We start from the raw sequence: 56062 nt of genomic DNA, 5'->3' as shown, positions 1-56062 counted from the left end.
TGAAGGACGCGCTGCTGGTCAATCCCTACGACGCGCACGGCACCGCCGAGGTGATCCAGCGCGCGCTGCAGATGCCGCTGGACGAGCGCCGCGACCGGCACCAGAAGCTGTTGCACGGTATCCGGGAGCACGACGTGCACTGGTGGCGGCGGACCTTCCTGGGGGCGCTGGAGCGTTCGCGCTGATTCCTGGCGCGGACGGCGACGCCCCCGCGCCTTTGCTACAAAATCGATAGAGGAAAACCGACCTGCGACGACGGCTGTATTCCGGCTGTATTCCTCTACTCCAGCAACGCCAGCGCCGCGTAATCCCCCACCTTGTCCTGCAGCCCGGCCGGCGCCAGTTCCACGCCCTGCGTCAAGGCCGGCAGATGCGATGCCAGTTCGGCCTGCAGACGGGGCAGCAAATGGTCGCGGTGGTGCCAGAACACGCTGCCGCCCAGGCTGATCTTCTGCAGGTCCATCAGCGCCACGGCGTTGAACAGCGCGCGGCCCAGGATGCGACACAGTTCGTCGACGATGGCCGCGGCCTCGGGCATGCCCCGGCGGGCGGCGTCGAGCAGGGTCGCGGCGTCGTGGAAGCCCTCGGGGGTGAAGCGGCGCGACATCGCGGTGCCGGAGACCAGCGATTCGATGTCGCCCACGTTGCCGCAGCCGCAGGTCGGGCCTTCGTAGCCGCCACTGGAAAAGGTGTGGCCGCCGTGGCCGGCGTTGCCGTTCTTGCCGCGCAACACCCGGCCGTCGACGCAGAAGCCCATGCCGATGCCGGTGCTCCAGGTGACGTAGGCGCAGTCGGCCACGCCCCGCAGCGCGCCCCAGCGGCGTTCGGCCTCCAGCGCGGCGACGCAGTCGTTCTCGACCCGCACCGGCACCCGCGGGCCGAAGCGCGCGCGCAGCGGCGCCTCCAGCGGAAAGGCGATCCAGTCGTTGGGCGTGCCCTGGTCGGCGCCGGCCAGGCCGCCGCAGATGTTGGGAGTGGAGACTTCGACGCAGCCGTCGCGCATCAGGAACGGGCCGGCCGACGACACGCCGACGCCGTCGATCGCCGCCATCTCGATGCCCGCCTCGGCGCATGCATCGCCCAGCAGCCGCAGGATCTGCGTGACCACGGCATCGGACGTGCCCTCCTTGGCGGTGGGCTCCGCGCGGCGGTGCAGCAGGGTCTGCGAGCCGGGCCGCGCCAGACTCACGGCGAGTTTGGTTCCTCCGATATCGACACACGCGCGCATGGGCAGATCGTCCTCGTCTGGTGGGCGGCGCGCTCGGGGTGGCGCCGGTTCGGCCCAGTGTAGAGTGTGTTCCGCACTAGGAGCGCGGGCGGGCCCGGGCTGTAAGCAGATTCGGCTAGACGAACTTGGCGACCCCGCCCGCGATGACACCGATCAGCAGCGTGCTGGCCACCGGCACGTCCCACTCTCGCCCGAAAAGCCGGAATCGCAGATCGCCCGGCAGCCGCCCCAGCCCGAAGCGCTTGAGCCAGGGCGCGGCCCAGCTCAGCAGGATGAGGACGAGGAAGACGGCGACGTAGAGGCGGATCATGGCAGGCGAGATTGTCGCTGTCCTGCCCCGGGGGGGGAATCACCACCAGCGACCGCGGCCCTGCCTGGACACGCCGTGCCTGCGCAACGCGGCCGCCGGGCCTCTGCCCGGTTTTCGCGGGGACGTCGAAGTGCATGACACGCTCTAGAACCTCCCCAACCTGCGTCGCTTATTTTCGGTGACCGTCGACTCGGCCCTTTCCTCGGCACCGCTGTCCGCACGGAATTGCCCGGTGCCGGCAACGACGTCGGCGATGCGGCCACGGTCCGGCTGGATATCGCTCAGGTCCAGACCGCCCGGCTCTTGAAACGTGCCATCGACCACCCGGTGCGCCAACACCTCGATTCCATGGAGCACATGGTCACCGCAGGAATGGCCATCCCGTTGTTGTGCGATCGGCATGCCGCTGACAGGCCCATCGATGCCCATGGCCGTGGCCGCCTTGCGGGCCAATGCGTATTGGTACGTTCCGGTGGCATGCTGGGCATGCCCGGGTTGCACCAGGGAATCGTAGTGGAAGGCTTGGTTGGTACGCCGGTCGATGACGAGCAGCGACCAATGTCTGTTCGTATCGTTGATCGGCAGAAAAACAATGGGAGGGGTGCCGCTGCCGGCGAGACGGCGCAGTACATCTCGCCTCTGTCTGCGATCCTCGGAGACCAGCAGGGCGACCTGCGCCGGGTCGGCGAAGTTGAGTAACTCGGCATTGGGCCGCCCGTCCAGTTGCAGGGCGAGGGCATTGGTGTAGGCGAACAAATGCTCGTCTCCCAGGTAGGAATGGGCCGTCAACCCTCCAAGGCCGGTACTTTCAGCGATCTGAGGCGAGGGCAGATCGTCGACCACGATTCTCTCGGGAGTCGCCACCGGCGTGGCCGTGCGCCATGGTTGCTCGACTTCGCCGGGGGTATCGATGTCATATTCGCGGTACACGCCCTCGTTCAGCGACGACAGTCCGCCGAAAATGGAATCATGGCTACGGGCCGGGTATTGCGGCGTGGCGGGCTCGGTTTCATGCGCCACCGGCGTGGCCGTGCGCCACGGTTGCTCGACTTCGCCGGGGGTATTCAGGTCATATTCGCGGTACACGCCCTCGTTCAGCGACGACAGTCCGCCGAAAATGGAATCATGGCTCCGGGCCGGGTATTGCGGCGTGGCGGGCTCGGTTTCATGCGCCACCGGCGTGGCCGTGCGCCACGGTTGCTCGACTTCGCCGGGGGTATCGATGTCATATTCGCGGTACACGCCCTCGTTCAGCGACGACAGTCCGCCGAAAATGGAATCATGGCTCCGGGCCGGATATTGCGGCGTGGCGGGCTGCGTCGCGTAACCCATGCTTTTCGCGTGCGCATCGACACCCGAAACCAACGATTCGTACGGCAAGCTGCCTGCCTGCTGAACGGACCGATGGGGCCTGTCGGCGGGTACGGGTGTTTCTTGGAAGCGAAGCTTGAAATTCGCGCGAATGGCCGCCTGAAGGGATTCGTTGAACCCTTCAATAACTTCCTTTCCAAGCCGGCGGAGATTCCCGTTATCTTGGTCAACCATTTTGAAAAAAGAAGCTTTAGGTATACTGCCAATTTCACATATTTCTTGAATATCGAGCGATCTGTCGCTGAAATTCTTTGAAATCTCCATGAACTCTTTGGGATTATTCTGAAAATAACTTTTTATCGTTCTCCAGGATGAAATTTTTTTCGCACGGGACTCAACGGCCCGATCAAATTCCCTTCGTTGTTCTGTTGTAAATTGAGACAACAAGCATTTCGCTCCGTTGGCGTCGCTACGCCTACTATTTAACAAATAGGTAGTGATATTAGGAAAATCCTTTCTCAAAGAAGTCATACTTTCTCCTTTTGCATATCTGGGAAGTATTTTTAAAACGCCGTCAATCATATCTTTTTTTTCACTTGATGTGTCTACCACTATGTCTTCTGGTTGTTTTGGTTTTAATTCCACTTCTCTTCCGATAATCACTTCAAGCGCCTGACGCATGAGTTTTCGGTATTTATCATCGGGATTTCTTGCGATCCGTTCTGCTACATGATATGCAATATAGTCGATTTCTTTCTCTTTGAGACTGCGGATTAAATTTACGACCTGCTTCTTTTCGCAGATACGCCCATCGCCCGTTAAAAAAGTACCGACCTCGGGGAAAATTTTTCGCAAAGAAGCAAGGCTTTCTCCGCGGCCGTATCGAGGGATAATTTCGATCAGTTTCTTATATTCGTAGGCGTATCGCTTTTTTAATATCGATACAGGTGCGTGTGGGTGCATCGTATCTGCTGCGCCATCCGTTCGGCCGGGCGACTCGCGCCTGGGGGGCAGGCCCTCCATCGAGAGTTGTAGGGGGAAAAATCTGGCGGAACGTTCACTGCGCTCTGTCGATGGATGAGGATCGCCTGGGTTGTTCGTCGGTTCTGCGAGGCGGCGATATTTGTCTATGTCGAATTTAGAAAAATCGTCCATGATTTCGATCGCTTTGAGTGGTTAGGAAGTCCGAGGATGCCTGCCGGTAATGCATCCTGATTTTTGGAGGCGAATATTTCGCGGCCAAAGCGAAGTACTTCTCCCGAACGGTGGCCGGCGTCGGCGATTCGCTGGGCCGGGCTGGAGTGCCGCGGCCAAGTCTCTGGGTCCGCCGCCGATGCGAGGTCGTGCGGCCTCGCTGCTCTGCGAGCCTACCGCGCCTGCCCCCAACGCTGCACCGTCGCCCGCTCCAGCGTGCGGAAGCCCAGGCCCTCGACCAGCAGGCCGATCAGGATCACCATCGCCAGGCCGGCGAAGACCTTGTCGGTGTAGAGCTCGTTGCGGTTCTGGAAGATGTACCAGCCCAGGCCGCCCTTGCCCGACGAGGCGCCGAACACCAGCTCGGCCGCGATCAGCGTGCGCCAGGCGAAGGCCCAGCCGATCTTCAGGCCCGACAAGATCGACGGCAGGGCGGCCGGCACCAGGATCTGCAGCACGTAGCGGATGCCGGTCAGGCCGTAGTTGCGGCCGGCCATGCGCAAGGTCTCGGGCACGCCCTGGAAGCCGGCGTAGGTCGCGAGCGCCAGCGGCCACAGCACCGAATGGATGAGCACGAACACCAGGCTTCCCTGGCCCAGGCCGAACCAGAGCAGCGCCAGCGGCAGCAGCGCGATCGCGGGCAGCGGGTTGAACATGGCGGTCAGCGTGGAGAGCAGGTCGCGGCCGAACCTGGTCGAGACGGCCAGCGTGGTCAGCAGGAAGGCGCCGGCGATGCCCGCCAGGTAGCCCTTGAGCAGCACCACCAGCGAGATGCGCGTCTTCTCCAGCAGCTCGCCGGTGCCCAGGCCCTCGACCAACGCACGGGCCGTCTGCAAAAAGGTGGGCAGCAGCAGGTCGTTGTCCTGCCAGCGCGCGGCGATTTCCCACACCACCGCCAGCGCGGCCAGGATGACCAGCTTGCGCAGCCAGGCCTGCTGCCAGACGCGCGCGGCCAGCGGCAGCAGCTGCGGCTGCGGCTGCGGCTGTGCGATGCAGGTCAGCGGCTCCAGCGCGCGGTCGATCTCGGGGCGCACCGGCGGCACGCGGCCGCTGCGCACCGCAGGACCGGCGGGGTCCACGTCCAGCGGCTCGGGGGACACGAAGGCGTTCATATGGCGATCTGGAAAGGCGGCTGCCCGGCCGGGCGGATTTAGGGGGCGGCATCGCCAGGGCGACCGTGGCGCGACAGCGCCTCGGCGTCGGCATCGACCGAGCCCGGGCGCGCGGCGGGGCCGTCGGCACCGGCGGCCGGCTCGTCGAACAGCAACCGTTGGATGCGCTGCGCGGTCGCCTGGAACTCCACGCCGCCCAGGCTGTGCAGCCCGAACTGGTGGCTGTTGAGCTCGGCCCGCAGCCGGCCCGGGTGCGGCGACAGGATCGCGATGCGGTTGCCCACCACCAGCGCCTCTTCGATCGAATGGGTGACGAAGATCAGGGTGAAGCGGAACTCGTCCCACAGGCCCAGCAGCTCTTCCTGCATGCGGCGGCGGGTGAGCGCATCCAGCGCGGCGAACGGCTCGTCCATCAGCAGCACCCGCGGCTGCATCGCCAGCGCGCGGGCGATCGCCACCCGCTGCTTCATGCCGCCCGAGAGCTGGTGCGGATGCACGTCGGCGAACTTCGACAGGCCCACCTTGTCGAGGTAGAGCGCGGCCCGCTCGGCCGCCTCGCGGCGGTTCACCCGGCGCGAGGCGAGCAGCGGGAACATGACGTTCTCGCGCACCGTCTTCCAGGGCGGCAGCTGGTCGAACTCCTGGAACACCACCACCCGGTCGGGGCCGGGCCGGGCGACCGGCGTGCCGCCCAGCACGATGCGGCCCTCGGCCGGCGGGATGAAGCCGGCGATCGACTTGAGCAGCGTCGACTTGCCGCAGCCCGACGCCCCCAGCAGCACGAAGCGGTCGGCCTCGTGCACCTCGAAGCCGACGCGGTGCGTGGCCCGCACCACCCGCTGGCGGGTGCGATAGTCGATGCTGACATCTTCGACGCGCAGCAGGGCTTTCTGCGCCATCTCAGTTGCCGCCCGCGGTGGCCGCATCGTCGAAGAAATAGTCCTTCAGGTCGGTAGGCGCGTTCCTGATCGCGCCCACCCGGTGCATGAACTGGCCGAGCGCCAGCGTGTTCTCCGGTTGGATCTTGAACTGCACCTCGGGGTTGCGGATGATCTGCAGCAGCAGCGCCCGGTCGGTCTTGGCGCCGGTCACCTTCAGGTAGGTGTCGGCCGCCTTGTCCGGGTGGGCGGCGATGAATTTCGCAGCCTCGTCGAGGGCGTCGAGGAAGGCCTTGTAGGTCTTCGGGTTCTCGGCGCGGAATTTCTCGGTCGCGTAGAGCACCGTGGCCGAGGCGGGGCCGCCCAGCACGTCGTAGGACTTGAGCACGATCTTGGCATTCGGGTTGCCGGCCAGTTCCTGCTCCTGGAACGGCGGGTTGCCGAAGTGGCCGGTGATCTCGGTGCCGCCCTTGATGATCGCGGCGGCCGCATCCGGGTGCGGCACCGCGACGCTGATCTTGTCGAGCTTCGCGAACGCCTTGTCGCCCCACAGCTTGGCCGAGGCGAACTGCAGCACCCGCGACTGCACCGACACGCCGACGGCCGGCACCGCGATGCGGTCCTTGTCGGTGAAGTCGGCGATCGTCTTCACCGCGGGATTGTTGCTGACCAGGTAGTACGGAAAGTTGCCGAGCGAGGCCACGCCCTTGACGTTCTGCCGGCCCTTGGTGCGGTCCCACAGCGTGAACAGCGGCCCCACGCCCGCGCCCGCCAGGTCGATGCTGCCCGACAGCAGCGCATCGTTGACGGCCGAGCCGCCCGAGAGCTTCAAAAATTCGACCTTGATGTCCACCCCCGCCGCCTTGCCGTGCTTCTCGATCAGCTTCTGGTCCTGCGCCACGTTGAGCAGCAAATACACGATCCCGAACTGCTCCGCGATCCGCAACTGCCCCTCGGCCCGCACCGCGGTCGATACGCCCAGCCCCGCGGCCAGCAGGCCCGCGGCAGTGAGAACGGAGGCCGCCTTGCGGGCGAATCGGCGACGGTGCAGTGTGGTCATGGTGCTCTCTGATGGATGAGTAGAAAAGCCGAAGCGCCGACGCAATGAAAGCGCGTCGGAAAAACAAAAGGCGATGCGCAGCGAGCCGCCCCGATGCGAAGCGAGTCCCCGCGCAGGGGCTTGAAGTGGGGCAGTCGCCGTAGCGAGCGGGCCTAGATCGCGCCGAGGACCGGAGCCGTACTCCCGTACGGTGAGGACCGCAGACGCGAGATCGGCCTGCGCAGCAGGCGAATGCCCCGCTTCAAAAGGGGCGGTCGCCTTCGACGGTGGTGCGGTAGAGCTTGCGCCGCAGATGGTCCGGCGTTCCTGCGGCCAGGTGCATCACCGACCGGTTGTCCCAGAACACCATGTCGTGCGGCCGCCAGACGTGCCGGTACAAGAAGTACGGCTGCACGCTGTGCGCGAACAGCTCGTCGAGCAACGCCCGGCTCTCGTCCTCGGGCAGCCCCAGGATGCGCGTCGTGAAATGCTCGCTGACGAACAGCGCCTTGCGCCCCGTCTCCGGATGGGTGCGCACCACCGGATGGACGGCGGGCGCCACCTCGTCGATCTGCGCCTGCGTCAGCTTCGGCCGCCAGGGGCTCCTGGCCCGCAGCTCCTCGTACTTGGCCAGATAGCTGTGCTCGGCCTGCAGGGGCGCGATGCGCGCCTTGAGGTCCTCGGGCAGCGCGTCGTAGGCGGCGTGCTGGTCGGCAAACAGCGTGTCGCCGCCTTCGCTCGGCAACTCCTGCGCATGCAGCAGCGAACCCAGGCTGGGCTTGTCCTTGTACGACAGGTCGGAGTGCCAATAGTGGCCCGCATCGCCCAGGCCGAGCGGCTGGCCGGCGTCGTTGAGGATGTTGGAGACGATCAGGATCTCGGGATGGCCCGCCAGCTGAAAGTTCTTCAGCACATGGATCTGCAGCGGGCCGAAGCGCCTGCTGAAGTCCACCTGCTCGGCCGGCGAGATGCGCTGGTCGCGGAACACCAGCACATGGTGGTCGAGGTGGGCCTGGTGGATGCGGTGGAAATCGGCCTCTGGCAGCGGACGCGACAGGTCCAGCCCCAGCACCTCGGCGCCCAGGGCGCCGGGCAAAGGCCGGATATCGAGAGACGCCGGAGCCACGACGGGCGAGGGAGTGAGCACAGCGGACATGCGTTCAATGTATGAAGCACCGCGGCTTTTGCAAAACGCTGTTTCCGCGCTTGCTAATGCAGAAACCGACCGACCGACCGACGGGCGGGCGGGCGGGCGGGCGGGCGGGCGGGCGGGCGCCATGCTGCGGCGTGCCGACCTGCGAGCGACCGGAACGCTACAGCCGGTGCGTCCGGTCGCCCCGCGCGAATCCCATGGGCTCCCAGGCGGTGCCGGCGCCCAGGGCCAGCACCTTGAAGAACTCGCCCATCTCGTGCTCGTTGACCAGCTTGGTCGCGGCCGCGCGCTCGGCCGGCGGGGCGGCGTCGAGCAGCGGGCCCAGGCCGCAGTTGTAGAGGAAGCGGGCCTGCGTGGTGTAGCCCAGCACCTCCAGCCCGGCCTCCTGCGCGGCGACGGCGATGCCGGTGAAGTCGACGTGGGCGGTGATGTCCTTGTCGCCCACGTCGGCCAGCGGATCGCCGTCGGCCCGGTGGGCGCGGTGGCACATCACGGTGCCCATGTGGCGCTGGGGGTGGTAGTACTCGGCCTCGGGAAAGCCGTAGTCGAGCAGGAAGGCGGCGCCACGCTCCAGCCGGTCGGCCAGGGTGCGGACGAAGGCCTGGCCCTGGGGTTGAATCTCGGTCAGATAGTCCTGCGGGCCTGCGATCTCGACCGGCGGGCGCAGCTCGGTCGCCCGGTCCTGCCAAGCAAAGCCGCCCTCGGGCGCCAGCACCACGCCGCGCTCGTGCCAGGTGCCGCCGGCCTGCCCGCCGTGGCGGGCCAGCAGCTGGACCGGCATCGCGTCGAGCACCTCGTTGCCGACCACTACGCCCGCGAATTTCTCGGGCAGCGCATGCAGCCACTGCACCGTGTCGCCCCAGCCGGCCAGCCGGGCCTGCTGGCGGGCGCGCAGGCTGCCCGACAGGTCGACGATCACATAGCGGCGCAGCGCCACGCACCGCGCTCGGAGCGCGTCGAGCAACTGGGCGGCCAGCGCGCCGGAGCCGGCGCCGAACTCCCAGACCTCGTCGGTGCCGGTGGCGGCCAGCGCCTCGGCCACCTGGGCGGCCAGGGCGCGGCCGAAGAGCGGTGACAGCTCGGGCGCGGTGACGAAATCGCTGCCCGAGCGGGGCATGGTGCCGAACTTGGGGCCGGCCCGGTCGTAGTAGCCCAGGCCCGGCGCGTAGAGCGCCAGCGCCATGAAGCGGTCAAAGCCGATCCAGCCGCCGGCCCGGGCGATCGCGTCGGCGATGGTGGCGTGCAGCGCATCGCGGTGGTCGGCGGCGTCGGCCGCGGGGCCGGTCGATAAACTCTCGGGTCTCGTCGTCATCCCCGGATTGTCCCCCCGTGCTGCCCGCCCCCACAGACCCTTCGCCCGCCGCACGCACCGTGCTCGTCACCGGCGCGAGCCGGCGCCTGGGCCGCGAAATCGCGCTGGCCCTGGCAGCCAGCGGCTGGCAGGTGGCGGTGCACTATCGGCACTCCGAGGTGGACGCTATCGAAACTATAGCTGAATGCCGGCGCCATCCGCCGGCCGCAGCCCTTTTTCATGCGGATTTGCAGGACGAGGCGGCGGTGCGCGGCCTGGTGCCGCGGGTGGTCGCGCACTTCGGCGGTCTGGACGCGGTGGTCAACAACGCATCGCTCTTCGAGCACGACGATGCGCGGAGCTTCGGCTTCGACGCGCTGGAGCGGCACCTGCGCTGCAACACCGCCGCGCCGATCCTGCTGGCCCAAGCGCTGCACGCGCATTTGCAGACGCGCGGATCGGCGCCGGGGGACGGCGTGGTGGTCAACCTGCTCGACCAGAAGCTGTGGAACCCCAACCCCGATTTTTTGAGCTACACCCTGTCGAAGGCCGCGCTGGAAGCCGCCAACACCCTGCTCGCCCAGGCGCTGGCCCCGGTGCTGCGGGTGGTGGGCGTGGCGCCGGGCCTGACGCTCGCCAGCCACATGCTCAGCGACGACAAGTTCGCCGCCCTGCACCGGCTGTCGCCGCTCGGGCGCTCGTCCTCGGCCGAGGACGTGGTGGCGACGGTGAAATTCGCGCTGGAGAACCGCTCGATCACCGGTACCACCCTGCTGGTCGACGGCGGCCAGCACCTGATGAAGTTCGAGCGCGATTTCAGCTTGATGTAGCTCTCCCCCAGGCTGCGCACTGCGTGTCTTCGCCAACCCCCTTCCGGGGGCGGTGCTGGCGGACCGGCGGAGCCGGATCCGCGGCACCCTCGGAAAAAATACCGCCCCGTTTCTGCCTCCGTTTTTTTTAAGGCTTGTCACCCATGTCCACCACCAAAGGCACCCAGATCCTCACCCTCACCGGCCTGCGCTTCGACGCCAAGCTGGGCATCCTGGAGCAGGAGAAGACCGTGCCGCAGCCGATCCGGGTCGATGCCGAACTCAACCTGGGCACGCAGGACCTGCTGCCGCACGACGACGAAATCCTGCAAGTGCTGGACTACCGCAAGGTACGCAAGATCGTCATCGACGAGTGCACCGCGGTACACGTCAACCTGCTGGAGAGCCTGATCGGCAAGGTGTCGCTGCGGCTGATGCAGCTGCCGGGCGTGCTCGGCGTGCGGGTGAAGATCGCAAAGCTGGAGATCTTCGACGACTGCGAGGTGGCGATCCGGGTGGAGACGGGGCAGTGGTAAGCCGATCTGTCACATTCACACAAAAACATATCCGCACTAAAATGTCGGCATGAGAACCACCCTCGACCTTCCCGATCCCCTGTTCCGTATGCTCAAGGCCCGCGCGGCACTCGACGGCACCTCGCTCAAGGACTTGGTGATCCGGCTGGTGCAGCGTGGGCTGTCCGAGCCGACGCCTGCAGAGCCGACGGAGCGCGCACCGTTTCCGGTGTTGATTCCCGCCACCGGCCAGCCTTTTCCCGTTCCAGCCGAATTGCTGAGCAACGCCGGCCTCATGGAACTGGCCACGGCCGAAGAGGACGCCCGTTCCCTGGCACTGATGCGCGGCCAACGGTGAGCGTACTGACCCTGGGCGACCTGCCCGACGTCAACGTATGGGTGGCCCTGGGTGCGCCCGACCATCCACACCATGCCGCCGCTGCCGCCTACTGGCGTGCGGCCTCCGGACGGCGCCTGCGCTTCTGCCGAACGACGCACCTGGGCATGCTGCGCATCCTGAGCCAGCCCGCGGCGATGCGCGACCGGGCGCTCGACATCCGCAGCGTGTGGCTCGCCGGGCAGCAGGTGCTGGCACAGCCCGGCGTCGCAATGGAAGCCGAGCCCACCGGTCTCGACGCGCTGCTGGCGTGCTGGACCGATACCCTGCGCTGGCCTGCCAGGATGTGGACGGACGCCTACCTCGCTGCATTCGCATCCGCCGCCCATCTGCGCCTGGTCAGCTTCGATGCCGACTTCGCGCGCTTCCCCGACCTGCACTGGCTGCATCTCGCACCCACCCCCTCGGAGGCCGCATGAGCGCCGTCTGGACCCACGAAGACACCCCTTCCGCCGCCACCCTCGCGGCCCCCGCCTCGCACGATTTCAAGATCGAGCGCGAAACCCACAAGCTCGAGAAGCGCCTCTGCCGCGAGATGGGCCGTGCCATCGTCGACTACAACATGGTCGAGGAAGGCGACAAGGTCATGGTCTGCATGTCGGGCGGCAAGGACAGCTACGCGATGCTCGACCTCCTCCTGAAGCTCAAGGCCCGCGCGCCGATCCGGTTCGACATCGTCGCGGTCAACCTCGACCAGAAGCAGCCGGGTTTTCCGGAGCATGTGCTGCCCGAATACCTGGCCAAGACCGGCGTGCCCTTCCACATCGAGAACCAGGACACCTACAGCATCGTCAAGCGCGTCATCCCCGGGGGCAAGACCACCTGCGGCCTGTGCAGCCGGCTGCGTCGCGGCATCCTGTACCGGGTGGCCGACGAACTGGGCGCCACCAAGATCGCGCTGGGCCACCACCGCGACGACATGCTGCAGACCTTCTTCCTCAACATGTTCTTCGGCGGCAAGTTGAAGAGCATGCCGCCCAAGCTGGTGAGCGACGACGGCAAGCACATCGTGATCCGGCCCCTGGCCTACGTGGCCGAGAAGGACCTTGTGCGCTGGGCCGCGCACCGGCAGTTCCCGCTGATCCCCTGCACCCTGTGCGGCAGCCAGGAGAACCTGCAGCGCAAGCAGGTCGCCGAGATGCTGCGCGAATGGGAGAAGAAGTTTCCCGGACGCATCGAGAGCATGTTCGGCGCGCTGCAGAACGTCGCGCCCTCGCACCTGCTCGACGGAACCTTGCACGACTTCAAAGGTCTGAAAGCGACCGGCATCGCCAGCGAGGACGGCGACAATGCCTTCGATCCCGAAACCTTCGCGCCCGCCCGGCCCGCCAGCCTGAGCATCGTGCAGATCTGACACCCATCGGGAGGCTTTCCATGCCGCGCATCTCCGTCGTACTCGCCCTCCTCGCCGCCGCCGCGCTGGCGGGCTGCTCCACCGCCCGCCTGGTCGATACCGACGTTCAGGCGTTCTCCACCGTCGCCACCATTCCGGCCGGTGCCACCTACCGGTTCGAGCGCCTGCCCTCGCAGCAACTGGCCGGCGCCGCCCAGCAGACGCCGCTGGAACAGATCGCCGCCGGCGCGCTGGAGCGGGTGGGCCTGAGGCAGGACGAGGCCAACCCGAAGTACAGCGTCCAGGTCGGCCTGAGCGCCCGGCGCGAGATCAGCTACGACCCGTGGCGCAGCGGCCCGGGATGGGGCTACGGCGGCGGCTTCTACGGCCGGCGCTACGGCTACGGCGGGTTCGGCGGCTACGGCTACGGCGGCGGATGGGGCTTCCCCGACCGCATCCTGTACCGGCAGCAGATCAACCTGCTGGTGCGCGACCTCTCCAGCGGCACCGTGGTCTACGAAACCCATGCCGACCACGACAGCCTGCAGCCCGCCGACGCGCAGGTGCTGGCGGTGATGTTCGACTCGGCGCTGCACGGCTTCCCCCACGCGCCGTTGGGCGTGCGCCGGGTCAACGTCGAGATTCCGCGCTGACCGGCTGACCGGCCGGCCGGCGCAAAGCGCCGCATCGGCCGAGTCGCACGCCGGTCACCTTCGGGCCGATCGCCGGCGCAGAAAACCCGGGCCGGCTGCTATCCTGAGGCGCACCGCCTGCCGGATGCGACGCCACCCCCGGCGGCGCAGCAGCCCGCCTCTATGCACGCCACCCGCATCATTGCCATCCGCCACGGCGAGACTGCCTGGAACGTCGACACCCGCATCCAGGGCCAGATCGACATTCCCCTGAACGACACCGGCGAATGGCAGGCCGCGCGCCTGGCCGAGGCCCTGGCCGACGAGCCGATCGCCGCCGTCTACGCCAGCGACCTGCTGCGCGCCCACCGCACCGCCGAGCACGTCGCCCAATCGCAAGGCCTGCCGGTGCAGGCCCGCACCGGCCTGCGGGAGCGCGCCTTCGGCAGCTTCGAGGGCCTGACCTTCGACGAGATCCACGCCACCCTGCCCGACGACGCCCGCCGCTGGCGCACCCGCGAGCCGGCCTTCGTGCCCGGCGGCACCGGCGAATCGCTGATCGTGTTCCGCGAGCGGGTGGTCGAGACGGTGCATGCGATCGCCGCCCGCCACCCCGGCGAGCAGGTGGTCGTGGTCGGCCACGGCGGCGTGCTCGACGTGCTCTACCGCGCCGCCACCCGCCAGGAGCTGCAGGCGCCCCGCACGTGGAAGGTGGGCAACGCGGCGATCAACCGGCTGCTGTGGACGCCGGACGGGCTCAGCCTGGTGGGCTGGGCCGACGACGCGCATCTGGCGCGGGGGGAGTTGGACGACGGGACGGTGTAGGAACGGTGGAAGTTTCTAAGCCTTTTAAGGCTGCTGCTGATTGGATCGCCTGCCGTGTACGGCCGATAGGAACCTGTTGCTACGCCAAACAGACCAAGGTCGTTGTGCCTCAATAAATTCGTGCCTCTGCCTTAAAAATTGCCGATAGCCGGCTTGGATTTGCCAACCTCGTCAAGAAGTCGTTCAACTCCTGAAACCAACTTACGCAAGCTGGGTGATGGAGCGTCTTGCAAATTAAGATGCGGAACGATGCGCTGCGCCCACTGCATTTTTGTCAACCCCGTCACGGTATCAGGAGGAATGCCGATGGACCCGGCCAGCCGTTCGCTAGCACCAATAATCGAGTCTGGCAAAATGCCGGTTAACTTCGCCACTTTAAGTTTTCCTGGATATGCTTTCTTCATCGCTGGAATATCAGCGATGAACCAACTTTCGGTTTCTTCAATCGCCAGCCTAAAAAGAACTCGAGGGACGGGGGCGGGTAACGCCTTAAGCATCTGCTGCAAATCCGATAAAAGCGAGTGGCACGGCGTGTCGTCCACGTCCACGACAACCAGCACCGCAGCATTTTGAGGCAACGATTTACCCCATCCGCGCAGCTTGGCAGGCAGCACGTCAAGCAGGCCCTGATGCCTGATTTCAGGAGGTTTAAGAGGATTGGTTGGCAGACGTCCTTTACCCCGGTGTGCATGGATCCGAAAGTTAATATTTTCGGCAAGTCCAAATCTTCTAGTCAGTACCTCTCGAACGGCCGGCACGTCCGATGCGCCTTCGACGCAAACTTCGATCCAACTCATGGATTGCCAATCCCAAAATGGTTGCTGTACCAAAGACTTCCCATTGGAATACCTTCATCGAACAAAGCCTGTATATCCGGGAGGTCTGCAGCCCTGGTTAGGGTTGAAAAACCATCGTCCTTTTTGTCAAGAATCCAAACCTCCTGCGGCGTTAGTGCATCCACAAAGTTTGGTGAATGCGTTGTAACCAGCACCTGTGGGCCCTTAGCTTGACTAGAAAACGCCTTTAATTCACCAGCCAACAACATGAGCAGTTGGTGATGCAGCCCATTTTCTGGCTCCTCGATACCTACAAGAGGTGCCGGATCTGGATCCTCCATCAGCAATAGATATGCCAGCAGTTTCAAAGATCCGTCAGACATGTCTTGCTGAAAAAACGGCTTGTCATAGCCCTTGGAATGAAACTCCAAGAGCAATCTTCGATCGGGGGCACGCGTCCATTTAATCGCTTCAATTCCTGGAAGCTTCTGCGCAATCAGGTCAAGCGCGGCTTTGAACCCGCTAGGCTTTTCTCGCTCGATGTACTGCAAATACTTGGCTAAATTGTCACCACGACGATTCAGGTGTGGATCGGCTCCGGCCATAGGCTGGCTACGTGCCAGCTCTGGCACAAAATACGAAAGGTACCATCCAGCAAGAAACTCGCGAAATGCGCCGATACGCGGATGATCGACCAAGGTCCCCAGTGTCGATATACCAAGTACCTGGCGGTCGCTCATCTTGACGGTAGAACGCTCCTTTCCTTCCTTGCCATCTAACTCCTGACCAGTACAGGCATAGCCTTCGCCATGCTCCAGTTCCAAGAACGTGTAAGGTGGCCCATTAGGACTACCGAAACGGCGCTGCCTCAGTCTTTCGTACACAACGACAGTTCGGCCGTGCTTATCGAGATCGATGTGCAGGCTATAGCTGATCGGACGCTCACTTGCTATGCGTCGATAACGAACTTCAAACTTGATCGGTTCGTCAGCCCCCAATGTTCGGATTCGCTCAAATCCACCTCTGTGCGGCTTGTCGCAAGCAGCTTCAACGCCCTCCCCTAAGCAGTCTCCCAAAAATCCAAGTGCGTCGAGTAATGTTGACTTGCCCACACCATTGGCGCCGATCAACGCGACCAATCGAGGCAATACATGTACCTTTCGCCGCTCAAAGGTCTGGCCTAACGTCACGTCTTTTAGCGACCGAAAATTTTGAATCCGAATCCCTTCAAGAATCGCCATATCGTTCCTTCGTTCTATGCATGTATTCGACGTGCCGAGACACTCACGCCTACCGGCACATTCATATGCACCGACCTCTTCAGAGGCTGTGACAATACCAGTCCTACCCGCAAGTCCCCCATGATCGCCCGCCACACCTTCACCCCCCTCAACAACGCCCGCCTCGCCAACCTCTGCGGCGCGATGGACGAGCATCTGCGCACTATCGAGCGCGCGCTGGACGTGAAGATCGCGCACCGGCACGAGCAGTTCAAGATCGACGGCCCCAAGGCCCGTGCGCAGCAGGCGATGGAGGTGCTGCAGGCGGTCTACGAGATGGCCGAGCGGCCGGTCGCGCCCGGCACGCTGCAGCTGATGCTGGCGGGCGATGCGGCGACGGCCGAGCTTCCGGGCGGCGACATCACCCTGACCACCCGCCGCACCGACCTGCGCGCCCGCACGCCCACCCAGGCGACGTACCTCGAGAAAATCGCCGGCCACGACATCACCTTCGGCATCGGCCCGGCCGGCACCGGCAAGACCTACCTGGCGGTGGCCTGCGCGGTGGATGCGCTGGAGCGCAGCGCGGTGCAGCGCATCGTGCTGACCCGGCCGGCGGTGGAAGCGGGCGAGCGGCTGGGCTTCCTGCCCGGCGACCTGAGCCAGAAGGTCGACCCGTACCTGCGGCCGCTCTACGACGCGCTCTACGACCTGATGGGCTACGACCGGGTGCAGAAAGCCTTCGAGCGCAATGCGCTCGAGATCGCGCCGCTGGCCTTCATGCGCGGCCGCACGCTGACCAACGCCTTCGTGATCCTGGACGAGGCGCAGAACACCACGCCCGAGCAGATGAAGATGTTCCTGACCCGCATCGGCTTCGGCGCCAAGGCGGTCGTCACCGGCGATGTGAGCCAGATCGACCTGCCCAAGGGCGCGATGAGCGGCCTGATCGACGCCGAGCGGGTATTGAAGCGCACCAAGGGCATCGCGGTGACCCGCTTCACCACCGCCGACGTGGTGCGCCACCCGCTGGTCGCGCGCATCGTCGACGCCTACGACGCCGCCAGCCGGCCGAGCGCGGCCGCCGCCCGGCGCCGCGACTGATCCGCCCACGCCTTTGCTATCAATTAAATAGCTATAGGTCGGCGAACGGCGCCGGCTGGAAGCCGATTTCATGTTGAATCCACTGTCGCTCTCCTTGCAGTTCGCCCGCTTCCATGACGCGTCCGTGCACCGGGCCGCCCTGCCTCGCCACCGCGTCGCGCGCTGGATCCGCCACGCGCTGGAGGCCGAGGGCGAGATCACCGTGCGGATCGTCGAGGCCGAGGAAGGCCGGTCGCTCAACCGCAGCTACCGCGGCAAGGACTACGCCACCAACGTGCTGACTTTCGACTACACCCGGGAGCCGGTGGTGACCGCCGACCTGGTGCTCTGCGCGCCGGTGGTGGCGCGCGAGGCCGCCGAGAACGGCAAGTCGCTCGAGGCGCACTACGCCCACCTGCTGGTGCACGGCACCCTGCATGCCCAGGGCTGGGACCACGAGACGGGCGACGAAGACGCCGAGGCGATGGAAGCGCGCGAGGTGGAGATCCTGGCCGCCCTCGGCTATCCCAGCCCGTACTGAGCGCGGCACGAAACCTGCAGTGCACGGGCTCCGGCCAGGAGGCACCCGCGCCCGGAGGCGAAAACCGTTTCTGATAGGGTCAAGCCCATCGGCCCCAGGCCTGTACCGAACGGACGCCACCCTTCGCGATGACCGCCCCCGCCATTCCGCCCGAAGCGCTCGACGAGAGCCACTACCGCCGCGCCCTGGGCGACTTCTGCGATGCCCGCGTCGTCAGCGCCCACGACGCGATCTATGCGGTCAACGGCACCAAGCTGATCGAGAAGGGCGCGCGGATCGACCGCAACCTGTACGACCGGCTCCTGCAGCACCGACTGAGCGAATCGATCGACCAGCACATGGCGGTCGAAGGCATGCTGGGCCTGCCCGAACTGGAGACGATGGCGCGCGGCCTCTGCACCAGCGCCCCGCTGCCCCGGCGGATGGCCGCCCGGCTGGGCACCCCCGACCCGATGGTGCTGCCGCTGCGCGCGGTGCCGTTGCCGGCGCCGGTCGCCCTCAAGCTAACCCTCATGCGCGACCAGCACCCGGCGCTGCTGCAGCAGGGCCTGCAGGCGCTGCTGGTGGCGCTGTACCTGGGCACCCGCCTGAAGCTGCCGGCCGCGCAGATGCAGTCGCTGGCCGCCGCCAGCCTGCTGCGCGACCTGGGCATGCTGCACATGGACCAGGTCTGGCTGCAGGCCCAGCGCACCATGGCCGACGCCGAGCGCCGCCACCTGCGGGCGCACCCGATCACCTCGATGATCCTGCTGCGCGCCCAGAAGGTGTATGCCGAAGATGCGGTGACCGCCGTCTTCGAGCACCACGAGCGGCTCGACGGCAGCGGCTATCCGCGCGGCGCCAAGGCCGCCGACATCTCGCCGCTGGGGCAGGTGCTGCTGTCGGCCGAACTCGTCGCCGCGATGGCGCACAAGTTCGGCGAGGCCTCGCCCCACCACCTGGCGCTGGTGCTGCAGCTCAACCAGCGCGCCTTTCCGAAGGTGCTGACGGCCGAACTGCTCGGCCTGCTGCAGGACGCGATTCCCGTCGCGAGCGCGGGCGACGCCGAACTGGCCGCCCACCAGTTGCGCCTGCTGGCCGAGGCGTTCGAGCAATGGGCCGACTGGAAGGCCGCCCTGCCGACCGGCCCGGGCGATTCCCCCGCCCACTGGATGGCCGCGCGCATGGCCGGCCTGCGGCAGATTTTGATCGAAGCCGGCACCCACCCCGACCAGCCGGCCTACCTGCTCGACCAGGGCGGCGGCGACGACCAGCAGGTGGCCGAAGCGGTGGTGATGGGCCGTGAAGCGCTGTGGCAGCTCACCAGCATCTGCCGCGAATGCCTGCAACGCTGGCCGCACCTGGCCGCCGCCGGGGGCGCCGCGGCCCCGGCCCGCAAGGGCGATGCGGCGGTGGCGGCCTGGTGCGCCTGGGTGCAGCAGCGGCTCTCAGGCGCCGCACCCGCAGCCGCAGTCGCAGCAGGCCTCCGCGCCGACGGCTCCGGCAGCGGAGAACCGGCACTTTAGAGCCCGGCGCTACGCCGGGCGTACCGTCAGCGGAATGGTCACCGGCCCGTCGTTGACGAGCTGCACCCGCATGTCGGCGCCGAAGCGGCCGGTCTGCACCACCGGATGCAGCGCGCGGGCCCGGGCCACGAAGTGGTCGTACAGCCGTTCCCCCTCGGCCGGCGGCGCGGCGCGCGAAAAACCGGGGCGGGTGCCGCCGGAGGTATCGGCCGCCAGGGTGAACTGGCTCACGACGAGCAGGCCGCCCGCCACCTCTTGTACGCTGCGGTTCATCTTGCCGTCGGCGTCCGGGAAAATGCGCAGCTTCAGGAGCTTGGCCAGGAGCCGCTCGGCTTCCGCGTCGGTGTCGCTCCGCTCGGCGCAGAGCAGCAGCAACAGCCCGTGGCCGATCCGGCCGACCGGCTCGCCACCGATGCGGACTTCGGCTTCGCTCACCCGCTGCAGCAAACAGATCACCGGCAGGGCCCGGCCGTAGGCGTCCGGGTCGGCGCAAAATCGAGGCAGAATGCAACAAAAAGCAACAAGATCATATGGATTGCAGACTGACGTAGCATTCGCGACCGCATGTGTGAGGAGCAGACCATGAAGATTACAAGCCTTTTATCCCTGGTGGCCGTCTTTGCGGCCACGGCCGCAGGTTCCGCCGCGGCCCAGCATGTCCGCGCAGGCACCGCCAAGGTCGTCGGCGGCGCCGTGATGGTGCAGAACGCCAGGGGCGAGCGCCCGCTGCAGTCGGGCGATGCGCTCAACGCCGCCGACCGCATCGTCACCGGGGCGGACGGCTCGGCCAGCGTGGTGCTGCGCGACGGCTCGGTCATGGTCATCGGGCCGCAGAGCCAGATGGAGCTGAAATCCTTCGCCTTCGACTCGACCACGCACGACGGCAACATGGGCGTGTCGCTGCTGCGCGGCACGATGCGCATGGTCACCGGCCTGATCGGCAAGAAGCGGCCCGAGGCCGTCCAGGTGGAAACACCCACCTCGACCGTCGGCATCCTGGGTACCGACTTCATCGTCGAAGTGGCCGAGGCTGAGGCGGCCAAGTGAATCTGCGCCCCCTGTACGCCCCGGCCCTGGTGGCCCTGACGGTTCTGGCCGCCGGCTGCGCCGCCCCGCCCCCACCGCCGCCCGCGGGTCCCACCACCCGGGTGGTGCTGCTGCCGCAGGAAGACGGCTCGCCGTCGGCAGTGGTGCTGCGCTCGGGCGATGCGCAACTGAAGATCGACACGCCGTATGCGCAGGCCAGCGCCAGCGCCGGCAAGGCGCCGCAGGTACAGCAGCTCGAGGCGGGCGCGGTGCGACAGGGCTATGCGCCGCTCTTCTCCAGCGCGCCGCCCAAGAGCCAGCGCTTCGTGGTCTATTTTTTGACCGGCACCACCAAGCTGGCGCCGGAATCGGCCCGCACCATCGGCAACGTGCTCGACACCGCCACCCAGTTCCCGGGCGGCGAGATCCTGATCGTCGGCCATACCGACACGCTGGGCGCGACCGAACTCAACGACACGCTGTCCCTGCGCCGGGCCAACGAGGTGCGCGACATGTTCGTCGCGCGCCGCTTCCCGGCCAGCCGGCTCGAGGCCGCCGGGCGCGGCGAGCGGGAGCCGGCAGTGCCGACCCGCGACAACACCGCCGAGCCGCGCAACCGGCGGGTCGAGATCATCGTCCGCTGAGAAGGCGTGAGCGAACCTGCTGCGCAGCCCGATCGCGCGCCTGCGGTCCTCACCGTACGAGAGCACGGCTCCGGTCCAAGACGCGCACTCGGGCTTGCTCGCTGCGGTGCTTTCACACCTTCTCAGGGAAAGCCAACCCTGCGCCGGCGCAGCACGCGTACTACCTGCTAGGTCGTAACCTTGACCGCGCGGCCGCTGAACCGGATCGGCCCGGTCGGCCGGTCGAGCGGCGAGCCGCCCGCGGGCTCCAGCGTCAGCTCGAACAGCTGGTCGGGCTGCAGCGGCGGCAGCCGGTCCAGCGGGATGCGCACCGCATGGCCGGGTTCCACCAGGCCCAGAGAACGCGGTCTGTTCCAGCCGTCGGCCTTGGTCCAGAACTGCAGCGTCTTCTCGGTCGGCACTGCGGTATCGGCGAGCGGGATTAGATCGAGCTGCCGACGGGCGCCGGCCTGCACCACCCAGCCGGCCGACTGCCCCTGCGGTGCGACCAGCACCACCATGTATTCGGGCATCGGCACCGGCGCCTGCAGCTGGCGCACCAGCAGGGCGGCCAGCACCGCCGCGGTGGCGAAGCCTGCACCGCTCAGGCCGCGCCATACCGGCAGCGACCGCCACCAGCCCGGCCCGGCAGCGGGACGTGCGGCGCCCTCGCGCCGCGGTGTCGGCTCCGGTGCGGCGCCGATGCGGTCCACGCTCTGAGCGATGCGGGCCCAGACGCCGGGCGACGTTTCCACCGGCGGCACCAGGGCGACCAGGGGCAGCAGGCGCGCCTCCCAGCCTTCCACGGCGGCGCGCAGGGCGGGCTCGCGCTCCATGCGCTGCTCAACCCTGCAGCGGCTTTCGGCCGACAGCGTGCCCAGCACATATTCGGCCGCCAGCGCACGCATCGCGTCGCGGACGTCCTGCGGTTCGGGAAGTGGGACGGTCGTACTCATGGTGGCGGCCTTTCGTGGCCGGGGATGAAACGGCGCCATCGCGCTGCGGGAGACGGACCGGCTCATGCCATGCACTCCCGCAAGGCGCCCATGCCGCGCTGGATCCAGGCCTTCACCGTGCCCAGCGGCGTGCTGAGCCGTGCGGCGATCTCGCCGTGGGAGCAACCCTCCAGATAGGCATACAGGATGCACTCGCGGCGCGCGGGTTCCAGGCGCAGCAGACACGCCTGCAGCCGGCCCAGGTCGGCATGCAGCTCGAAGGCGTCGCTGGCGCGATGGGCCTGCAGCGCCGCCTCGTCGTCGACTGCGGCGGCCGCCTCCTCGTCCAGCGCCACCTCGCGGACACCAGCCCGCACCCGGTTCAGGGCGGCATGGCGTACCACGCTGTAGATCCAACCGCGGCCTTCGCCCCGGGCGGGGTCGAAGCTGGCAGCACGGCTCCAGATCGACACGAAGGCGTCGTGCAGCACGTCCTCGGCCTGTTGGCGCTCACGCACGATGCGCAGAGCCACGCCCATCAGGAAGCGCGACTCGCGCTCGTAGATGCCCTGCAGGGCAAGACGGTCGCCACGGGCGCAGGCCAGCAGCGCGGCGTCGTGGTCGAAGATGTCGTTGGCGGGCACGGGTCGGCGGCGGCGAGAGGGATCGGCCCCGATGCACGCCACGGCGGCCACGGGGAGCGGACCTGCCCATGGTAGTGCAGTGCATCGTAGATGCCGCTTCCGATCACGACCGTTGCCGAACGATTGCGGACCGCCGCCGTTGCGGAGACCGCGCAAGCACCGCGGCCCGAGCTGCGGCGGCATATCTCGATCGTGCTTACGCGGCCTTCCAGAAGATATAGTCGGCCTGGTACTTCACCGTGCTTTTCTGGCCCCGGGTCATCGCGGTGCAGGGCTTGTCGGCCGGTGCCACGCCGCCCTTCAGGGCCACGCGCTGGATGTAGGTGACGCCGGTCAGGGCGCCGACGCCCATCGCCGGGTTGGCCTTCACCAGCTGGTACGGCAGGTTGCCGGCACCGGCGGGGGCCACGGCCAGTTGGGTGGCGGTGAGCTTGGAGCCGTCGTTGGCTTCCCAGGTGGCGGGCGGGCCGTAGTACTTGCCGACCTGCTTGCCGGCGCGGTCCTTCAGTACAGCGTCGGGGCCGACGAAGACCCATTCGGTCTGACCGGGCATGCCGACCTTGTCGCGGCATTCGTAGGTGATGTCGCCGCTGCCGACGGTTTCCCATGCGACCTTGTTGCCGGCAGGCACCTGCACCGTCGGCGGCAGGCTGGCCTGCGAATAGGGGACGGTAGGGCCCATCGGCGCCATCGAGCCGCAGGCGGCCAGCAGTGCGGCAGTGGCCACGGAGCCGAGCACGGCGGAGGAACGGGCGAAAACGCGACGGGTGGGGGACAGGCTTTGCATGGTCTTCTCCAGAGGTTGATGACAGCAGCTTGTGGTGCCGCTGCCGGTACTACCCCCGGCGGATGCGGACGGATGCATCCCGCGCAGAAAAAATTTCCGCGCCGCCCTCCGACCATCGCTACAGCAGCCGCACCTTCACGCTCTTGCCCTTGATCCGCCCGGCCGACAGGCGCTTCTCGGCTTCGCGGGCGATGCGGCGGTCTACCGCGACGTAGGTCGAGAAATCGTTCACGCTGATCTTGCCGACCTGGTCCTTCGCGAAGCCGGCTTCGCCGGTCAATGCGCCCAGCACGTCGCCGGCGCGGATCTTCTCCTTGCGGCCACCGGCGATCTGCAGCGTCGCCATCGGCGGCACCAGCGGGCCGTTGCCGGTGGGCACCAGCTCGCCCAGTTCGTGCCATTCGGATTCGCGGCCCTGCAGCTGCTCGATCCTGCCCACGCTGCCCATCTCGTTCAAGCTCGCCAGGTTGAGCACAAGGCCTTCGGCATCGCCCCGGCCGGTGCGGCCGATGCGGTGGATGTGCACCTCCGCGTCGGGCGTGGTGTCGACGTTGATAACCGCCGCCAGCTGCGCGATGTCGAGGCCGCGCGCCGCCACGTCGGTCGCAACCAGGACCGAGCAGCTTGCATTGGCGAACTGCACCAGCACCTGATCGCGGTCGCGCTGCTCCAGCTCGCCGTGCAGCGCCAGGGCCAGGATACCCTGGGCATGCAGCACATCGGCCAAGTCGCGGCACTGCTGCTTGGTGTTGCAGAAGGCCAGCGTGCTGGCCGGCCTGAAATGGTTGAGCAGCAGCGAGACCGCATGCAGCCGCTCGTCCTCCCGCACCTCGTACCACTGCTGGCGGATCTTGCCGGCGCTGTGCTGCGCTTCGACCGTCACCTGCTGCGGATCGCGCATGAACTTCTGCGCCAGCCGCGCGATGCCCTCCGGGTAGGTGGCCGAAAACAGCAGCGTCTGCCGCGCGGGCGGGCACTGGCGTGCCACCTTGGCGATGTCGTCGACGAAGCCCATGTCGAGCATCCGGTCGGCCTCGTCGAGCACCAGGGTGTTGAGTGCCGACAGGTCGAGGTGGCCGCGGTCGAGGTGGTCCAGGATGCGGCCCGGCGTGCCGACCACGATGTGGGCGCCGTGCTCCAGGCTGGCGGTCTGGGCGCGCAGCGGCACGCCGCCGCAGAGTGTCACCAGCTTGATGTTCTCCTCGGCCCGGGCCAGGCGGCGGATCTCGGTGCTGACCTGGTCGGCCAGTTCACGGGTGGGGCACAGCACCAGGGCCTGGACGGCGAAGCGGCGCGCATTGAGCTTGGCCAGCAGCGCCAGCGCGAAGGCGGCCGTCTTGCCGCTGCCGGTCGCGGCCTGGGCGATCAGGTCCTTGCCGAGCAGCGCGGGCGGCAGGCTGGCGCCCTGGATCGGCGTCATCGCCCGGTAGCCGAGCGCCTCCAGGTTGGCGAGCATGCGGGGCGGCAGCGCCAGGCGGGAGAAGGCATCGGCGGTCGATGCGGCGGACAAATCGCGGGTATCGTTCATCGTCCGATTATCCAGGCGGCTCCCGGGGGGGGCGCGACGCCGCGCCCTTGCCCCCGCCCTCCGCGGCGCCGCCCGCCTCCCCCGGGAAATCCATGCAGAAAGAACACGACTTCGACCTCTTCGTCATCGGCGCCGGCAGCGGCGGCGTGCGGGCCGCGCGCATGGCCGCGCAGCGCGGCCAGCGGGTGGCGGTCGCCGAGGCGGCGGCCATGGGGGGCACCTGCGTCAACGTGGGCTGCATCCCGAAGAAGCTCTACAGCTATGCCGCGGGCTATGCCGAGGCCTTCGAGGAAGCGCGCGGCTACGGCTGGACGCAGGCGGCGCCCAGCTTCGACTTCGACATGCTGAAAAAGGCGCGCGCCAAGGAGATCGGCCGCCTCAACGACATCTACACCCAGTTGCTGCACAGCGCGGGCGTGCGCATCGTCGAGGGTTGGGCGCAGATCTGCGGGCCGCACGAGGTGGTGGTGGGCAAGCAGCGCTTCAGCGCCCGCCACATCCTGGTCGCTACCGGCGGGCGGCCCCACGTGCCCGACATTCCCGGCAAGGACCTGGTGCTGACGTCCGAGGCGATGTTCGACATCGACCCGTTCCCGCGGCGGCTGGTGGTGGCCGGCGGCGGCTACATCGCCTGCGAGTTCGCCTCGATCTTCCGCGGCCTCGGCGCCGAGGTGACGCTGGTGCAGCGCGGCGGCCGGCTGCTGCGCGGCTTCGACCACGACGTGCAGACCTTCATCGCATCCGAGATGGGCAAGACCGGCATCGACATCAGGCTCAACTGCGAGATCGCGGCGATCGTCCGCCAGGACGACGGCAGCCTGCTGCTGACGCTGGCCGGCGGCGGGCAGCTGGAGGCCGACGCGGTGCTCTACGCCACCGGCCGGGTCGCCAACACCACCGGCCTGGGACTGGAAAACGTCGCGCTGCGCACCACCGACAAGGGCGCGATCGCGGTCGATGCGCACTACCGCACCAACGTGCCGTCGATCCATGCGATCGGCGACGTTTCGTCGCGCATGCAACTGACACCGGTGGCGCTGGGCGAGGCGATGGCGCTGGTCGACCATCTATTCGGCGACGGCAGGCGCCGCATGGACTACGAATACGTGCCCACTGCTGTATTCACCCATCCGAACATCGGCACCGTGGGCCTGACCGAGACAGCGGCGCGTGAGAAGTACGGCAAGGTGACGCTGTTCCGAGCCGACTTCCGCGCCCTGCGCCACACCCTGTCGGGCCGGGACGAGCGCACTTTGGTGAAGCTGGTGGTGGACGCCGCCAGCGATCTGGTCGTGGGCCTGCACGTGGTCGGGCCGGATGCGGGCGAGATCGTGCAGGGTTTCGCGGTAGCGCTGCGGGCGGGTGCAACCAAGAAGCTGTTCGACAGCACCGTGGGCATCCACCCGACCCTGGCCGAGGAGCTGGTCACGCTGCGCACTCCGGCACCCGACGGCGAATGACGTGCGGGTGGCCGATCGCCCCCCGGGAAAGCAACAGCGCCTGCGAGGACGATCCTCGCAGTCAGGGCGCCTGTCTTGCATGCGGCCGTACGAGCGGCCTGCCCACCGCGGGTGTCAGCTGAAGAGCATCGGGAAGAAATCAGGGTCGGTGCTGGAGATCAGGTCGCGCCACAGTGGGAAGCTGGCTTCGTCGATTTCCTTGTCGAAGGCGGTCGAGGCGGCATCCTTCTTCGGAATGGGCAGAATGTCGAGTGGCTGGATGCGGCGCAGTTTCAGGTTGCGCAGGGCATCGGAATGTTCCATCGCCTTCAGCACCGCTTGCGGCTCCATCATCAGGGCGAAAGGGTTCGCGGCGAGGGTGGCGGTCGTGCTCATGAAAATTTCCTTCCTGGAAGGGGGCCGGTCAAGGCGGTTTGGGATGCGCTGCATGTAACGTGTGTATGCAGAAGCGACGGATTGAATGTAGGCAGACCCCATGCGCCCAGCAGTCAGGGCCCGGCGCGCGGCCTTGTAGGACTTTTCCGCCTGTTACACGTTGCACAATAGTTCGATGTCGCACACGCCACCTTTCATGCCGCCCTTCGTCGCCAAGCAGCGCTTTTCGGACCCCGACGCCGCGCTCGCGCAGGTCCGGTCGCTCTATGAAGCGGGGCTCGCCCATTTGCGGGGCGCGATGCAGCGCTTCGTCGCCGGCGAGACACTGCCGGGCCACGTCCGGGCCTGCTATCCCTATGTCCGCGTCCACACCGAGACAGTGGCGCGCGCCGCGTCGTCGCTCGCCTACGGCTTCGTCGAAGGGCCCGGCACCTTCGAGACGACGCTGACCCGGCCCGACCTCTTCGCCCGCTATTTCCGCGAGCAGTTCCGGCTGCTCGGCAACAGCCACGGCGTCGAGCTGGAGGTGGGCACCAGCAGCCAGCCGATCCCGGTGCACTTCTCCTTCGTGCGGAACGACCACATCGAGGGCAACCTGAGCGACGAGCGCCGCATGCTGATGCGCGACGTGTTCGATCTGCCCGACCTGGCCGCGATGGACGACGGCATCGCCAACGGCACCCGCCGCGCGCTGCCCGGCGAGGCGCAGCCGCTGGCGCTTTTCACCGCGCCCCGGGTCGACTACTCGCTGCACCGGCTGCGCCACTACACCGGCACCGCGCCCGAGTGGTTCCAGAACTTCGTGCTGTTCACCAACTACCAGTTCTACATCGACGAGTTCGTCCGACTGGGCCATGCCGCCATGGCCGACCCCGAAGGCGAATACATCGCCTTCGTCGAGCCCGGCAACGTGGTCACCCGGCGCATCGGCCTGCCGCCGGGCGAGACGGGCGACGCGCTGGCGCGCATGCTGGAAGAGCCCTCGGGAATCGCGCCGCCGCGCCTGCCGCAGATGCCGGCCTACCATCTGGTGCGGGCCGACCACAGCGGTATCACCATGGTCAACATCGGCGTGGGCCCGTCCAACGCCAAGACGATCACCGACCACATCGCCGTCCTGCGGCCGCACGCCTGGATGATGCTGGGCCACTGCGCCGGCCTGCGCAACAGCCAGCGCCTGGGCGACTACGTGCTGGCCCACGGCTACGTGCGCGAGGACCATGTGCTCGACGAAGAGTTGCCGCTGTGGGTGCCGATCCCCGCGCTGGCCGAAATCCAGATGGCGCTGGAAACCGCGGTGGAGGACGTGACCGGCCTCGACGGCCCGGCGCTCAAGCGCATCATGCGCACCGGCACCGTGGCCAGCACCGACAACCGCAACTGGGAGCTGCTGCCCGAGAACGAGCCCCAGCGCCGCTTCAGCCAGAGCCGCGCGGTGGCGCTCGACATGGAAAGCGCCACCATCGCGGCCAACGGCTTCCGCTTCCGGGTGCCCTACGGCACGCTGCTCTGCGTGAGCGACAAACCGCTGCACGGCGAGATCAAGCTGCCCGGCATGGCCAACCACTTCTATCGCGAGCGCGTCGACCAGCACCTGCGTATCGGCATCCGGGCGATCGACATCCTGCGCGAAGGCGGCGTCGACCGGCTGCACAGCCGCAAGCTGCGCAGCTTCGCGGAGGTGGCGTTCCAGTGAAGCCGGTGCAGAGCCGCTCGACGGCGGGCCTGCTACGAAATCGATAGCTGTTAGCCAGCGTCCCGCGCCGGCTGCAGCCCTTTTTATCGTGGAATCAGGCCGTGCGGGGCCGCACCTTCTCGGCGGCCTGCAGCGCCCGGGCCCGGGCCTGCTCGACCGTGTCGGCGTGGGCCAGCGCGACGCCCATACGGCGCTTGACGAAGCTCTCGGGCTTGCCGAAGAGGCGGAGGTCCACGCCCGGCACGGCCAGGGCCTCGGCTACGCCGTCGAACACGATGCCGGTGGCGTCCACGCCGCCGTAGATCACCGCGCTGGCGCCCGGGCTCTTCAGGGTGGTGTCGACCGGCAGGCCCAGGATGGCGCGGGCGTGCAGCTCGAACTCGTTCTGCCACTGGGTGGCCAGGGTCACCATGCCGGTGTCGTGCGGCCGGGGGCTGACCTCGCTGAACCAGACCTCCTCGCCCTTGACGAACAGCTCCACCCCGAACAGGCCCAGGCCGCCGGGCGAGCCGTCGCGGGTCATGCCCAGGTTGCCGGTGACGGCCAGGGCGATGTCCTGCGCGCGGGCCAGGGCCTTCGGCGCCACAGGGTGCGGCTGCCAGCTCTCGACATAGTCGCCGCTGACCTGCAGGTGGCCGATCGGCTCGCAAAAGACGGTACGCACGTCGCCGGCGGAGTCCAGGGCGCGCACCGTCAGCAGCGTGATCTCGTAGTCGAAGTCGATGAAGCCCTCGACGATCACCCGGCCGTGGCTGACCCGGCCGCCGGCCATCGCGTAGTCCCAGGCGTTCTGCACGTCGCACTGGCCGGAAATCTTGCTCTGGCCCTTGCCCGAGCTGCTCATTACCGGCTTGACGATGCAGGGGTAGCCGATGCCCGGCTCGCCGTCGGCGCCGTCGATCGCGCCCTGCAGCTCTTCGAGCGAGTCGCAGAAACGGTAGGGGCTGGTGGGCACCCGCAGGGTCTCGGCGGCCAGGCGGCGGATGCCTTCGCGGTCCATCGTCAGGCGGGCGGCCCGGGCGGTGGGCACCACGCGCACGGTGCCGGCCTCTTCCAGCTCCTGCAGCATCGGGGTGGCGATCGCTTCGATCTCGGGCACCACCAGCATCGGCCGCTCGGCCTCGATCAGCGCTTTCAGCTGGGACGGATCGCTCATCGTGATGGTGCGCGCATGGTGGGCCACCTGCTGGCCGGGCGCGTTCTCGTAGCGGTCGACCGCGATGGTTTCCACGCCCAGGCGCTGCAGCGCGATCAGCACCTCCTTGCCCAGTTCGCCGGAGCCGAGCAGCATCACACGGGTGGCCGAAGAAGACAAGGGCGAGCCGATGGGGGTCGTCATGGGGAGCGGGGCCTTTCGCGGGCGGTGGTGGGTGGAAACCGGGCACTGTAATCCAAGCCGGGGCATGCGCCGTCGTGCGGGCACGGGCCGCTTTGCCACAATGGCCGATGCCCTCGCCCCTGTTCCAGGCCCACGCGCCGAACAAGCGCAGCGGCGATGCCACCGTGGGTCGACCAGCTCTCGTTCGCCATCGCGCCGGCATAGGCACTGACGTAGCGGCGGTTCCGGGCCGAGTTGCGTTAGAGCGTGTCATACACTTTAAGAGCGGCTAACACAACCCAGCGAAGCGGTTCTGGCTAGGCGCCGCATCGCAGAGAGTACGAGTAGTACGACAAGGTGCGGCAACGACGCCAGAAGGGTTGTGTTAGCCGCTCTAAGTGCTCCTGAAGGAAATGGTGGCTGCCGGCCGCCTGGGCCGCAAGACCGGTGAAGGCCTCTGCCGCTATTGACGCGGTGGTACATCGGGTAGAACGTAATCGGTGTGCGCTGACCGCACGCCGACCGTGCCACCCGACGCCGCACCAGGTGCCGTCAGGGTCTTTCGTAATTCAATTGCACACAATTGGATAGAGCGCTACATTACTCCCATGCCCACGACCCCCAGCCCCGACACGATGCTGCAACTGGACCACCAGCTGTGCTTCGCCCTGTACTCGGCGTCGCTGGCCATCACCAAGCTCTACAAGCCCAAGCTCGACAAGCTCGGCCTGACGTATCCCCAATACCTCACGATGATGGTGCTGTGGGAACAGGACGGCCAGACGGTGTCCGAGCTGGGCGCGCGGCTGTCGCTCGACTCGGGCACTCTTACCCCGCTGTTGAAGCGCATGGAGGCAGCCGGCTTGCTGGTCCGGCTGCGCGACGTGGCCGACGAGCGCCGCGTGCACATCACCCTTACCGCTGCCGGCCGCCGCCTGAAGACGCGCGCCGCCAGCATCCCCGCCTGCCTGCTCCAGGCCAGCCAGTGTTCTCTGCCCGAGATCGCCGAGTTGACCGGACAATTGCAGACGCTGCGCGACCGGATCCGGTCGGCGGCCTGACGCGCGAAGCGCGTACTTTTTTCTTTGTCTCTCCCCCTCATCCAAACAGAAGGAAGCACCATGGTCAAGAAGCTCGAAAAAGTCGTCTATACCGCCCACGCCCACACCACCGGCGGCCGCGAAGGCACCAGCAAGTCCGACGACGGCGCACTCAGCGTGACCCTGTCCACGCCCAAGGCCATGGGCGGCGCGGGCGGCTCGGGCACCAATCCCGAGCAGCTGTTCGCCGCCGGCTACTCGGCCTGCTTCATCGGCGCGATGAAGGCCGTCAGCGGCAAGGTCGGCGTGAAGGTGCCGGACGACGTGTCGGTCGACGCGAGCGTCTCCTTCGGCCCGATCGAGAACAACGCCTACGGCATCGCGGTCAAGCTCGAGATCAACCTGCCCGGCCTCGACGCCGAGCAGAAGAAGAAGGTCGTCGACGCGGCCCACCACGTGTGCCCGTACTCCAACGCCACCCGCGACAACGTCGAAGTGGAACTGGTCGTCGCCTGATGCACCTGTGCCGGGCCCTTGGGTACGGTGCCATCGCGCGATTCCACAGGAAGCCGGCCCTGCGCCGGTTTTTTAGCATGCGCACAATGCACGCATGCAAGCAGACACCCCAGACAGCGCCCGACACCCCTTCGAAACCCTGCAGCCCGACGTGGTGCTCGATGCCCTGGCCTCGGTCGGCTTCTACGGCGACGGCCGGCTGACCGCACTCTCTTCTTACGAGAACCGGGTCTACCAGGTGCGGCTGGAGGACGGCAGCCTGGTCGTAGCCAAGTTCTACCGCCCCGGCCGATGGAGCGATGCGCAGATCGCCGAAGAGCACGCCTTCGCCGCCGAACTGGTGGTGGCCGAGGTGCCCGTCGTCGCCCCGCTGGTGGCCGCCGGCACCACGCTCCACCACCATGCGGGTTTCGTCTTCAGCGTCAGCCCCAACCGCGGCGGCCGGCCGCCCGAGCTGGACGATTTCGACGTGCTGGAGTGGATCGGCCGGTTCATCGCCCGGCTGCACACCGTCGGCTCGGCGGGGCCCTTCGTCCACCGGCCGGCGCTCGACCGGCAAACCTTCGCGACCGAACCCCGGGCTTGGCTGCAGTCGCACGATTTCATTCCGTTGGACGTCAGAGGCGATTGGAACCGTGCGGTCGAGATTGCTATAAATTCAATAGCTAGAAGTCGTCTATCCGCGCTGGCCCCGGCCACTTTCGACGATGAAGACGACGCCTATTCGGACGGCCCGCCGGAGGGCCCGCTGCCAATGGCCGCGATCCGGCTGCACGGCGACTGCCACCCCGGCAACATCCTCTGGACCCCGTCGGAGCAGCCGGGCGGCGGGCCGCACTTCGTCGACCTGGACGATGCCCGGACCGGGCCGGCGGTGCAGGACCTGTGGATGCTGCTCTCGGGCGACCGCGGCCAGCGCACCCGGCAGCTCTCGGCCCTCGTCGACGGCTACGAGGAGGTGCGCCGCTTCGACCGGCGCGAGCTGGCGCTGATCGAGCCGCTGCGCACCCTGCGCCTGCTGCACTACAGCGCCTGGCTGGCGCGACGCTGGGACGATCCGATCTTCGCGATCAACTTTCCCTGGTTCGGCAGCAGCGACTACTGGCGCGGCCAGGTGCGGATGCTGGAGGAACAGGTGGAGGCGATGGCGGAAGACCCGCTGTCCGTCTGATCCTGCTCCCGCGGGTGACAACCGCTGACAGGTCGGCCCGCCGGCGGGGCTAGATTGGTTCGCTTCCGCAACCACCACCGCACCGAAGGAAAAACACATGGGTCTCATCAGCTTCATCAAGGACGCAGGCGAAAAGCTCTTCGGCCACGCCAACGCGGCGACGCCGGCCGCTACCGCCGCGGCCGCCCCTTCGACCGACGACCTCAACGCCAAGGCCGGCGCCGCGATCAAGACGTACATCGAGACGCAGAAGCTGGGCATCACCGGCCTGACGGTCACCTACGACGGTGCCGCCACCAAGGTCAGCCTGGCCGGCCAGGCCCCGACGCAGGAAGCCAGCGAGAAGGCCGCCCTGGCCGCCGGCAACGTCAGCAGCGTCACCCAGGTGGACAACCAGCTCACCGTGGCCGCCGCCGCCGCCGCCGCCGATTCCCAGTACCACGACGTGGCCAAAGGCGACACCCTGTCGGCCATCGCCAAGAAGTATTACGGCGACGCCAACAAGTATCCGAAGATCTTCGAGGCCAACAAGCCGATGCTGAGCGACCCGGACAAGATCTATCCCGGCCAGAAGCTGCGGATTCCGGCACTGTGAGGCCGGCGGCCCTCTGAAGGGCCGCAGCCTTCGCTCGAAGCAAAAGGCCGCCGTGGCATGCCCCGGCGGCCTTTCGATTGGGCGGTGCCGGCTAGGCCGCGCGCACCATCGACAGCACCTTGCCGGCGTCCAGCGTGCGGGCACGCTCCTGGATCTGTGGCAGGTAACGCGTCTGCAGGCCTTGCGCTTCCTGGGCGACGCTGGCGTAGGCGTCCTTCAGCATCTGCGCCGACAGCGTGCGGCCGCCGGCGTAGTAGCGTTTGGCCACATGCCCCAGCGCGTAAGTACTGGCGAAGCTCATGCCGGAGCTGACGGCCTGGTTGCCCACGCCGCGCAGCAGCCCGCCGCCCACCTTGCCGAGCAGGCCGCCCAGCAGCTTGCGGCCGGCCTGTTCCAGGTACTGCGAGGTGAGACCCACGCCCACCGTCGCCAGGAAATCCTTCACATGGCCGCTGTCGAGCTGGTAGCCGTGGGCCTGGCCGATGCGGTAGACCAGCTTCATCTGCAGCGGGATGATGGCCATGGTCGAGAGCGTCTCGGGCAGCAGTTCCAGCGCGCCGTTGAGGATGGCGGCGTCGAGGATCGACTTGTCGAGCTCCGCGCCGTCGGCCGGGATGGTGGTGATCGGCGTGGAGGCACCGGCGGCCGCAGCGGTCGCGGCACCGGCTGCGGCCGCAGCAGAGGCCGCCGGCGCCAGCGGCACCGCGGCCAGGGCCTGCGCGTCGGCGTCGAAGCGGCCGGCGGTCTCCGCATCCAGGCCGAGCGTCTGCCGCAGCGTGCCGAGGAAGGCGACTTCGGCCGCCGACTGGGTGCCGTCGGCATCGCAGACGCAGACGGCCATCTCGTAGGCCAGCTGCCTGGCCTCCTGGCTCTGCAGCCGGCCGGCCACGTCGGCCAGGGCGACGCGCTTCATCAGCACGTCCTGGTACAGCGTAGGCAGGTGGATGCCGTCGGCGGCCGAGAGGCCTTCGGCGATACGCTTGATCTCCTCGCGCTCCCGCTCGTGCTTGCCGCCGTCGGCGAAGGCCGCCAGCAGGCTGATCGTCACGATGCTCCGGGTGTCCTGTGGCGCGAGGCTCATTCTTCGCGGCCTCCGCCGATGCCCAGCAGCATCAGCAGCGACTGGAACACGTTGTAGAGGCTCAGGTAGACGCCCAGCGTCGCGGTGATGTAGTTGGTCTCGTGGCCGTCCTGCACACGCTTCAGGTCGTACAGGATGAAGGCCGAGAAGATGCCGATCGCCAGCACCGCAAGGGTGATCATCAGCGCGCTCGACTGCAGGAAGAAGTTGGCGATGCCCGCCACCAGCAACATGATCGCGCCGATGAAGAGCCACTTGCCCATCGAGGACAGGTCGCGCTTGATCACCGACGACAGCGTCGCCATGCCGAGGAAGATCGCGCCGGTGCCGGCGAAGGCCGTCATCACCAGGCCGGCACCGTTGGCCAGGCCCAGCACGGTGCCGACCATGCGCGACAGCATCACGCCCATGAAGAAGGTGAAGGCCAGCAGCACCGGCACACCGGCGGCCGAGTTCTTGGTCTTCTCGATCGCGAACATGAAGCCGAACGCGCCGGCCAAGAACACGACCATGCCGACGCCGGGCGACATCGCGCGGGCGATGCCCGTCTCGACGCCGATCCAGGCCCCCAGCACGGTGGGCAGCATCGACAGGGCCAGCAGCCAGTAGGTGTTGCGCAGCACCTGGTTGCGCTGCGCGGTGGTCGCATCGGTCGATTGCGGTGTGCCGTAGACCGGGAAATTCTGGTTCATGAGGATTCCTTGGTAGGTGATGAGCACCGCAGTTTGTACCCGAAGGTATCGCGGCTTGTCACCACTGTAGTTCTGCGAAGACTTCGAGAAAAGTCGAATTTTCGATACCCTCACATCGATTTATCCGTAATATTGCGGCTTGCCGTCCGACAGAAACCGCATGAATTTCAAGCATCTGCATTACTTCTGGGCCGCGGCCAAGGCCGGCGGCATCGTGCGCGCCAGCGAGCAACTGCACGTCACGCCGCAGACGCTGTCGGGCCAGATCAAGCTGCTGGAGGACCGGCTGGGCTGCGCGCTGTTCCAGAAAAGCGGCCGCGGCGTGGAGCTGACGCCGCAGGGCCACACCGCCCTGAGCTATGCCGACCGCATCTTCGCGCTAGGCGCCGAACTGGAGACGGCGCTGGGATCGCGCGGCGACCCGCAGCGGGGCTTGGACTTCCGGGTGGGCATCGCCGACGCGGTGCCGAAATCGATCGCCTACAAGCTGCTGGAACCGGCGCTGGGCATCGGCCAGCCGGTGCGGCTGATCTGCCACGAAGGGCATTTTCGTGACCTGCTGGGCCAGCTCTCGGTGCAGAAGATCGACCTGGTGATCGCCGACGAGGCGATGGGCAGGCAGACCAGCGTCAAGGCCTTCAACCACACGCTGGGCACCACCACCATGAGCTTCTTCGCGGCCAAGCCGCTGCGGCGCACGCTGCGCGGCGTGTTCCCGCAGTGCCTGGACGACGCGCCGATGCTGATCCAGGGCGCATCGTCGGCGGTGCGCCAGCGGCTCGACCTGTGGCTGGCCGAGCACGGCCTGCGGCCCCGGCTGATCGGCGAGTTCGACGACGCGGCCCTGCTCAAAGCCTTCGGCGGCGAAGGCCGCGGTGTGTTCATGACGCCCACGGTACTGGAGGAAGAGACCTGCGCCCAGTACGGCGTGGAGGTGGTCGGCCGCACACAGGAGCTACAGGAGGAATTCTTCGCGATCTCGGTCGAGCGGCGCATCACCCACCCCTGCGTGGTGGCGATCACCCAGGCCGCGCGCGGCAAGTTCCTGCGCCGCTGAAAACGCGAACGCCGTGCCTGCGACAAGGCAAGCACGGCGTTCGGCGCGCAGGCTCAGCGCAGCGGGATCAGAGCGCCGCGTCCTTCAGCTTCTTCAAGGCACGGGCCTTGATGCGCACCGATGCGGGCTTGGCCGGGAACCAGCGCTCCTCGCCGGAGAACGGATCTTTGCCGAAACGCTTCTTTTTGGCATCGACCTTCTGCACGCCGATCTTCAGCAGGCCCGGCAGGGTGAACTCGCCCTGGCCGCGCTTGTGCACCGAGCCCAGGATCGCCGACTCCAGCGCCGCCATCACGGCCTTGACCGCCTTGGCCTCAACACCCGATTGCTCGGCCAAGTGCAGCGCCAGCGCGCTCTTGGTGAAAACTTCCTTGAGCGGCTTGATGGCCACCCGAGCGGCCGGAGCCTTGCGCGCGGCCAGAGCCTTCGCAGCGGCCTTCTTGGCGGGTGCGGCGGCCGCTGTCTTGGCGCGGGCCGGGGTTGCAGGAGTCGTCTTTTTTGCAGTTGCCATGGTTACTCGATTGTTGCGATGAAAAAGGATGCCGCGGTACGGCTCCACGCGCATTTTAAAAGTGTGCGGCCGGGGACCCCGTTTCCGCTCTTTTCGATCGGGTCCGACGGCCGCGCAGGGCTTTCAAAGTGCCGCGCACCGTACTTGCTGCATTCACGACCTCCGACCGCGGGAGCGCCCCTTGCGCCTATTGAGCCAGGTCGTCAGGACGAGCCGTACGATCAGCAGCCCACCCTTGATGGCCATGCTGGTCGCCACCGGCACGCCCGCCTGGTGCGCATCACGCCGCACGATTTCCAGACGCTCCGACGACGCGGGGGCCGAACCCCTTTCAGTCGCTGTGCCCGACTTTCTAGGGGCGGCGTCCTCCTGAGGCGGCACGAGCGGTGCATTCCGGTAAGAGCCGTGCTCGCTAGCATAGACCTTGGTGAACTCCGCCCCCAGGAGAAATACCTGCGTGGCGTAGTACACCCAAATCAGAATGACCGCGATCGAACCCGCCGCGGCATAGGTCGAACTGATGCCCGCCTTGCCGACGTACAGACCGATCAACACCTTGCCCAGCTCGAACAGCACGGCCGTTACCGCCGCGCCCACCCACACGTCCCGCCATGCGATGCGGGTCGATGGCATCAGCTTGAAGATCATCGCGAAGAGCAGCGTCTCGACGCTCAGCGACAACGCCAGATTCAGCAGCATCAGCACCGCGGTCCAGCCCGGCATCAGGCTCTGGAAGTAGGTGTCGATCGCGGCCAGTCCGGCGCTGATCGACAGCGACGCCATCATCAGAAACGCCAGCCCCAGGATCAGCCCGAACGACAGGAACCGTGCCCGTAGGAGGCCCCACAGGCCACTGGGCTTGGCTTTTTCCGGCACATGCCAGATGCGGTCGAGCGCGCTCTGGATCTCGGCGAATACCGTTGTCGCGCCCAGCAGCAGGAACACGATGCTGATCCCGCTGGCCACCAAGCCCTCGGCCGGCTCCCGCGCACTGCTGATCAACCCCTGGATCGCCTCGGCCCCGTCCTCGCCCACCAGCCCGGAGATCTGCCCCTGCAGCGATCCCCGCACGGCCTCTTCCCCGAACACGTAACCCGCGATGGCGATGAGGATCACCAGCAGCGGCGCGATCGAGAAAACCGTGTAGTAGGAAATGGCGGCCCCCATGCTGGGTGCATAGTCGTCTACCCAGGCGAGAGCCGACTTCTTGGCGATATCGAAAATGGTGGATGGCTTCATGGCAGGTCCTGTGGAGCGCCACTTGTATCCGGCTGCAATGGACTTTCCTGTAGGCGGGGACGACGCGACTGCGACCGTTGGATGGCGAGCCCGACATTGAAGCGAGAGCAAGCCGTGAGGCGGCCGCTTCGCCATGGGCGCTGCCGCCCCCCAGGTGCTTTTGCGCGGTGATCGGTACCAGAGCGGTTTTCTGCAGCGCCAATGCGAAAAGCCCCTGACCTGTGAAGATCAAGGGCTTTGCTTGTCTGGTGGCCTGGGACGGAATCGAACCATCGACACGCGGATTTTCAATCCGCTGCTCTACCAACTGAGCTACCGGGCCTGAGCCTCGCATCATAGCACAGGATTCGGGCCGAACAAAAACGGCTTCAGTACGTCGCGCGGCGTCCGCGGGTCAGGTCGACGCCCAGCTGGCGCAGCTTGCGGTACAGGTGCGTGCGCTCCAGGCCGGTCTTCTCGGCTACGCGGGTCATGGAGCCGGCTTCCTGCTTCAGGTGAAATTCGAAATACGCCTTCTCGAAGCCGTCGCGTGCCTCGCGCAGCGGGCGGTCGAGGTCGAAGGACTGGACACTGCGCGGCGCGGCGCCGTTGGCCGGTACGACGGCCGAGGAGTCCGCGGCGACGGGCGCCGTCTGCGCATCGGCGCGGCCGCCCGTGGCGTCGGCCGCGAAACCCGCAGCTATTGTCGGCGCGGCAGCTGTTACCTCAGCAGGCAGGAGCGTCGGCTTGGACGCAGCGCTGCCGTTGGCATCTGCCCCGGCCTTGCGGGCCGCGTCGCCGCTGCGTTGCAGGCCCTGCTCCACGGCTTTGAGCAGCTTTTGCAAGGTGATGGGTTTTTCGAGGAAGGCATGGGCGCCGATGCGTGTGGCTTCGACGGCTGTGTCGATCGTGGCGTGACCGCTCATCATGATGACGGGCATGGTCAGCATGCCGGTGGCGGCCCACTCCTTGAGCAGCGAGACGCCGTCGGTGTCGGGCATCCAGATGTCGAGCAGAACCAGGTCGAAGCTGCCCTGCGCGCGCGCGGCACGCGCCTGCGCCGCGTTCTCCGCGAGTTCGACCGCATGGCCCTCGTCGTTGAGTATTTCGGAGAGCAAGTCCCGAATACCCAGTTCGTCGTCAACCACCAAGATATTTGCCATAGCGGAGATGCGCGTTGACCGAGCCACGGCCACGGGGTGAGAACAGAACCCTCGGCTCGGATCAGACAGCCACGGGTGCGAGGGGCAATGATAACGACACTTGTGCACCGACCGTTTCGCCCTCTTCCACCCGGTTGGCGATGTCGACGCGGGCACCGTGTTCGTCGGCGATCTTGCGCACGACGGCCAGGCCCAGGCCGGTGCCTTTCGACTTGGTGGTGACGTACGGCTCGAACGCGCGCTTGAGCAGGCTCTCGCTGAAACCGGTGCCGCTGTCGATCACCGTGAGCCGCACCCGCCCGGTGGTTTCGCTCTGCCGGGTGCGGATGACGACCGGCGGCGCCGGGCTGCGCTGGGCCGCGTCGGTGGCGTCCTGCGCGTTCTGGACCAGGTTGTGCACCACCTGGCGGAGCTGCTGCCCATCGCCCAGCACCAGCGAACACTGCGGGTCCAGCTCTGCCCGTACCCTTACGCCGCTGCCACCGTCGTTCTCGTACAGGTGCAGGATGTCGGCGACCAGGGCATTGAGGTCGACCGGCGCCAGCTCGGCGGCGGGCAGTCGGGCGTAGTCGCGAAACTCGTTGACCAGCCGCTTCATCGCATCGACCTGCTCGACGATGGTGCGGACCGACTTGGTCAGCACCGCCTGACCGGCCGCATCGACCTTGCCGTCGAGCTTCATCGCCAGCCGCTCGGCCGAGAGCTGGATCGGGGTGAGCGGGTTCTTGATCTCGTGCGCCAGACGACGAGCTACCTCGCCCCAAGCCTGCGCCCGTTGGGCGGAAACGATCTCGGAAATGTCGTCGAATACCAGCAGCCGGGCGGTGCCGGGCAGCTCGGCCCCGCGGGCGATGACGGTGGTGGCGTCCTGCTGCGGACCGGTGGCGCCGGCGTGCAGCTCGAACGATTGCTGCCAGTGGTCGATGCCGTGCTGCTCGCGGTCGCCCAGGAAGCTGTGGAATTGGGCCTGCACGCCCTTGCCGAAATCGGCCAGGCCGGCTACCTCGGCCAGCAGCTGTCCTTCACAGGCGGCCAGCGGCGCCCGCAGGATGCGGGTGGCGCCGCGGTTGGACGAAAGGATGCGCCCGTCCGCATCCAGCACGATCACGCCGGCGGTGAGGTTGTCCAGGATGGTCTGCAGATTGGCGCGCGCGGTGTCGACCTGCAGCATGCTCTTGTCTACCGCGCTGCGGGCCTCGGACAGCTGCTGCGTCATGTCGGCGAAGGCGCGGGTCAGGCCGCCCAGCTCGTCCTTGCCCTGCAGGGCCGCCTTGGGACTCAGGTCGCCGGCGGCCACCTCGCGCACACCCTCGGCCAGCACCAGCAGCGGCCGCGCCAGCTGGTTGCCCAGCAGCACCGCCAGCAGCATCGCGCCGAAGACCGCCAGGAACAGGCTCAGCGTCAGGGTGCCGATGTACATGCGCCGCAGGCCTTCGCGCGCCAGGGCCCGCTCCTGGTACTCGCGGTAGGCCTCCTGCACCGCCACGGCGTTGGCGACCAGGGTGGGCGGCAGCGGCTGGGTGGCCTGCAGGAAACGGGTCTCGGGCGACAGCTCGACGCCGGTGCCGCTGACCAGCACGATGGCCTTGACCCGGGCACCCGAGATGCCAGCGTTGGGGCCGAGATCGTCCAGCCCCTCGATCTGCGACGCGGTGCGCTGGCCGCGCACGTTGCGCAGCAGCTGCGGCGCGGGCCGGTCGGGGTTGAGCTGGAAGCGCGACTGGCCGGCGCTGGCGATCAGGTGGCCCTGCGAATTCCACAGCACCACGTCACTCGCGCCGATCTGGTCGCGGATCCGTTCCAGGGCCAGGCCGGCGGCCGCGTCGGGCAAGTTGGCGATCAGTGCGCTGGCGGTGCGGGTCTTGGCGACGAGGTCGTTCGACAGCGCATCGAGCGTGGAGCGGCCCAAACTCAGGCCGGCATCGAGGGCGCCCTCGACCTTCACGTCGAACCAGCTCTCGATCGACCGCGACACGAACTGGTAGGAGACGGTGTAGATCAACATGCCCGGCAAAAATCCAAGCACCGCGAAGATGATCGCCAGCTTCATCAGCAGCCGGCTGCCGAAGCGGCCGCGCCGCAGCCGACCGTACAGCCGCATGCCGATCCAGGCGATCACCGCCAGCAGCAGGCCGGCAACGACCACGTTCACCGTGAACAGGAAGCCGTAGTTGCGCTCGTACAGCGCTCGGTTGTTGGTGGCCTGGGTCAGCAGAAAGAGCAGCACCAGCCCGATCGACACCATCGTAGCGACGCCGATGCCGACGGCCCATCGCGCGGCACGCGAATGCAGCAGCGAATAGCGCGGATCGTCGTGGTGGGCGGTGCGGCGTGTACTGGACATCAGTCGCCGTCCGGCAGCAGGCGCAGGCTGCGCTCGGTGGACAGGCTCCAGTCGGAGCGGCTGATCACGCCCATCTGCAGCGGCCGAGGAAGCTGCGAGGTATCGAGCCGGAACCGGAACTCGACGCTGTAGCGGCCGTCGGCCTCCACGTCGTGCAGGTCGGCGATGCGCCACCGCGCCAGCCGCTGGATCGAGGCCAGCGCCTCGGGCAGCTCCTCGAAATTCTGGCTCAGCGCCACGCCCAGTCCGGCATTGCCGATCGGCGTGGGCGACACGTTCAGCCGCCAGCGCCGGGTCAGCGGCTGGAAAGCCAGGCGGATGTAGCGGACGGCATTGGCGACGCGCTGGTCGCTCCAGTACCAGCGGTCGCGCAGCACATCGGCCTCTGCCACGAAGAACACCGGGATACCCTTGTACAGCGCGTCTTCCACCAGCGGCGGCAGCTCGAAGCCCAGGGTGGCCGAGAGGTAGAGGCCGTCGTCGGCCCGCTCCAGCCGCAGCAGCGGCACCTCGACGCCGTGGGCTTGGGCGAAGGCGGGGGGCTGCCCCGCCGCCAGCAGGCCGCAGGCGACGATGCATGCGGCACCCAAGCCGCGCGCCGCGGCTCCCAGGGTGCCCAGAACGCCGGCGAAGGCCCGCAGGCGGCGCTCAAGACGCATGCTTTTGCAGGAGGGCGTAGAAAAATCCGTCATGATCACCGGGAAGATTGTCCGGGACCCAGCGCTGTCCCGCGCCATTGCGCGGAATCAAATGCCCGGGCGAGGGGCACAAAGCCGCATCGATGTTGTGCGCAAGGAACGCTCGGATCTGCTGTTCGCCCTCTTCCCGGAACACCGAGCAGGTGCAGTAGAGCAGCCGGCCGCCCGGCGCGAGCAGCGGCCAGAGCTTCGCGACCAGACCTGCCTGCACAACGGCCAGCTGGGCGATGTCGCTCTCGCGCCGCAACCAGCGTACGTCGGGATGGCGGCGCACGATGCCCGATGCGGTGCACGGCGCATCGAGCAAGATGGCGTCGAACGGCTGGCCGCCGTGCTGGGGCCACCAGCGCGCCGGCTCCTGCGCGTCGGCCGCCACCACGGTGGCCTGCAGGCCGAGCCGGTCCAGGTTCTCGTGGATCCGCTCGCAACGCTGCGGATCGATGTCGAGCGCCAGCACCGACAGCGGCGCACCCGCCGGTGCCATCTCCAGCAGGTGTGCCGTCTTGCCGCCCGGCGCGGCGCAGGCGTCGAGCACCCGCAGAGGCTTCGACAGGTCGAGCCCGTCGAGCAGCAGCTGCGCCGCCAGCTGGGCGCCGGCGTCCTGCACCGACACGTGGCCCTCGGCGAAGCCGGGGATCTGGTCGACCGGCAGCGCATGCGCCAGCAGCACGCCCTGGGCTCCCACGCGCTCCGCTCCTATATTGATAGCATTAAGCCGACTCAAGACGCCGGCTACCGTCGCTTTTCGTGCGTTGACCCGCAGCACCATGGGCGCCTGGGTGTTGTTGGTCCGCAGGATGTCCTGCCACTGCCGGGGATGGTCGTGCTTCAAGTGGTCGATCCACCAGCGCGGATGGTTCCACAAGGCCAGCGGCTCCTGGGCGGTAGAGGCCACCAGTGCCTCCTGCTCCCGCAGAAAGCGGCGCAGGCAGGCGTTGATGAAGCTCGACTGCGCCCGCATCGCGGGACTGCGCTTGGCGGCCTCGACCGTCTGGTCGACCAAGGTGAAGGCTTCGTAAGGCGCGTCCTCGGCGCGCCAGACAAGCGCCAGGGCGGTGCACAGCAGCGCGTCGGGCAGCGGCGGCGGGGTTCGGCTGGCCAGCTTGCGGCGCAGCGCCTCGGCCTGGCCCAGCCAGCGCAGCACGTGGGAGACCAGCGCGCGGGTGCCGGGCCGCAGGGGTGCCGACACCGCCTGCAGCGCCACCGGTGCCGACTGGCCGCCGCGCACCGCCGCCAGCGTCTGGGCGGCCGCCTGCAGTTGCTGCCACAGGGCGATGCCGTCGCGCGGGCCGGCATTCCTGTCGGCGCCGCCGGGCGGGATTTGCCGGGCGGTGCGGGGAGTCGATGCGGAAAAAGGGGGCGAAGGGCGTGTCGTCATATCGGTCGCGCGGGCTGGAATCGGAAAAGCCATGCCAGAAGCGCAGCCGGGAACTTGCCCAGCGCAGCGTTGTAGCGCTGCACGGCCAGGTTGAACGCGTCGCAGGCCAGCTGCACCTGCGTCTCCTGCTGGTCCCACTGGACATGGATGCCGCCGACATGCAGCGTGGCCGAGAAATCGGGCGCCTCGCGCAACAGCCGCCGCCATGCCGACAGCAGCACCTCGCGCGCGGCGGTCAGTGCCGCCATCGCCTCGCGATCGAGCGGCTTGGCGCGCGACGCGGCCAGCGAATTGCCCAGCTGCAGCGCCGCAGCATGCGTGCCACTCCAGAGCGTCTGGGTGGCGAGGCTCGGCGCCGGCGCGGCGTCGGCAGGCGGGGCATCGGCCGCCGCTTCCGGTCCGCTGGGCATCCGCCCTGCCCGATCGGCCGGTGCGGCGGCCGGCACCGGTGCCGTGGGCGTCTGGGCCATCGCGACCCAGGCCTGCATCCGCGTGTCGAGCGCTCCGAAGGCCTGCAACACGGCGCCGCGCAACCGGACCAGCCGGTTGTGCGCACCCACCGACCAAAAGAGGCCGACCGCCAGGACCGACCACCACCACAGACTTTGGAACATCGCCGAAGTATCTCCAAAAACGCCCGCAGGAAAAAAGCCCCCGCCCGCCGAGGCGGCGGACGGGGGCTTTCAGCGGGGGGGCGGCAGCAGCGCTTACTTTGCCGCGGCGCCTTCGCTGGTATCGGCCGTGTCGGCGGCCTGGCCGTCGCCCAGGCCGGCCAGTTCGGCGTCTTCGGCTTCTGCGATGGCGCGGCGCTCGGCCTCGTCCATCTGGTCCTTCACCTTGCGGGCATCGTGGTACGCCATGCCGGTGCCCGCGGGGATCAGGCGGCCGACGATGACGTTCTCCTTCAGGCCGCGCAGCTCGTCGCGCTTGCCCATGATGGCCGCTTCGGTCAGCACACGGGTCGTTTCCTGGAACGACGCCGCCGAGATGAACGAATCGGTCGACAGCGACGCCTTGGTGATGCCCAGCAACAAGTTGTTGTAGGTCACAGGCACCTTGTCTTCACTGCGCAGACGGTCGTTGGTGTTGAGCATTTCCGAACGCTCGACCTGCTCGCCGTTGATGTAGCCCGAATCGCCCGCGTTCTCGACCACGACGCGGCGCAGCATCTGTCGCACGATCACTTCGATGTGCTTGTCGTTGATCTTCACGCCCTGGAGGCGGTAGACGTCCTGCACTTCGTCGACGATGTAGCGCGACAGCTCCTCGATGCCCAGCAGGCGCAGGATGTCCTGCGGATCGGCCGGGCCGTCCACCACCGACTCGCCCTTGTTGACCACCTGGCCTTCGTGCACCAGGATGTTCTTCTCCTTGGGGATCAGCTCGTCCCAGACCTTGCCGTCCGGATCGGTGATCTGCAGGCGGACCTTGCCCTTGGTTTCCTTGCCGAACGAGACCGTGCCGGTGATTTCCGCCAGCATGCCCTTGTCCTTCGGCGAACGGGCTTCGAACAGCTCGGCCACGCGGGGCAGGCCGCCGGTGATGTCGCGGGTCTTCTGGCCTTCGACCGGAATACGCGCCAGCACTTCGCCCGGCCCCACGTCCTGGCCGTCGCGCACCTGGATCAGCGAACCGATCTGGAAGCCGATGGTCACCGAGTGGTCGGTGCCCGGAATCTTCACTTCGGCGCCGTTGGCGTCGATGAGCTTGACCTGCGGGCGCACCACCTTGGCGGAGCCGCGGCGCTTCGGATCGATCACGACCAGGGTCGACAGACCGGTCACTTCGTCGACCTGCTTGGCGACCGTCAGGCCTTCCTCGACGTTCTCGAACTTCACCTGGCCGGCGAACTCGGTGATCACCGGACGGGTCAGCGGATCCCAGTTGGCCAGGATGTGGCCGGCCTTGATCGTCTGGTCGGCCTTGACCGCCAGGATCGCGCCGTACGGCACCTTGTGGCGCTCGCGCTCGCGGCCGTGCTCGTCCTGGATGACGATCTCGCCCGAACGCGCGATCACCACCAGGTCGCCCTTGGTGTTGCTCACGTAGCGCATCGTGGCGTTGAAGCCGATCACGCCGTTCGACTTGGCTTCCACGCTGGAGGCGACGGCCGCACGGGATGCGGCGCCACCGATGTGGAAGGTCCGCATCGTCAGCTGCGTGCCCGGCTCGCCGATCGACTGGGCGGCGATCACGCCGACCGCCTCGCCCAGGTTGATCTGGCCGCCGCGGCCCAGGTCGCGGCCGTAGCACTTGGCGCAGATGCCGAAGCGGGTTTCGCAGGTCAGCGCGGTGCGGACCTTGACTTCGTCGACGCCGGCGGCTTCGAGTTCGTCGATCAGGTCCTCTTCCAGCAGCGTGCCGGCCGGTGCCAGCACCGAGCGGTTCTCGGGGTGCAGCACCTCGTCGGCCGCGGTACGGCCCAGGATGCGGTCGCGGAGCGACTCGATCACCTCGCCGCCTTCGACGATGGCGCGCATCACCGAGCCCTGGTGCGTACCGCAGTCTTCCTCGGTCACGACCAGATCCTGGGTCACGTCCACCAGACGGCGGGTCAGGTAACCCGAGTTCGCCGTCTTCAGCGCCGTGTCGGCCAGACCCTTTCGGGCACCGTGGGTGGAGATGAAGTACTCCAGCACGTTCAGGCCTTCGCGGAAGTTCGCGGTGATCGGCGTCTCGATGATCGAGCCGTCGGGCTTGGCCATCAGACCCCGCATGCCCGCCACCTGGCGGATCTGCGCGGCGGAACCGCGGGCACCCGAGTCGGCCATCATGTAGATGGAGTTGAAGGACTCCTGGTCCACTTCCTTGCCGTGGCGGTCGGTGACCTTCTGCTTCGAGAGCTGTGCCATCATCACCTTCGACACTTCGTCGCCGGCCTTGCCCCAGATGTTAACCACCTTGTTGTAGCGCTCGCCGGATGTCACCAGACCCGACGAATACTGCTGGGCGATTTCCTTCACTTCCTTCTCGGCCCGCTCGATGATGCTGGCCTTTTCGGGCGGCACCAGCATGTCGTCGATCGCGATAGAGATACCGGCCTTGGTGGCCAGGCGGAAACCGTTCTGCAGCAGCTTGTCGGCGAAGACGACCGTCTCCTTCAGACCGCACTTGCGGAAGCTCACGTTGATGAGCTTGGAGATTTCCTTCTTCTTCAGCGCCTTGTTGATGTTGGCGAACGGAAGGCCCTTCGGCAGGATCTCGGACAGCAGCGCACGGCCGGCGGTCGTGTCCACCAGCGAGGTGGAGGGCACGAATTCGCCGGTGGCCTTGTCCTTGGTCCACTCGGTCAGGCGCACGCTGATCTTGGCGGTGAGTTCGACCTCACCCGCGTCGAATGCGCGCTGCACCTCGCCGGTGTCGGAGAACACCAGGCCTTCGCCCTTGCCGTTGATGCGGTCGCGGGTCGTGTAGTACAGGCCCAGCACCACGTCCTGCGACGGCACGATCGAGGGTTCGCCCGATGCGGGGAACAGCACGTTGTTGGAGGCCAGCATCAGCGTGCGGGCTTCCATCTGCGCTTCCACCGACAGTGGCACGTGGACGGCCATCTGGTCGCCGTCGAAGTCGGCGTTGAAGGCGGCGCAGACCAGCGGATGCAGCTGGATCGCCTTGCCCTCGATCAGGATCGGCTCGAACGCCTGGATGCCCAGGCGGTGCAGCGTAGGCGCACGGTTGAGCATGATCGGATGCTCTTTGATCACCTCTTCCAGGATGTCCCAGACCACCGGCGTGCCGGATTCGACTTCCTTCTTGGCGGCCTTGATCGTCGTCGCGATGCCCATGGCTTCGAGGCGCGAGAAGATGAAGGGCTTGAAGAGTTCCAGCGCCATCAGCTTCGGCAGGCCGCACTGGTGCAGCTTGAGCGTCGGGCCCACGGTGATCACCGAACGGCCCGAGTAGTCCACCCGCTTGCCCAGCAGGTTCTGGCGGAACCGGCCGCTCTTGCCCTTGATCATGTCGGCCAGCGACTTGAGGGCGCGCTTGTTGGCGCCGGTCATCGCCTTGCCGCGGCGGCCGTTGTCGAGCAGCGAATCGACGGCTTCCTGCAGCATCCGCTTCTCGTTGCGCGCGATGATTTCCGGCGCCTTCAGCTCCAGCAGGCGGCGCAGACGCGAGTTGCGGTTGATGACGCGGCGGTAGAGGTCGTTCAGGTCGGAGGTCGCGAAACGGCCGCCGTCCAGGGGAACGAGCGGACGCAGGTCCGGCGGCAGCACCGGCAGCACCTCGAGCACCATCCACTCGGGCTTGATGCCCGACTTCTTGAACGCTTCCAGCACCTTCAGGCGCTTGGCGTTCTTCTTGACCTTGACTTCGGAGCCGGTCAGGTCGCCGCGCAGGCGCTCGATCGACAGGTCGATGTCGATGGCTTCCAGCAGGTCCTTGATGCCCTCGGCGCCCATCTTGGCGATGAACTCGTCGCCGTATTCCTTGCGCTTCGCGTCGTAGTCGTCCTCGGACATGATCCCGAACTTCTTGAGCGGGGTCATGCCGGGGTCGGTGACGACGTAGGCTTCGAAATACAGCACGCGTTCGATGTCGCGCAGTGTCATGTCGAGCACCAGACCCAGACGCGACGGCAGCGACTTCAGGAACCAGATGTGCGCGCAGGGCGCGGCCAGGTCGATGTGGCCCATGCGCTCGCGGCGCACCTTGGTCTGGGTGACTTCGACGCCGCACTTCTCGCAGATCACGCCGCGGTGCTTCAGGCGCTTGTACTTGCCGCACAGGCACTCGTAGTCCTTGATGGGGCCGAAGATCTTGGCGCAGAACAGGCCGTCGCGCTCGGGCTTGAACGTGCGGTAATTTATGGTTTCCGGCTTCTTGACTTCGCCGAAGGACCACGAGAGGATCTTCTCTGGCGACGCCATGCCGATGCGGATGGCATCGAAATGCTCGTCCGGCGTGAATTGCTTGAACAGGTCGAGTAGTGACTTCATAAACCTAGTCCCTTCGATTAAGAACGTTCGAGTTCGATGTCCAGGCCCAGGGAACGGATTTCCTTGACCAGCACATTGAACGATTCCGGCATGCCGGCCTCGATGGCGTGTTCGCCCTTGACGATGCTCTCGTACACCTTGGTACGGCCCTGCACGTCGTCGGACTTCACCGTCAGCATTTCCTGCAGCACGTAGGACGCGCCGTAGGCTTCCAGCGCCCACACTTCCATTTCGCCGAAACGCTGGCCGCCGAACTGGGCCTTGCCGCCCAGCGGTTGCTGCGTGACCAGCGAGTACGGTCCGGTCGAGCGGGCGTGCATCTTGTCGTCCACCAGGTGGTGCAGCTTCAGGAAGTGCATGTAGCCGATGGTCGTCGGGCGCTCGAACTGCTCGCCGGTGCGGCCGTCGATCAGCTGGGCCTGGGTGCGGGTGACCGTCAGGCCCTTGGCCTTGGCGATGTCGTCAGGGTAGGCCAGCTTCAGCATCCCGCGGATGTCCTCTTCGCTCGCGCCGTCGAACACCGGCGTGGCGAAGGTGGCGCCGTGGGTCAGGTTGCCCGCCATCGCCAGCACGTCTTCGTCGCTGAGCTTGGACAGGTCTTCCGACCGGCCCGAGCTGTTGTAGAGCTCTTCGAGGAACTTGCGCAGCTCGGCCGCCTTGGTTTCCGCCCGCAGCATGTCGCCGATGCGCTGGCCGATGCCCTTGCCGGCCCAGCCCAGGTGCACTTCCAGCACCTGGCCGACGTTCATCCGCGAAGGCACGCCTAGCGGGTTTAGGCAGATGTCGCACGGCGTCCCGTCGGCCATGTAGGGCATGTCCTCGACCGGAACGATCTTGGACACGACACCCTTGTTGCCGTGGCGGCCGGCCATCTTGTCGCCGGGCTGCAGGCGGCGCTTGACGGCCAGGTAGACCTTGACCATCTTCAGCACGCCGGCCGGCAGCTCGTCGCCCTGCGTGAGCTTCTTGCGCTTCTCTTCGAACATCAGGTCGAAGCTGTGGCGGGTCTGCTCGAGCGAGTTCTTGATCGACTCGAGCTGGGTCGCCACTTCGTCCTCCGCCGGACGGATGTCGAACCAGTGGAACTTCTCGACCGAGGTCAGGTAGGCCTTGTCGAGCTTGCTGCCCTTGGCCAGCTTGTTCGGGCCGCCGTTGGCAGCCTTGCCGGTCAGGAGCTTCTCGATCCGGTCGAACGCGTCGGCCTCGACGATGCGCAGCTGGTCGTTCAGGTCGAGGCGGAAGCGTTTGAGTTCATCGTCGATGATCTGCTGGGCGCGCTTGTCGCGCTGGATGCCTTCGCGGGTGAACACCTGCACGTCGATCACCGTGCCTTGCGAGCCCTGGTCCACCCGCAGCGAGGTGTCCTTCACGTCGGAGGCCTTCTCGCCGAAGATCGCGCGCAGCAGCTTTTCTTCCGGCGTCAGCGTGGTCTCGCCCTTCGGCGTGACCTTGCCCACCAGAGTGTCGCCGGGCATGACTTCGGCACCCACGTAGATGATGCCCGACTCGTCCAGGCGGTTCAGCTGCTGCTCGGCCAGGTTCGGGATGTCGCGGGTGATTTCCTCGGCTCCCAGCTTGGTGTCGCGCGCCATGACCACCAACTCCTCGATGTGGATCGAGGTGTAGCGGTCTTCGGAGACGACACGTTCGCTGATCAGGATCGAGTCCTCGAAGTTGTAGCCGTTCCACGGCATGAACGCGATCAGCATGTTCTGGCCGATGGCGATCTCGCCCAGGTCGGTCGACGCGCCGTCGGCGATCACGTCGCCCTTTTCCAGCTTGTCGCCCTTCTTGACGATAGGACGCTGGTGGATGTTGGTGTTCTGGTTGGAACGCTGGTACTTGATCAGGTTGTAGATGTCCACGCCGACCTCGCCCGCCGTCGCTTCCGCGTCGTTGACGCGGATCACGATGCGGGTGGCGTCGACATAGTCCACCACGCCGCCGCGGTTGGCGGTGACCACCGTGCCGGAGTCCACCGCCGCGACGCGCTCGATGCCGGTGCCGACCATCGGCTTTTCCGGACGCAGTACGGGCACGGCCTGGCGCGACATGTTGGCGCCCATCAGCGCCCGGTTGGCATCGTCGTGCTCGAGGAACGGCACCATAGACGCGGCCACCGACACGATCTGCGCCGGCGACACGTCCATGTACTGGATGCGGTCGGCCGCGACCAGGATAGACTCGCCGGCTTCCCGTGCGGACACGAGTTCGCCGGTGAGCGTGCCGTCCTTGTCCAGCGCGGCGTTCGCCTGGGCGATGACGTACTTGCCTTCCTCGATGGCCGACAGGTAGTCGATCTGCATCGTCACCTTGCCGTCGACTACGCGCCGGTACGGCGTTTCGATGAAGCCGTATTCGTTCAGGCGGGCGTACAGCGCCAGCGAGTTGATCAGGCCGATGTTCGGGCCTTCCGGCGTTTCGATCGGGCAGACGCGGCCGTAATGGGTCACGTGCACGTCGCGCACTTCGAAGCCGGCACGTTCGCGGGTCAGACCGCTCGGGCCAAGAGCCGACATGCGGCGCTTGTGGGTGATCTCGGCCAGCGGGTTGGTCTGGTCCATGAACTGCGACAGCTGCGACGCGCCGAAGAACTCCTTCAACGCCGCGGAAATCGGCTTGGAGTTGATCAGGTCGTGCGGCATCAGCGGCTCTTGCTCGGCCTGGCCCAGACGCTCCTTCACGGCCTTCTCGATACGGGCGAGGCCGGTGCGGTACTGGTTCTCGGCCAGTTCGCCGACGCAGCGCACGCGGCGGTTGCCCAGGTGGTCGATGTCGTCGACCTCGCCGTTGCCGTTGCGCAGGTCCACCAGAATCTTGACGACCGCGAGGATGTCCTCGTTGGTCAGGACCATCGGCCCGGTGGATTCGTTGCGGCCGATCTTGGCGTTGAACTTCATCCGGCCGACGCGCGACAGGTCGTACGTGTCCGGGTTGTAGAACAAGCGCTGGAACAGGGCCTGCACCGCGTCCTCGGTCGGCGGCTCGCCGGGGCGCATCATGCGGTAGATGGCCACGCGGGCGGCGAACTCGTCGACCGTCTCGTCGGTGCGCAGGGTCTGCGAGATGTAGGCGCCCTGGTCGAGTTCGTTGGTGTAGATGACCTGCAGGTCCTTCACGCCCGAGGAGCGCAGCTTCTTCAACAGCACCTCGGTCAGCTCGTCGTTGGCCTTGGCGATGATCTCCCCGGTGTCGCCGTCGACGATGTCGCGAGCGACCACGCGGCCGATCAGGAAGTCCTCCGGCACGCTGATGTGGGTCGTGCCCGAGGTTTCCAGCTCGCGGGTGTGGCGGGCGGTGACGCGCTTGTCCTTGGCGACCACGACCTTGCCGGCCTTGTCGGTCAGGTCGAAGCGGGCCACTTCGCCGCGCAGGCGTTCGGCGACGAACTCCATCTGCGCGCCGCTGTCCATCAGGCGGAAGTTGTCGTTGACGAAGAAGTTCGCCAGGATCGATTCCGGGTTCAGGCCGATGGCCTTCAACAGGATCGTGACCGGCATCTTGCGGCGACGGTCGACGCGGAAGTACAGGATGTCCTTGGGATCGAACTCGAAGTCGAGCCACGAGCCGCGGTAGGGAATCACCCGGGCCGAGAACAGCAGCTTGCCCGACGAGTGGGTCTTGCCCTTGTCGTGCTCGAAGAACACGCCGGGCGAACGGTGCAGCTGCGACACGATGACGCGCTCGGTGCCGTTGATGATGAACGAGCCCTTGTCGGTCATGAGCGGCACTTCGCCCATGTAGACCTCCTGCTCCTTCACTTCCTTGACGACTTTGGACTGGCTGGTCGAGGACTCGCGGTCGTAGATGATCAGCTGCACCTTGGCCCGCACGGCCGAGGCGAAGGTCAAGCCGCGGGTCTGGCATTCGCGTACGTCGAACGCCGGCTTGGCCAGGTTGTATTCGACGAACTTCATTTCCACGAAACCGTTGTGGGAAACGATCGGGAAAGCCGCGTCGAAAGCGGCCTGCAGGCCTTCGACGGTACGTTTCTTGGGGCCTACGTCGGTTTGCAGGAACGCCGTGTAGGCGTCTTTTTGCATCTGCAGCAGGTAGGGGACTTCCAGCACGCTGTCGCGGCTGCCGAAGCTTTTGCGAATGCGCTTGCGTTCGGTATAGGTATAGGCCATGAGATCTCCGGGCAAAGACATGAGTCCTTCGACGACTGAACCCCTCGCGCGGCACGGCACGCGCGAGGGGCTTGGTGGTTGGCCACTACCAACCATGGCGGACGGCGATGCGTTGCACATCGCCCGAACCAAGGCATCTTCTGCTGTCGGGGGCTCAGAAGACACTAGGGAGCCGCAGCGCTGCGGCTCTCTGGTGTGCTCTATACCGCGCTTTCATAAGCGGCAAAAGGCTGGGGGCCTCTCGGACACCCCAGCCTCGGCACACATGTCGAATTACTTGAGTTCGACCTTGGCGCCAGCTTCTTCGAGCTTCTTCTTGGCTGCGTCGGCGTCTGCCTTGGCGATGCCTTCCTTGACGTTCTTCGGAGCGCCGTCGACCAGATCCTTGGCTTCCTTGAGGCCCAGGCCGGTGATTTCGCGCACGGCCTTGATGACCGACACCTTGTTCGCGCCGGCTTCGAGCAGCACGACGTTGAATTCGGTCTTTTCTTCGGCTGCCGGAGCAGCGGCACCGCCACCTGCGGCCGGTGCCGACATTGCTGCGGCGGACACGCCGAACTTCTCTTCGATGGCCTTGACCAGGTCGTTGAGCTCGAGGACCGTCATGCTGTCGAGCGCGGTCAGGAATGCGTCTTTATCGAATGCCATTGTGATTTCCTAAAACTAGTTTGGTTCAAGCCGCGGCTGCTTCGGGTTCGGCTGCCGGTGCAGCCTGGCCTTCGCCACGTTTTTCCGCCAGCGCGGCCAGCACACGGGCCGTACGCGAGATCGGGGATTGCATCAAGCCCAGCAGCTGGGCCAGCAGCACGTCCTTGGAAGGGATGTTGGCCAGTTGCTTCACGCCGTTGATGTCCAGGGTCTTGCCACCGAAAGCACCGCCGCGGATCACCAACTTGTCGTTGGTCTTCGCGAAATCGGCCACCACCTTCGCGGCGGCCACGGCATCTTCGGAGAAGCCATAGATCAGCGGACCGGTCATCTGGTCGGCGAGCACGTCGAAAGCGCTACCGGCGACAGCACGGCGGGCCAGCGTGTTCTTCAGAACACTCAAGCTCACACCCTTGCTGCGCGCGTCATTGCGCAGTTTCGTCATGTCGGCGACCGTGATGCCACGGTATTCCGCAATCACGAGCGTTTGAGCTTTAGCGGCGAGGCTGGTAACGTCGGTGACGACCGCTTCTTTCTCACTGCGATTAAGACTCAAGGTCTACTCCTTAAAAAGTGGGTCGGGCATAGCGCCCTCGCCCACATTCTTCTTTCAGCGACCAACTGTTTCGGGAAAAAATCCATCTGCAGCGGGATCGCCATCTGCGCTGGCCGACGAGGCGATTAAGTGCAGCCATCTGCACACCAGCGGTCTTGGATGGCCCGGCGCCTCCGTCTTGCGACGTCTGCGCCGGCCCACCACCGGGCGGCCCGCGAAGGCCACCCGAATTCCGTCTTTACGCGGCCGCGATCGTCTGGGTGTCGACGCGAACGCCGAGGCCCATGGTCGAGGACACGGCCACCTTGCGCAGGTAGACACCCTTGCTGGTGGCGGGCTTGGCCTTGGTCAGCGCGTCGATCAGCGCGGCCAGGTTGCCCTGCAGCTTGTCGGAGTCGAACGAGCGACGGCCGATGGTGCTGTGGACGATACCGGCCTTGTCGACGCGGAACTGCACCTGACCGGCCTTGGCGTTCTTCACCGCGGTGGCGACGTCGGGAGTGACCGTGCCGACCTTCGGGTTGGGCATCAGGCCGCGTGGACCGAGGATCTGGCCCAGCGTACCGACGACGCGCATCGCGTCGGGTGCGGCGATGACGATGTCGAAGGGCATGTCGCCCGCCTTCACCATGGCGGCGAGATCGTCCATGCCGACGATGTCGGCGCCGGCGGCCTTGGCTTCCTCGGCCTTGGCGCCTTGGGCGAACACGGCGACGCGCTTGGTCTTGCCGGTGCCGTTCGGCAGCACGACGGCGCCACGCACGACCTGGTCGGACTTCTTCGCATCGATGCCGAGCTGCACCGCCACGTCGATCGATTCGTCGAACTTGGCGGTCGCCGCGTCCTTGACGATGGTCAGTGCATCGCTCAGGGCGTACAGCTTGGTCGACTCGACCTTGCCTTGCAGGGACTTTTGCTTCTTGGTCAACTTAGCCATCTCAGAGGCCCTCCACGGTCACGCCCATCGAGCGGGCGGAGCCGGCCAGCGTGCGCACTGCGGCGTCGATGCTGGCGGCGTTCATGTCCTTGAGCTTGGTCTTGGCGATCTCTTCGAGCTGGGCGCGCGTGATCTTGCCGACCTTCTGCTTGTTCGCCACGGGCGAACCCTTGTCGAGCTTGATGGCCTTCTTGATCAAGGTCGTCGCAGGCGGCGTCTTGATGATGAAGGTGAAGCTCTTGTCGGCGAAAGCCGTGATCACCACCGGCAGTGGCAGGCCGGGCTCGACACCTTGGGTCTGGGCGTTGAACGCCTTGCAGAACTCCATGATGTTGAGGCCGCGCTGACCCAGGGCCGGGCCGATGGGGGGCGATGGATTGGCCTTGCCCGCTGGCACTTGCAGCTTGACAAAACCGACGATTTTTTTCGCCATGGTTTCTTACTCCTTGCGGGTGATAGCGCGGCCGCCGTGTGGCAGGCCGCTCCCCGGGGTTTGCGGACCCTTTCGAGAGAACACCCGCGCCGGGTCCAACGAAGCGCGGGATACGAATGACGACGGCAGGCCGGGGGCCTGCCTTGCCGATCAGGTCTTTTCGACCTGGCCGAATTCCAGCTCGACAGGCGTCGCGCGGCCGAAGATGGTGACGGACACCCGCACCCGGCTCTTCTCGTAGTTGACCTCTTCGACCGAACCATTGAAGTCGGTGAAAGGACCTTCCTTGACGCGCACGAACTCGCCGACGATGAACTCCACCTTGTGGCGGGGTTTGTCGGTGCCTTCCTGCATCTGGCTGACGATCTTCTGGACTTCTTCTTCCGAGATCGGGGCCGGACGGTTCTTGGCGCCGCCGACAAAGCCGGTGACCTTGTTGGTGTGCTTCACCAGGTGCCAGGACTCGTCGTCCATCACCATCTCGACGAAGACGTAGCCGGGGAACAGGCGACGCTCGGTCGTCTTGCGCTGGCCGTTCTTGACTTCGACGACTTCCTCGGTGGGCACCAGGATGCGGCCGAACTTGGCTTCCATGCCGCCGCGGTTGATCCGCTCGACGATGTTGCGCTCGACCGCCTTCTCCATACCCGAATAGGCATGGACGATGTACCAACGCATGTCCGGGTTGGCCGGCGTGGCAGCGGCGACCGCTTCGCCGTCACCGGGGATGTTCTCAACGGCGTCGGTCATTTATTTTCTCCAACCCAGGATCAGGTCGTAGAAGACCCACTCCAGCGTCTTGTCAGTCAGCCAAAGGAACAGCGCCATCACCACGACGAAAGCGAAGACGTAGGCGGTGATCTGGATCGCTTCCTTGCGGGTCGACCAGACGACCTTCTTCACTTCGCGCCATGCGTCGCGACCGAAGGCGATCAGCTGGCGGCCATGCTCCGACACGAAGAACACCGCAGCAGCGGCGGCAAAGCCTACGAGCAGCACGGCCCACTGCGCAAGTGCGCCCTGGCGGCTCAGCAGGTAGAAGCCCGCCAGCGCAGCAAGCACCAGCGCAACGGACAGGCCCAACTTGGCCTTGTCGGCTCCGGTGCTTACGGTTTCAACTTGCGACGTCGCCATGGCGGCTTGCATTCCTCGTATATGAAACGTGTCCCTGAAGACACGGAAGCCCGTCAGATCATGACGGGCTTGGTGTGGGCCACCTCAGGTGGCAGGGGCAGTAGGAATCGAACCTACAACCTTCGGTTTTGGAGACCGACGCTCTGCCAATTGAGCTATACCCCTCTAACTCTGCAATCAGGCGATGATCTTCGCGACCACGCCGGAGCCGACCGTCTTGCCGCCTTCGCGGATGGCGAAGCGCAGACCTTCTTCCATGGCGATGGGGTTGATCAA

Annotated in this window: 55 protein-coding genes and 2 tRNA genes (1 of these 57 cut by a window edge); 20 read left to right on the top strand and 37 right to left on the bottom strand. The window is 66.7% G+C overall.

Features of this window, described 5'->3' with window-relative positions:
• A protein-coding gene (gene otsA / locus DFQ15_RS07785; protein ID WP_110465434.1) for an alpha,alpha-trehalose-phosphate synthase (UDP-forming) crosses the window boundary here: on the top strand, positions 1-185 show its 3' portion. Its footprint begins 1192 nt before the window's first position; 185 of the gene's 1377 nt are visible here — the last part of the coding sequence; its start codon lies beyond the left edge, outside the window; the stop codon is at positions 183-185.
• A 95-nt stretch (positions 186-280) separates the two neighbouring features.
• Here the strand turns inward: otsA and DFQ15_RS07780 are convergent, their stop codons facing one another.
• The 8 genes from DFQ15_RS07780 to DFQ15_RS07745 all read right to left on the bottom strand — a co-directional run bounded on the left by DFQ15_RS07780 (position 281) and on the right by DFQ15_RS07745 (position 9537).
• Entirely contained in the window at positions 281-1228 is a 948-nt protein-coding gene (locus DFQ15_RS07780; protein ID WP_110465433.1) for an ROK family protein, read from the bottom strand.
• A gap of 115 nt (positions 1229-1343) precedes the next feature.
• Positions 1344-1538 carry a DUF2905 domain-containing protein gene (locus tag DFQ15_RS07775; RefSeq protein WP_110465432.1) on the bottom strand — a complete coding sequence of 65 codons (195 nt, stop codon included), beginning with the start codon at positions 1536-1538 and terminating at the stop codon, positions 1344-1346.
• 144 nt (positions 1539-1682) lie between these two features.
• On the bottom strand, positions 1683-4004 hold the full coding sequence (locus tag DFQ15_RS07770; RefSeq protein ID WP_110465431.1) for a Ulp1 family isopeptidase: 2322 nt from the start codon (positions 4002-4004) through the stop codon (positions 1683-1685).
• 212 nt (positions 4005-4216) lie between these two features.
• Positions 4217-5155 (bottom strand): ABC transporter permease, encoded by a 939-nt coding sequence (locus DFQ15_RS07765; protein WP_110465430.1) that lies wholly within the window; start codon positions 5153-5155, stop codon positions 4217-4219.
• A gap of 38 nt (positions 5156-5193) precedes the next feature.
• Positions 5194-6054, bottom strand: coding sequence for an ABC transporter ATP-binding protein (locus tag DFQ15_RS07760; protein WP_233504343.1), 861 nt, complete (start codon positions 6052-6054; stop codon positions 5194-5196).
• Between the two features lies 1 nt (position 6055).
• A complete protein-coding gene (locus DFQ15_RS07755; RefSeq protein WP_110465428.1) occupies positions 6056-7093 on the bottom strand; it encodes an ABC transporter substrate-binding protein in 1038 nt (345 codons plus the stop codon).
• A 241-nt stretch (positions 7094-7334) separates the two neighbouring features.
• Positions 7335-8228, bottom strand: a complete 894-nt coding sequence (locus DFQ15_RS07750) for a TauD/TfdA dioxygenase family protein (protein ID WP_110465427.1) — start codon at positions 8226-8228, stop codon at positions 7335-7337.
• 157 nt (positions 8229-8385) lie between these two features.
• The gene (locus DFQ15_RS07745; RefSeq protein WP_110465426.1) at positions 8386-9537 is read right to left on the bottom strand and encodes a class I SAM-dependent methyltransferase; all 1152 of its coding nucleotides are present in this window, start codon (positions 9535-9537) and stop codon (positions 8386-8388) included.
• A gap of 17 nt (positions 9538-9554) precedes the next feature.
• On the opposite strand from DFQ15_RS07745, the gene DFQ15_RS07740 reads away from it, so the two are divergent.
• From DFQ15_RS07740 to DFQ15_RS07710, 7 genes are all read left to right on the top strand, one after another.
• On the top strand, positions 9555-10346 hold the full coding sequence (locus DFQ15_RS07740) for an SDR family oxidoreductase (protein ID WP_233504342.1): 792 nt from the start codon (positions 9555-9557) through the stop codon (positions 10344-10346).
• Between the two features lie 143 nt (positions 10347-10489).
• Positions 10490-10861: a dihydroneopterin aldolase gene (locus DFQ15_RS07735; protein ID WP_110465425.1), complete on the top strand. Its 372-nt coding sequence runs from the start codon at positions 10490-10492 to the stop codon at positions 10859-10861.
• A 49-nt stretch (positions 10862-10910) separates the two neighbouring features.
• Positions 10911-11198, top strand: coding sequence for a hypothetical protein (locus tag DFQ15_RS07730; protein ID WP_146228674.1), 288 nt, complete (start codon positions 10911-10913; stop codon positions 11196-11198).
• Entirely contained in the window at positions 11195-11656 is a 462-nt protein-coding gene (locus tag DFQ15_RS07725) for a TA system VapC family ribonuclease toxin (RefSeq protein WP_199399836.1), read from the top strand. Before DFQ15_RS07730 ends, DFQ15_RS07725 begins: the two co-directional genes overlap by 4 nt.
• Entirely contained in the window at positions 11653-12591 is a 939-nt protein-coding gene (gene ttcA, locus DFQ15_RS07720; RefSeq protein ID WP_110465423.1) for a tRNA 2-thiocytidine(32) synthetase TtcA, read from the top strand. The genes DFQ15_RS07725 and ttcA overlap by 4 nt, the downstream gene beginning before the upstream one ends.
• A 20-nt stretch (positions 12592-12611) precedes the next feature.
• A complete protein-coding gene (locus DFQ15_RS07715) occupies positions 12612-13223 on the top strand; it encodes a DUF4136 domain-containing protein (RefSeq protein WP_110465422.1) in 612 nt (203 codons plus the stop codon).
• A gap of 162 nt (positions 13224-13385) precedes the next feature.
• Positions 13386-14027, top strand: coding sequence for a histidine phosphatase family protein (locus DFQ15_RS07710; RefSeq protein ID WP_110465421.1), 642 nt, complete (start codon positions 13386-13388; stop codon positions 14025-14027).
• A 131-nt stretch (positions 14028-14158) separates the two neighbouring features.
• On the opposite strand, the gene DFQ15_RS07705 is transcribed toward DFQ15_RS07710, so the two are convergent.
• On the bottom strand, positions 14159-14824 hold the full coding sequence (locus DFQ15_RS07705; RefSeq protein ID WP_110465420.1) for a DUF4276 family protein: 666 nt from the start codon (positions 14822-14824) through the stop codon (positions 14159-14161).
• The gene (locus tag DFQ15_RS07700) at positions 14821-16044 is read right to left on the bottom strand and encodes an AAA family ATPase (protein ID WP_110465419.1); all 1224 of its coding nucleotides are present in this window, start codon (positions 16042-16044) and stop codon (positions 14821-14823) included. The genes DFQ15_RS07705 and DFQ15_RS07700 overlap by 4 nt, the downstream gene beginning before the upstream one ends.
• A gap of 120 nt (positions 16045-16164) precedes the next feature.
• Here DFQ15_RS07700 and DFQ15_RS07695 point away from each other — a divergent pair, with 120 nt between their 5' ends.
• From DFQ15_RS07695 to DFQ15_RS07685, 3 genes are all read left to right on the top strand, one after another.
• The gene (locus DFQ15_RS07695; protein WP_110465418.1) at positions 16165-17127 is read left to right on the top strand and encodes a PhoH family protein; all 963 of its coding nucleotides are present in this window, start codon (positions 16165-16167) and stop codon (positions 17125-17127) included.
• Positions 17128-17197: 70 nt separating this feature from the next.
• Positions 17198-17647: an rRNA maturation RNase YbeY gene (gene ybeY, locus DFQ15_RS07690; RefSeq protein ID WP_110465417.1), complete on the top strand. Its 450-nt coding sequence runs from the start codon at positions 17198-17200 to the stop codon at positions 17645-17647.
• Positions 17648-17775: 128 nt separating this feature from the next.
• Entirely contained in the window at positions 17776-19152 is a 1377-nt protein-coding gene (locus tag DFQ15_RS07685) for an HD-GYP domain-containing protein (protein ID WP_110465416.1), read from the top strand.
• Between the two features lie 9 nt (positions 19153-19161).
• Here DFQ15_RS07685 and dtd read toward each other — a convergent pair whose 3' ends face one another.
• Positions 19162-19608, bottom strand: coding sequence for a D-aminoacyl-tRNA deacylase (dtd, locus tag DFQ15_RS07680; protein ID WP_110465415.1), 447 nt, complete (start codon positions 19606-19608; stop codon positions 19162-19164).
• A 126-nt stretch (positions 19609-19734) separates the two neighbouring features.
• Here dtd and DFQ15_RS07675 point away from each other — a divergent pair, with 126 nt between their 5' ends.
• Both DFQ15_RS07675 and DFQ15_RS07670 read left to right on the top strand, forming a co-directional pair.
• Positions 19735-20199: a FecR family protein gene (locus tag DFQ15_RS07675; protein ID WP_110465414.1), complete on the top strand. Its 465-nt coding sequence runs from the start codon at positions 19735-19737 to the stop codon at positions 20197-20199.
• Positions 20196-20822, top strand: coding sequence for an OmpA family protein (locus tag DFQ15_RS07670; RefSeq protein WP_110465413.1), 627 nt, complete (start codon positions 20196-20198; stop codon positions 20820-20822). The genes DFQ15_RS07675 and DFQ15_RS07670 overlap by 4 nt, the downstream gene beginning before the upstream one ends.
• Positions 20823-20989: 167 nt before the next feature.
• Here the strand turns inward: DFQ15_RS07670 and DFQ15_RS07665 are convergent, their stop codons facing one another.
• The 4 genes from DFQ15_RS07665 to dbpA form a co-directional block, all read right to left on the bottom strand.
• Positions 20990-21757 carry an anti-sigma factor gene (locus DFQ15_RS07665; RefSeq protein WP_110465412.1) on the bottom strand — a complete coding sequence of 256 codons (768 nt, stop codon included), beginning with the start codon at positions 21755-21757 and terminating at the stop codon, positions 20990-20992.
• A gap of 62 nt (positions 21758-21819) precedes the next feature.
• A complete protein-coding gene (locus DFQ15_RS07660; RefSeq protein ID WP_233504341.1) occupies positions 21820-22380 on the bottom strand; it encodes a sigma-70 family RNA polymerase sigma factor in 561 nt (186 codons plus the stop codon).
• 196 nt (positions 22381-22576) lie between these two features.
• A complete protein-coding gene (locus DFQ15_RS07655; RefSeq protein WP_110465410.1) occupies positions 22577-23167 on the bottom strand; it encodes a DUF3455 domain-containing protein in 591 nt (196 codons plus the stop codon).
• A 118-nt stretch (positions 23168-23285) separates the two neighbouring features.
• The gene (dbpA, locus tag DFQ15_RS07650) at positions 23286-24695 is read right to left on the bottom strand and encodes an ATP-dependent RNA helicase DbpA (protein ID WP_110465409.1); all 1410 of its coding nucleotides are present in this window, start codon (positions 24693-24695) and stop codon (positions 23286-23288) included.
• Between the two features lie 92 nt (positions 24696-24787).
• Between dbpA and gorA the strand changes: the two genes are divergently transcribed.
• Positions 24788-26155: a glutathione-disulfide reductase gene (gene gorA / locus DFQ15_RS07645; protein ID WP_110465408.1), complete on the top strand. Its 1368-nt coding sequence runs from the start codon at positions 24788-24790 to the stop codon at positions 26153-26155.
• Between the two features lie 114 nt (positions 26156-26269).
• Here the strand turns inward: gorA and DFQ15_RS07640 are convergent, their stop codons facing one another.
• Positions 26270-26530 carry a hypothetical protein gene (locus DFQ15_RS07640; RefSeq protein ID WP_199399835.1) on the bottom strand — a complete coding sequence of 87 codons (261 nt, stop codon included), beginning with the start codon at positions 26528-26530 and terminating at the stop codon, positions 26270-26272.
• Positions 26531-26726: 196 nt separating this feature from the next.
• On the opposite strand from DFQ15_RS07640, the gene DFQ15_RS07635 reads away from it, so the two are divergent.
• On the top strand, positions 26727-28226 hold the full coding sequence (locus DFQ15_RS07635) for an AMP nucleosidase (protein ID WP_233504340.1): 1500 nt from the start codon (positions 26727-26729) through the stop codon (positions 28224-28226).
• A 94-nt stretch (positions 28227-28320) separates the two neighbouring features.
• Here DFQ15_RS07635 and purT read toward each other — a convergent pair whose 3' ends face one another.
• Positions 28321-29565, bottom strand: coding sequence for a formate-dependent phosphoribosylglycinamide formyltransferase (purT, locus tag DFQ15_RS07630; RefSeq protein WP_110465406.1), 1245 nt, complete (start codon positions 29563-29565; stop codon positions 28321-28323).
• A gap of 587 nt (positions 29566-30152) precedes the next feature.
• Here purT and DFQ15_RS07625 point away from each other — a divergent pair.
• From DFQ15_RS07625 to lysM, 4 genes are all read left to right on the top strand, one after another.
• The gene (locus DFQ15_RS07625) at positions 30153-30605 is read left to right on the top strand and encodes a MarR family winged helix-turn-helix transcriptional regulator (protein ID WP_110465405.1); all 453 of its coding nucleotides are present in this window, start codon (positions 30153-30155) and stop codon (positions 30603-30605) included.
• A 60-nt stretch (positions 30606-30665) separates the two neighbouring features.
• Complete coding sequence (locus DFQ15_RS07620) at positions 30666-31100, top strand: organic hydroperoxide resistance protein (RefSeq protein WP_110465404.1); 435 nt, start codon at positions 30666-30668, stop codon at positions 31098-31100.
• A 94-nt stretch (positions 31101-31194) separates the two neighbouring features.
• The gene (locus DFQ15_RS07615; RefSeq protein WP_110465403.1) at positions 31195-32271 is read left to right on the top strand and encodes a serine/threonine protein kinase; all 1077 of its coding nucleotides are present in this window, start codon (positions 31195-31197) and stop codon (positions 32269-32271) included.
• A 97-nt stretch (positions 32272-32368) separates the two neighbouring features.
• Positions 32369-32866, top strand: coding sequence for a peptidoglycan-binding protein LysM (lysM, locus tag DFQ15_RS07610; RefSeq protein ID WP_110465402.1), 498 nt, complete (start codon positions 32369-32371; stop codon positions 32864-32866).
• Positions 32867-32957: 91 nt separating this feature from the next.
• Here the strand turns inward: lysM and DFQ15_RS07605 are convergent, their stop codons facing one another.
• Positions 32958-33947, bottom strand: a complete 990-nt coding sequence (locus tag DFQ15_RS07605) for a YcjF family protein (RefSeq protein WP_110465401.1) — start codon at positions 33945-33947, stop codon at positions 32958-32960.
• On the bottom strand, positions 33944-34639 hold the full coding sequence (locus DFQ15_RS07600) for a Bax inhibitor-1/YccA family protein (RefSeq protein ID WP_110465400.1): 696 nt from the start codon (positions 34637-34639) through the stop codon (positions 33944-33946). Before DFQ15_RS07600 ends, DFQ15_RS07605 begins: the two co-directional genes overlap by 4 nt.
• Before the next feature lie 160 nt (positions 34640-34799).
• On the opposite strand from DFQ15_RS07600, the gene nhaR reads away from it, so the two are divergent.
• A complete protein-coding gene (nhaR, locus tag DFQ15_RS07595; RefSeq protein ID WP_055836397.1) occupies positions 34800-35696 on the top strand; it encodes a transcriptional activator NhaR in 897 nt (298 codons plus the stop codon).
• Between the two features lie 67 nt (positions 35697-35763).
• Here the strand turns inward: nhaR and DFQ15_RS07590 are convergent, their stop codons facing one another.
• The 18 genes from DFQ15_RS07590 to DFQ15_RS07505 form a co-directional block, all read right to left on the bottom strand.
• Complete coding sequence (locus DFQ15_RS07590; RefSeq protein WP_110465399.1) at positions 35764-36207, bottom strand: HU family DNA-binding protein; 444 nt, start codon at positions 36205-36207, stop codon at positions 35764-35766.
• A 153-nt stretch (positions 36208-36360) separates the two neighbouring features.
• The gene (locus tag DFQ15_RS07585; protein WP_110465398.1) at positions 36361-37446 is read right to left on the bottom strand and encodes a YihY/virulence factor BrkB family protein; all 1086 of its coding nucleotides are present in this window, start codon (positions 37444-37446) and stop codon (positions 36361-36363) included.
• 246 nt (positions 37447-37692) lie between these two features.
• A tRNA-Phe gene (locus DFQ15_RS07580) sits at positions 37693-37768 on the bottom strand.
• 46 nt (positions 37769-37814) lie between these two features.
• On the bottom strand, positions 37815-38588 hold the full coding sequence (locus tag DFQ15_RS07575) for a response regulator (protein ID WP_110465397.1): 774 nt from the start codon (positions 38586-38588) through the stop codon (positions 37815-37817).
• Positions 38589-38649: 61 nt separating this feature from the next.
• Positions 38650-40932, bottom strand: coding sequence for a sensor histidine kinase (locus DFQ15_RS07570; protein ID WP_199399834.1), 2283 nt, complete (start codon positions 40930-40932; stop codon positions 38650-38652).
• Positions 40932-41591: a DUF4390 domain-containing protein gene (locus DFQ15_RS07565; RefSeq protein WP_110465396.1), complete on the bottom strand. Its 660-nt coding sequence runs from the start codon at positions 41589-41591 to the stop codon at positions 40932-40934. The genes DFQ15_RS07570 and DFQ15_RS07565 overlap by 1 nt, the downstream gene beginning before the upstream one ends.
• Complete coding sequence (gene rsmB / locus DFQ15_RS07560) at positions 41581-43008, bottom strand: 16S rRNA (cytosine(967)-C(5))-methyltransferase RsmB (protein ID WP_110465395.1); 1428 nt, start codon at positions 43006-43008, stop codon at positions 41581-41583. The genes DFQ15_RS07565 and rsmB overlap by 11 nt, the downstream gene beginning before the upstream one ends.
• Positions 43005-43622 carry a LemA family protein gene (locus DFQ15_RS07555; protein ID WP_233504339.1) on the bottom strand — a complete coding sequence of 206 codons (618 nt, stop codon included), beginning with the start codon at positions 43620-43622 and terminating at the stop codon, positions 43005-43007. Before DFQ15_RS07555 ends, rsmB begins: the two co-directional genes overlap by 4 nt.
• Positions 43623-43715: 93 nt before the next feature.
• The gene (rpoC, locus tag DFQ15_RS07550) at positions 43716-47948 is read right to left on the bottom strand and encodes a DNA-directed RNA polymerase subunit beta' (protein WP_110465394.1); all 4233 of its coding nucleotides are present in this window, start codon (positions 47946-47948) and stop codon (positions 43716-43718) included.
• Positions 47949-47965: 17 nt separating this feature from the next.
• Positions 47966-52078: a DNA-directed RNA polymerase subunit beta gene (gene rpoB / locus DFQ15_RS07545; protein ID WP_110465393.1), complete on the bottom strand. Its 4113-nt coding sequence runs from the start codon at positions 52076-52078 to the stop codon at positions 47966-47968.
• A 273-nt stretch (positions 52079-52351) separates the two neighbouring features.
• Positions 52352-52726, bottom strand: coding sequence for a 50S ribosomal protein L7/L12 (gene rplL, locus DFQ15_RS07540; RefSeq protein WP_110465392.1), 375 nt, complete (start codon positions 52724-52726; stop codon positions 52352-52354).
• Between the two features lie 25 nt (positions 52727-52751).
• Positions 52752-53282, bottom strand: coding sequence for a 50S ribosomal protein L10 (gene rplJ / locus DFQ15_RS07535; RefSeq protein ID WP_110465391.1), 531 nt, complete (start codon positions 53280-53282; stop codon positions 52752-52754).
• Between the two features lie 238 nt (positions 53283-53520).
• Positions 53521-54219 carry a 50S ribosomal protein L1 gene (gene rplA / locus DFQ15_RS07530; protein ID WP_055839510.1) on the bottom strand — a complete coding sequence of 233 codons (699 nt, stop codon included), beginning with the start codon at positions 54217-54219 and terminating at the stop codon, positions 53521-53523.
• Position 54220: 1 nt separating this feature from the next.
• On the bottom strand, positions 54221-54652 hold the full coding sequence (rplK, locus tag DFQ15_RS07525; protein ID WP_055839507.1) for a 50S ribosomal protein L11: 432 nt from the start codon (positions 54650-54652) through the stop codon (positions 54221-54223).
• A 150-nt stretch (positions 54653-54802) separates the two neighbouring features.
• Positions 54803-55402, bottom strand: coding sequence for a transcription termination/antitermination protein NusG (nusG, locus tag DFQ15_RS07520; RefSeq protein WP_055839505.1), 600 nt, complete (start codon positions 55400-55402; stop codon positions 54803-54805).
• On the bottom strand, positions 55403-55786 hold the full coding sequence (secE, locus tag DFQ15_RS07515) for a preprotein translocase subunit SecE (protein ID WP_110465480.1): 384 nt from the start codon (positions 55784-55786) through the stop codon (positions 55403-55405).
• An 89-nt stretch (positions 55787-55875) separates the two neighbouring features.
• Positions 55876-55951 (bottom strand) — tRNA-Trp (locus tag DFQ15_RS07510).
• 12 nt (positions 55952-55963) lie between these two features.
• A partial coding sequence (locus DFQ15_RS07505; RefSeq protein ID WP_456156793.1) for an EF-Tu C-terminal domain-related protein occupies positions 55964-56062 on the bottom strand: 99 nt, incomplete at its 5' end.

Origin of the sequence: Xylophilus ampelinus (assembly GCF_003217575.1) — a bacterium.
Classification (GTDB): Bacteria; Pseudomonadota; Gammaproteobacteria; order Burkholderiales; family Burkholderiaceae_C; genus Xylophilus; species Xylophilus ampelinus.
Note: the sequence above shows the minus strand (reverse complement) of the source record. Positions and strands in the feature narration are given on the sequence as shown.

Coding starts and splice junctions, on each gene's coding strand:
- DFQ15_RS07780 (WP_110465433.1), bottom strand. CDS start 1,228: ATGCGCGCGTGTGTCGATATCGGAGGAACCAAACTCGCCGTGAGTCTG.
- DFQ15_RS07775 (WP_110465432.1), bottom strand. CDS start 1,538: ATGATCCGCCTCTACGTCGCCGTCTTCCTCGTCCTCATCCTGCTGAGC.
- DFQ15_RS07770 (WP_110465431.1), bottom strand. CDS start 4,004: ATGGACGATTTTTCTAAATTCGACATAGACAAATATCGCCGCCTCGCA.
- DFQ15_RS07765 (WP_110465430.1), bottom strand. CDS start 5,155: ATGAACGCCTTCGTGTCCCCCGAGCCGCTGGACGTGGACCCCGCCGGT.
- DFQ15_RS07760 (WP_233504343.1), bottom strand. CDS start 6,054: ATGGCGCAGAAAGCCCTGCTGCGCGTCGAAGATGTCAGCATCGACTAT.
- DFQ15_RS07755 (WP_110465428.1), bottom strand. CDS start 7,093: ATGACCACACTGCACCGTCGCCGATTCGCCCGCAAGGCGGCCTCCGTT.
- DFQ15_RS07750 (WP_110465427.1), bottom strand. CDS start 8,228: ATGTCCGCTGTGCTCACTCCCTCGCCCGTCGTGGCTCCGGCGTCTCTC.
- DFQ15_RS07745 (WP_110465426.1), bottom strand. CDS start 9,537: ATGACGACGAGACCCGAGAGTTTATCGACCGGCCCCGCGGCCGACGCC.
- DFQ15_RS07735 (WP_110465425.1), top strand. CDS start 10,490: ATGTCCACCACCAAAGGCACCCAGATCCTCACCCTCACCGGCCTGCGC.
- DFQ15_RS07730 (WP_146228674.1), top strand. CDS start 10,911: ATGAGAACCACCCTCGACCTTCCCGATCCCCTGTTCCGTATGCTCAAG.
- ttcA (WP_110465423.1), top strand. CDS start 11,653: ATGAGCGCCGTCTGGACCCACGAAGACACCCCTTCCGCCGCCACCCTC.
- DFQ15_RS07715 (WP_110465422.1), top strand. CDS start 12,612: ATGCCGCGCATCTCCGTCGTACTCGCCCTCCTCGCCGCCGCCGCGCTG.
- DFQ15_RS07710 (WP_110465421.1), top strand. CDS start 13,386: ATGCACGCCACCCGCATCATTGCCATCCGCCACGGCGAGACTGCCTGG.
- DFQ15_RS07705 (WP_110465420.1), bottom strand. CDS start 14,824: ATGAGTTGGATCGAAGTTTGCGTCGAAGGCGCATCGGACGTGCCGGCC.
- DFQ15_RS07700 (WP_110465419.1), bottom strand. CDS start 16,044: ATGGCGATTCTTGAAGGGATTCGGATTCAAAATTTTCGGTCGCTAAAA.
- DFQ15_RS07695 (WP_110465418.1), top strand. CDS start 16,165: ATGATCGCCCGCCACACCTTCACCCCCCTCAACAACGCCCGCCTCGCC.
- ybeY (WP_110465417.1), top strand. CDS start 17,198: ATGTTGAATCCACTGTCGCTCTCCTTGCAGTTCGCCCGCTTCCATGAC.
- DFQ15_RS07685 (WP_110465416.1), top strand. CDS start 17,776: ATGACCGCCCCCGCCATTCCGCCCGAAGCGCTCGACGAGAGCCACTAC.
- DFQ15_RS07675 (WP_110465414.1), top strand. CDS start 19,735: ATGAAGATTACAAGCCTTTTATCCCTGGTGGCCGTCTTTGCGGCCACG.
- DFQ15_RS07665 (WP_110465412.1), bottom strand. CDS start 21,757: ATGAGTACGACCGTCCCACTTCCCGAACCGCAGGACGTCCGCGACGCG.
- DFQ15_RS07655 (WP_110465410.1), bottom strand. CDS start 23,167: ATGCAAAGCCTGTCCCCCACCCGTCGCGTTTTCGCCCGTTCCTCCGCC.
- dbpA (WP_110465409.1), bottom strand. CDS start 24,695: ATGAACGATACCCGCGATTTGTCCGCCGCATCGACCGCCGATGCCTTC.
- gorA (WP_110465408.1), top strand. CDS start 24,788: ATGCAGAAAGAACACGACTTCGACCTCTTCGTCATCGGCGCCGGCAGC.
- DFQ15_RS07640 (WP_199399835.1), bottom strand. CDS start 26,530: ATGAGCACGACCGCCACCCTCGCCGCGAACCCTTTCGCCCTGATGATG.
- DFQ15_RS07635 (WP_233504340.1), top strand. CDS start 26,727: ATGCCGCCCTTCGTCGCCAAGCAGCGCTTTTCGGACCCCGACGCCGCG.
- purT (WP_110465406.1), bottom strand. CDS start 29,565: ATGACGACCCCCATCGGCTCGCCCTTGTCTTCTTCGGCCACCCGTGTG.
- DFQ15_RS07625 (WP_110465405.1), top strand. CDS start 30,153: ATGCCCACGACCCCCAGCCCCGACACGATGCTGCAACTGGACCACCAG.
- DFQ15_RS07620 (WP_110465404.1), top strand. CDS start 30,666: ATGGTCAAGAAGCTCGAAAAAGTCGTCTATACCGCCCACGCCCACACC.
- DFQ15_RS07615 (WP_110465403.1), top strand. CDS start 31,195: ATGCAAGCAGACACCCCAGACAGCGCCCGACACCCCTTCGAAACCCTG.
- lysM (WP_110465402.1), top strand. CDS start 32,369: ATGGGTCTCATCAGCTTCATCAAGGACGCAGGCGAAAAGCTCTTCGGC.
- DFQ15_RS07605 (WP_110465401.1), bottom strand. CDS start 33,947: ATGAGCCTCGCGCCACAGGACACCCGGAGCATCGTGACGATCAGCCTG.
- DFQ15_RS07600 (WP_110465400.1), bottom strand. CDS start 34,639: ATGAACCAGAATTTCCCGGTCTACGGCACACCGCAATCGACCGATGCG.
- nhaR (WP_055836397.1), top strand. CDS start 34,800: ATGAATTTCAAGCATCTGCATTACTTCTGGGCCGCGGCCAAGGCCGGC.
- DFQ15_RS07590 (WP_110465399.1), bottom strand. CDS start 36,207: ATGGCAACTGCAAAAAAGACGACTCCTGCAACCCCGGCCCGCGCCAAG.
- DFQ15_RS07585 (WP_110465398.1), bottom strand. CDS start 37,446: ATGAAGCCATCCACCATTTTCGATATCGCCAAGAAGTCGGCTCTCGCC.
- DFQ15_RS07575 (WP_110465397.1), bottom strand. CDS start 38,588: ATGGCAAATATCTTGGTGGTTGACGACGAACTGGGTATTCGGGACTTG.
- DFQ15_RS07570 (WP_199399834.1), bottom strand. CDS start 40,932: ATGTCCAGTACACGCCGCACCGCCCACCACGACGATCCGCGCTATTCG.
- DFQ15_RS07565 (WP_110465396.1), bottom strand. CDS start 41,591: ATGCGTCTTGAGCGCCGCCTGCGGGCCTTCGCCGGCGTTCTGGGCACC.
- rsmB (WP_110465395.1), bottom strand. CDS start 43,008: ATGACGACACGCCCTTCGCCCCCTTTTTCCGCATCGACTCCCCGCACC.
- DFQ15_RS07555 (WP_233504339.1), bottom strand. CDS start 43,622: ATGTTCCAAAGTCTGTGGTGGTGGTCGGTCCTGGCGGTCGGCCTCTTT.
- rpoC (WP_110465394.1), bottom strand. CDS start 47,948: ATGAAGTCACTACTCGACCTGTTCAAGCAATTCACGCCGGACGAGCAT.
- rpoB (WP_110465393.1), bottom strand. CDS start 52,078: ATGGCCTATACCTATACCGAACGCAAGCGCATTCGCAAAAGCTTCGGC.
- rplL (WP_110465392.1), bottom strand. CDS start 52,726: ATGGCATTCGATAAAGACGCATTCCTGACCGCGCTCGACAGCATGACG.
- rplA (WP_055839510.1), bottom strand. CDS start 54,219: ATGGCTAAGTTGACCAAGAAGCAAAAGTCCCTGCAAGGCAAGGTCGAG.
- rplK (WP_055839507.1), bottom strand. CDS start 54,652: ATGGCGAAAAAAATCGTCGGTTTTGTCAAGCTGCAAGTGCCAGCGGGC.
- nusG (WP_055839505.1), bottom strand. CDS start 55,402: ATGACCGACGCCGTTGAGAACATCCCCGGTGACGGCGAAGCGGTCGCC.
- secE (WP_110465480.1), bottom strand. CDS start 55,786: ATGGCGACGTCGCAAGTTGAAACCGTAAGCACCGGAGCCGACAAGGCC.